The organism is Pseudomonas sp. SMV7 (assembly GCF_052041995.1).
In the GTDB taxonomy this organism is placed as follows: domain Bacteria; phylum Pseudomonadota; class Gammaproteobacteria; order Pseudomonadales; family Pseudomonadaceae; genus Aquipseudomonas.
Genome location: NZ_JBKGGT010000029.1, coordinates 1 through 44,855, shown reverse-complemented (window position 1 = coordinate 44,855; position 44,855 = coordinate 1). Strand labels below are relative to the sequence as shown.

The following is a 44,855-nucleotide window of genomic DNA, read 5'->3' as shown; positions in this document are numbered from 1 at the left end:
TTTCTTCCGCAAGAGCAGTTGGCTGTTCAAAGTCGTGTTGCTCATGATCTGGCCCGCCTTCGTCATCATCGGTACCGGTCACTGGCTCAGCCTGCTGCTGTGCTGGCGACCACGTTGGCCGAAGGTGATCCGCGAGGCTGGCAGGCCCGGCAAACCCATCCCGCCTGTGACAACCCTGGCCGATTACCCGCCAGCGATCCAGGAGCGCCTGCTCGCCAACGCCGACCGCTGGCAGCTAAAGCCCGGCAGGCGTCCAGACAAACAACCACGGAAGGCGAAAAAAAACACACCGACCGTATAGGAACGGGCAGCCCACACAAAAGAAACCCCGGACGCTGGGGAGCACGTCCGGGGCCAAGCGAAAGTCCTTGGGGACTTCCTGCGGCAACCCTGCCAACACCGGAGCAAAGCATTGGCTGGCTGCCCTACCATATCTGAGCAGCCAGTCAGGCAAAGGTTCCTGGGGGTTGCTGGCGCTGCTGCAGTGCTGCGATGACACAAGGCTGCAAACGCCCCTCGGCGATCTGCAAGTCACGGTGCAAGCCATCCACCAGGTCTATCAACAGGCGATGTTCCTGCAATTGGCGTTCGCTGACCGTACGCCGCAAGATCGTGTCGGCCAACGGGTCGCGCACGGTCAACTGGCGATTACCCTGGGCATCGGCGGCGCCAAGGTCGGCCTGGTAGGGGGTCAGGGCTTCGTTGAGCAGTCTGCAGATTCTTTCCATCCGGATCACTCGCTGCGTGGTGGGATATAAAGGAACTGACCAACAGACGCAGCGGAAAGTTCGTCACATCGCGCCTGCATCAGTGAGCATGCGGGGTGCACGTGACAGTTTGAATACGTCGCCAGGGGCGTACCTGCAGTGCCTGCAAGGCATGCTGCAAGCGTGGCATCGAGAGCGGCCAAGGTAATTCGGCGAGCACCCACAGGCCGCGGTTTCTCGCTTCCTGGGCAAGATCTTGCTGCTTGTCGCTAGCGTGGCCGACAAACAACAAGGCGCGTGCACGCTGCTGTTCGAGCAAGGCCAGGCCGGCCTGGGGCGGCATGGCATGGTCGAGGATCAGCAGGTCGGGGCGACGCTCCGCAGCCAGGCAAGCAGCGAGTTCAGTACTGGTTGCGCTGACCCGCACGTCGAATACACCCTGGGCGTTGAGAGCCTGGTGCAGAAGAATCTGGTGCGATGGGCGAGCCTGGTGGATCAACACGTAGGGCTGGTGCATGAGCCGCTCCTGAGGGGAGAGCCGGCTAATCTAGGCGCTGTGAAGGTCGACCTGAATAGGATTTTTCTGAGAGAGGCGAAGGAAAAGGCTGAGATGCTGAGGCCGCTTGCGGCCCCAGCAAGTAACATGATTACAGCGGCTTGCCGCGGTTACCGTGCTGGCTGACAAAACCCTGCACGGCTTTCAGGTCATTGGCCAGCACCGTGCAGCGCTCTTCACGGCTGAACAGGTCACTGAGGTGCGCCGGCAGTTCCAGTGCCTTGCCCACACCGGCCTTCTCCACCGCTTCCGGGAACTTCACCGGGTGCGCGGTACCCAGTACCACCATCGGCGTGTCGAGGCTGCGGCGGCATTCGCGCGCGGCCTTGACGCCAATCGCGGTGTGCGGGTCGAGCACCTCGCCGGTGGCAGCGAATACCTCGGCGATGGTTTCGCAGGTCTGCTCGTCAGTCACGGCCAGCGAGTCGAACAATTTGCGGGCTTCGGTCCAGCGGTCCTGTTCGACGCTGAAGCCACCGCCCTGCTTGAAGTTCGCCATCAGCTCGGCAATCGCGCCACCATTGCGGCCGTGCAGGTCGAACAGCAGGCGCTCGAAGTTGGACGAAACCATAATGTCCATCGACGGCGACAGGGTCGCGTGCAGGGTTTCCTTGACGTACTGATTGCCGCTCATGAAGCGGTGCAGGATGTCGTTGCGGTTGGTGGCGACGATCAGCTGGCTGACCGGCAGGCCCATGTTGCGCGCCAGGTAGCCGGCGAAAATGTCGCCGAAGTTGCCGGTCGGCACCGAGAACGCGACCGAACGGGCCGGGCCACCCAGCTGCAGGGCGGCGTGGAAGTAGTAGACGATCTGGGCCATGATCCTGGCCCAGTTGATCGAGTTCACCGCAACCAGGCGGGTGCCCTTGAGGAACGACTGGTCGGCGAAGCTGGCCTTGACCATTTCCTGGCAGTCATCGAAGTTGCCTTCGATGGCGATGTTGTGGATGTTGTCGCCGAAGATGGTGGTCATCTGCCGGCGCTGCACTTCCGACACACGCTGGTGCGGGTGCAGGATGAAGATGTCGACATTGTCGCAACGGCGGCAACCTTCGATGGCGGCGGAGCCAGTGTCACCGCTGGTGGCACCGATGATCACCACGCGTTCGTTGCGCTTGGCCAGTACATGGTCAAGCAGGCGACCCAGCAGTTGCAGGGCGAAATCCTTGAATGCCAGGGTCGGGCCGTGGAACAGCTCGAGCACCCACTCGTTGCTGTTCAGCTGGCGCAGCGGCGCCACGGCAGCATGGGCGAACTCGCCATAGGTTTCTTCGAGGATCTTCTTGAAGTCGGCATCGGCGATGCTGCCTTCGACGAACGGGCGCATGACCCGGAAGGCCAGCTCGTGGTACGGCAGGCCGGCCCACGAGGCGATTTCTTCCTGGGTGAAGCGTGGCAGGTTCTCTGGTACGTACAGGCCGCCATCGCTGGCCAGACCGGCCAGCAGGACGTCTTCGAAATTCAGGGCCGGTGCCTGGCCGCGGGTGCTGATATAGCGCATGGGTGCAAACCTTCGATACTGGGGCCGGGCCGCGCAGGCGGCCCGACGGCAAATTTAATTGAGCTGTTCGACGCGAATGCGCACGACCTTGCCGACCACGTCCTGCAGGGCTTCCAGGGCGACGATGGCATCGTTGATGTGCTGCTCGACCACGCCATGGGTCAGCAGGATCATCGGCACCAGGCCGTCCTGCTCCTCGGCTTCCTTCTGCATGATCGACTCGATATTGATGCCGCGCGCCGAAAGGATGCTGGCCACCTGGGCCAGTACGCCCGGGTGATCCTTGGCCTGGATGCGCAGGTAGTAGGCGCTTTTGCAGGCTTCGATCGGCAGGATCGGGTGGGCCGACAGCGAGTCCGGCTGGAAGGCCAGGTGCGGTACGCGGTTCTCCGGGTCGGAAGTCATCGCCCGCACCACGTCGACCAGGTCGGCGACCACCGACGAGGCGGTAGGCTCCATGCCGGCACCGGCGCCGTAGTACAGGGTGGAGCCGGCAGCGTCACCATTGACCATGACGGCGTTCATCACGCCATTGACGTTGGCGATCAGGCGGTCGGCCGGGATCAGCGTCGGGTGTACCCGCAGCTCGATGCCATCGGCGGTGCGGCGGGCCACGCCGAGGTGCTTGATGCGGTAGCCCAGGGCCTCGGCGTAGTTCACGTCAGCAGTGGTCAGCTGGGTGATGCCCTCGGTGTAGGCCTTGTCGAACTGCAGCGGGATGCCGAACGCGATCGAGGCGAGAATGGTCAGCTTGTGTGCGGCATCGATGCCTTCGACGTCGAAGGTCGGGTCGGCTTCGGCGTAACCCAGCGCCTGGGCTTCGGCCAGAACGTCAGGGAAGGCCCGGCCCTTCTCACGCATTTCGGTAAGGATGAAGTTGCCGGTACCGTTGATGATGCCGGCCAGCCAGTTGATACGGTTGGCCGACAGCCCTTCGCGGATCGCCTTGATCACAGGAATGCCACCGGCCACGGCGGCTTCGAAGGCGACGATGACGCCCTTCTCGCGCGCCTTGGCAAAGATTTCGTTGCCGTGCACGGCAATCAGCGCCTTGTTGGCGGTGACCACGTGCTTGCCGTTTTCGATGGCCTTGAGCACCAGGTCGCGGGCGACGGTGTAGCCACCGATCAGCTCGATGACAATGTCGATCTCCGGGTTGCTGGCAACTTCGAACACGTCAGCGGTAATGGGGGTACCGGTAATCTGGCAGTTCGGGTTCTGCGAGCGCATGGCGATCTGTGCCACTTCAATACCGCGCCCGGCACGGCGGGCAATCTCCTCGGCGTTGCGCTGAAGTACATTGAAGGTTCCGCCACCGACGGTCCCCAACCCACAGATGCCTACTTTGACCGGTTTCACTGTGAACTCCCCATTGAACGGCCGACACCTTTGCCGGCCGTGAAACATGCCGTCACCCCATGACGACGGCGCACTGAATTGGATTACCTGGCCAGTGCCAGCTTGGCGACCTGCGGTGCCGGCTGGTAGCCCGGAATGACCTGGCCGCTTTCCAGCACGATCGCCGGTGTACCGTTGACACCGATCGACTGGCCCAGCTGGAACTGCTTGCTGACCGGGTTGGCGCACTTGGCAGCCTTGATTTCCTCACCTTCGACCATCTTGTCCATCGCCGCACGGCGATCGCTGGAGCACCACACGGCCTGCAACTGCTGGTCACCCGGCGAACCGAGGCCCTGGCGCGGGAAGGCGACATAACGCACTTCGATACCGCGGCGGTTGAGCTCGGGCACTTCGGCGTGCAGCTTGTGGCAGTACGGGCAGGTGGTGTCGGTAAACACGGTGATGTGCGATTTGGTCTCGCCCTTGGCAGGATAAACCACCATCTCGGCGGCTGGAATGCCGTTGATGAGCTTGGCGATACCCAGGCGCTCGGCCTTCTCGGTCAGGTTGACCGGCTTGCCGTCCTGGATCTGGAACAGGTAGCCCTGCATCACGAACTGCCCGTCGGCGCTGGCATACAGCACGCGGCCACCCTGCAGCTTGACTTCATACAGGCCGCTGACCGGGCTGCTGGCCACGCTTTCTACCGGCACTTCCAGCTCGAGGTTCTGCAACGATTTACGGATGGCCTGCTCGGCGCCGGCAGGGCTATCGGTTGCCGCGGCAACGGCAAAGGTACTGGCCAGCGCCAACGCGGCGGCGGCGAAAAACTGGGTCACGCGCATGGGAACTCCTGAAGGCGGACAGGGGCCGGAGGGCGTCAGCTGCGCAAAATGCGCGATGACAATGCGGCCCTTGGTGCAAACCGCTCAAGCCTACCACATCACACTGCCAATGAAGGGCCCTGCAAGGACCGGTCGGCGGAACATGAAAAACATTCATCCACGCGGGTGATGCTGGGCGTGCAACTGCTGCAGGCGGGCCTTGGCGACATGGGTGTAGATCTGCGTGGTCGACAGATCGCTGTGGCCCAACAGCATCTGCACCACCCGCAGGTCGGCGCCGTGGTTGAGCAAGTGAGTGGCGAAGGCATGGCGCAGGGTGTGCGGCGACAACGGCTTGTCGATGCCAGCTACCCTGGCGTGGTGCTTGATGCGGTGCCAGAACGTCTGGCGGGTCATCTGCTCGCCACGCTGGCTGGGGAACAGCACGTCGCTGGGGCGGCCGTTGAGCAGTTCGGCGCGGCCATCGCGCAGGTAGCGCTGCAGCCACACCACCGCCTCCTCACCCATCGGCACCAGGCGCTCCTTGCTACCTTTGCCCATCACCCGCAGCACGCCCTGGCGCAGGTTGACCTGGTCGAGGGTCAGGCTGACCAGCTCGGTGACGCGCAGGCCGCAGGCGTAAAGCACTTCGAGCATGGCCCGGTCGCGCTGGCCGATGGCTTCGCCCAGCTCCGGGGCCTGCAGCAAGGCTTCGACGTCGGCTTCGGACAGCGACTTCGGCAGCGGCTTGCCCAGTTGCGGCATGTCCACTTGCAGGGTCGGGTCGATGGCCACCAGCTTTTCCCGCAGCAAGTAGCGGAAGAATCCGCGCAGGCCGGACAGGAAGCGTGCCGTGGAACGTGGCTTGTAGCCCTGGTCGAGGCGCCAGGCCAGGTGGTCGAGAATCAGCTCGCGGCCGGCGTCGGGCAGGCTGACGGAACGTTCCTGCAGCCAGCCGTTGAACAGGGCCAGGTCGCTGCGGTAGGACACGCGGGTGTTGTCGGACAGGCCTTTTTCAAGCCACAGGGCGTCGAGGAACTGGTCGATCAGGGGGTGGTCGAGGGCGGGCATTCGGGGCTGCTGGGTGTTGAAGATGGGCTTAGTGTTTCACAGCCACATGATTTTTGCCTGTACTGGCCTCTTCGCGGCTAAAGCCGCTCCTACAGGGATCGCACAGGCCCTGAGGGCGGTGATCCCTATAGGAGCGGCTTTAGCCGCGAGAGGCCGGCACAAAAGAATTCAGACCTGGGGCAGGACCGGTACCGGGCGTTTGTCCTCGTCGATGGCGACGAAGCTGAATACCCCATGAATCGCCCGCTCGCGCCCGTCCAGGTACATGTTCTCGACGAACACATCCACCTGCACCTGCAAACTGGTATTGCCGACCTTGGTCACCGAACCCACCAGTTCGACGATCGAACCTGCCGGGATCGGGTGCTTGAAGTCGATACGGTCGGTGGACACGGTCACCAGTGGCAGGCGGCAGAAGCGCGTGGCGGCGATGAACGACACTTCGTCCATCCACGCCAGGGCAGTGCCGCCGAACAAGGTGTTGTGGTGGTTGGTGGTGTTGGGGAACACCGCCTTGGTCACGCGGGTCACCGACAGTTCGGTGCGGCGCTGGATTTCCTGGTCTCGGGGGGTCATGACAATCACATCTACGGGTTTCAAAACGCAAAAAAGCAGCCCGAAGGCTGCTTTTTTCTCGCTAGGCGGCCGCGACCACCGGGCAAACTGCACTCAGGAGAGTTTTTCCTTGATGCGAGCGGCTTTGCCGGACAGGTCGCGCAGGTAGTACAGCTTGGCTTTACGCACGTCACCACGACGTTTCACGGCCAGGCTGTCGATCTGCGGGCTGTAGGTCTGGAAGGTACGCTCTACGCCAACGCCGCTGGAGATCTTGCGCACGGTGAAGGCGCTGTTCAGACCGCGGTTACGCTTGGCGATAACGACGCCTTCGAACGCCTGCAGACGGGAACGCTCACCTTCCTTCACTTTAACCTGGACGACAACGGTGTCGCCTGGTGCGAAGGTCGGGATTTCCTTGCTCATCTGCTCGGCTTCGAGCTGCTGGATGATCTTGTTGGTCATGCTGTGCTCCTAAGATGGATACGCGATCCACCATCGATACGTTTAACTATCGTCCCGCTCGCGGAGATATTCCTCGAGCAGCTTCTTCTCTTCTCCAGAAAGCGAGCGACTTTCCAGAAGATCGGCGCGTCGTTCGAAGGTCCTACCAAGGGACTGCTTCATTCTCCAACGCCGGATGTGTGCATGGTTGCCACTTAGCAACACGTCGGGAACACGCTGATCCGCATACACCTCAGGTCGGGTGTAGTGCGGGCAATCGAGCAGACCGTCGGTGAAGGAGTCTTCTTCCGCCGAGTCCACATGCCCTAAAGCTCCGGGCAGCAGCCGTGTAACCGCATCGATCAGTACCATGGCCGGCAGCTCGCCACCGGAAAGCACATAGTCGCCAATCGACCACTCCTCATCGACATGAGCCTCGATAAAGCGCTCGTCGATGCCTTCATAACGACCGGCGATCAGGATCAACGATTCCTGTTCGGCCAGGCCTTTGACCGCCTGCTGGGTCAGCTTGCGGCCTTGTGGCGAAAGGTAGATCACCTTCGCCGCTGCTCCGGTCGCCTGCCTGGCGTTGACCAGGGCGTCTTCCAGAGGCTTGATTTTCATCACCATGCCCGGACCACCGCCAAACGGCCGATCATCCACCGTGTGGTGACGATCTGTGGTGTAGTCCCGCGGGTTCCAGCAAGTCACCTGAAGCAACCCCTGTTTCACCGCGCGGCTGGTAATGCCGTACTCCGTGATGGCCGAGAACATCTCGGGGAACAACGTGATGACGTCTACGCGAAGGTTACCCATCGTCTAGAAGTCCGCGTCCCACTCAACCCGCATCACGCCTGCTTCCAGGTCGATATCGAGCACGCATTGCGCCGTATAGGGCAACAGACGCTCGCGATCATCCAGGCTGCCTGCGCAGGGCTTGACCACCATGACATCGTTCGCACCGGTCTCCAGCAGGTGATCGACCTTGCCGAACAGCTGTTCGTCCTGGTTGATGACCTTCAGGCCTACCAACTGGTACCAGTAGTACTCGTCGGCCGCCAGGCTGGGCAAAAGGCTCCGCGGAATGCAGATTTCGTAACCACTCAGAAGACGGGCTTCATCACGGTCATCGAGACCTTTCAGCTTCACGACCAGGCCCTTCTGGGAGCCACGACCGTTGACCAGCTCGACCTGCTTTACCTTGCCTTCGTGCCGAAGCGTCCAGCGCGGATAATCCAACAGGTTTTCAATCGGATCGGTAAAGGAATACACCTTCACCTCGCCGCGAACGCCGTGAACCGAAAAAATCTTGCCAACGACGATGAGGTCGTCAGCCTTTTCTGGCGTCGCGTTCATACTGCTCAGGCAGCAGCCTTGGCAGCGTCCTTCAGCAGCTGAGCAACGCGCTCAGACGGCTGTGCACCCTGGCTCAGCCAGTAGTTGACGCGCTCTTGGTTGACCGACAGCTTGACTTCGGCGCCAGCAGCGATCGGGTTGAAGAAACCTACGCGCTCAACGAAACGGCCGTCACGGGCGTTACGCGAGTTGGTCACGGTCAGGTGGTAGAATGGGCGCTTTTTCGAGCCGCCACGGGCCAGACGAATGGTTACCATGTGAACATCGTTCCTATAGTCGGTGCTGCAGTTGATACAGCAGCTGGTACTGCAAATCTGAATGCCAAATAGGCACACGGGTGCCCAAAAGGCCGCATATTCTCGGGGAATACACGGACATTTGCAAATGACTTTTTCGGCAAGGCACCGCCCTGCCGTCCAGATTCGCCGGTTGAGCCGCGAAATTCGCGGCCATTGCCCCACCAAGGTGGGGGTTCAGGAGGCCGGCCGGACAACCGGCAGGCATCCGGAATAGGGGTTACAGCTTGGGCATGCCGCCGCCAGGCAGCATCCCGCCCAGGCCACGCATCATCTTGGCCATGCCGCCCTTGGCGGAAAACTTCTTCATCATCTTCTGCATCTGCTTGTGCTGCTTGATCAAGCGGCCGACGTCCTGCACCTGGGTGCCGGAACCGATGGCGATACGGCGCTTGCGCGAGCCACTGATCAGCTCCGGATCGCGGCGCTCGGCCGGGGTCATGGAGTTGATGATCGCTTCCATCTGCTTGAACTGCTTCTCGGCCGCGCCCTGGGCGTTGCCCATCTGCGACAGGTTGACCCCGCCGATGCTCGGCAGCTTGTCCATCAGGCCGCCCAGGCCGCCCATGTTCTTCATCTGCTGCAACTGGTCGCGGAAGTCTTCGAGGTCGAAGCCCTTGCCCTTCTTCAGCTTCTTGGCCAGCTTGTCGGCCTTGGCCTTGTCGATGTTCTGCTCGGCCTGCTCGATCAGGCTGAGCACATCGCCCATGCCGAGGATGCGCGAGGCAACGCGGTCGGGGTGGAACGGCTCGAGGGCTTCGGTCTTCTCGCCCATACCGATGAACTTGATCGGCTTGCCGGTGATGGCCCGCACCGACAGGGCGGCACCGCCACGCGCGTCACCGTCGACCTTGGTCAGCACCACGCCGGTCAGCGGCAACGCCTCGCCAAACGCCTTGGCGGTGTTGGCGGCGTCCTGGCCGGTCATGGCATCGACCACGAACAGGGTTTCGATCGGCTTGACCGCGGCGTGCAGCGCCTTGATCTCGTCCATCATGTCGGCATCGATGTGCAGACGGCCGGCGGTATCGACGATGACCACGTCGATGAACTTCAGCTTGGCTTCCCGAATGGCCGCTTCGGCAATGGCCACGGGCTTCTGACTGATGTCGGACGGGAAGAAGGTGACGCCAATGTCGTTGGCCAGGGTTTCCAGCTGCTTGATCGCCGCCGGGCGGTAGACGTCGGCAGATACCACCATCACGCTCTTCTTCTTGCGCTCCTTGAGGAAGCGCGCCAGCTTGCCGGCGGTGGTGGTCTTGCCCGCACCCTGCAAGCCGGCCATCAGCACCACGGCAGGCGGTGCGGCGTTCAGCGCGAGGTCTTCGTTGGCCGCGCCCATCAGGCTTTCCAGCTCGGCCTGGACGATCTTCACGAAGGCCTGGCCCGGAGTCAGGCTGCGCGACACTTCGGTGCCGACCGCACGCTCCTTGACGCTGTTGACGAAATCCTTGACCACCGGCAGGGCGACGTCGGCCTCGAGCAGGGCCATGCGCACTTCGCGCAGCGTGTCCTTGATGTTGTCTTCGGTCAGCTTGGCCTTGCCGGTGACATGGCGCAGCGTCTGTGACAGGCGGTCGGTCAGGTTTTCGAACATGGTGATCCTTTCAGGCCCAGTAAAAGCCGAGGTTTGTCAGGCGCCCAGGGCGGAATGCACACCCGCCGGGCACAGCAAGGCGGCGATTATAGCGAAGTGCGGCGGCGGCGCACACCTTGGGAGATATTCGGTGACGGTGCCGGCCGCTTCGCGGGCATGCCCGCCGCCAGCGGATCCTCCGCTGCCTGCAGGCCCGCAGCAACCCTGTGGGAGCAGGTTGACCGATGAATGCCGCGACGCGGTCTGCCAGTCTTCCTAGAGCGCCGGGATCTATGCCAAACTCCGTCTCTTTAAAGGCTCGCCAACCAGGACTTATGGTCTCCTCACCCAGCCTCATCCCCAACCTGATCGCCGCCGTCCTCTATATAGCTGCGGCCGTCTACCAGGGCTCGTTCCTGGCCCGCAACCGCAAGGCCGACAAGCGCCTGCTCGCCCTGCTCGGCGCCTTCGCGGTGCTCGCCCAGGGCGGCGCGCTGTTCTTCCAGCTGATCACCCCGCTGGGCCTGAGCCTGGACTTCTTCAGCGCCGCCAGCCTGATCGCCGTGGCAGTCATCGCCCTGACTTTGCTGGCCTGCCTGCGCATACCGGTGGAAAACCTGCTGGTGCTGCTGTTCCCGCTAGGCGCGGTGACCGCGCTGCTGGCGCAGTTCGCGCCCCCCGGCACAGTGCCGCTGATCGACGAGGAGCCGGGCATCCTCGCACATATCCTGCTGTCGATCCTGGCCTATGGCCTGTTCACCATCGCGGTGTTCCAGGCGCTGCTGCTGTTGCTGCAGGACCGCCAGCTGAAAAACAAGCACCCATCCGGGCTGATCCGCAACTTCCCACCGCTGCAAACCATGGAAAGCCTGCTGTTCGGCTTCCTCTGGGCCGGCTGGTGCCTGCTGTCGCTGTCGCTGATCTCCGGCTGGCTGTTCCTCGACAACCTGTTCGCCCAGCACCTGGCGCACAAGACCTTGCTGGCCTGTGTCGCCTGGGTGGTATTCAGCGTGCTGCTGTGGGGCCGCACCCGCCTGGGCTGGCGTGGCCACAAGGCCATTCGCTGGACGCTGGCCGGTTTCTGCCTGCTGATGCTGGCCTATTTCGGCAGCAAGCTGGTTCGCGAATTCATCCTGCATATCTGACGGCCGCCCATGGATACCCTGCCGTACGCACCGCTATTCGGCACCCTGGCACTCGCGCTGTTGTGGTCGGCACTGTTCACTGCCGTGGATGCCGCCCGCCAGCAACTCAATGGCGCGCGCAACGGCGATGACGGCCCCGCGCTGCCTGCCCAGGCGCTGGTGCTGTGTGCCAGCCTGGGCAAGTTGCTGGTGCTGGGCCTGGCCTGCCTGGTCGGCCAACGCCACAGTGGCGAGCACGGTTTCTGGCTGGCGGGCCTGGCCGCCACCCTCACCTTGCTGGTGTTCGCCGAGTACCTGCCACGCCGCCTGGCCCGGCGCACCCCGCAGGCCTTCGTCAGCCTCGGTGCCAGCCTGCTGAAAGTGCCACTGGCCCTGCTGCAACCACTGGCCGGCCTGCTGGATGGCATCGCCAGGCTGATCCTGCGCCCGTTCCGCGTGCAACCCACGGCAGTGGCCGTGCATCCGCCGGAAGTGGATGATTTCGACGAGGACGACGAGCACGAAGCGCCGCGCCATGGCCTGCTCGACGGCCTGCAATCGCTGGACAAGATCACCGTCAACGACATCCTGGTGCCGCGCAACGAAGTGGACGGCATCAACCTCGACGAGCCGATTCAGCGCATCATCGAGCAATTGATCGTCAGCCGCCACACCCGCCTGCCGGTGTACCACAGCGACATCAACCAGGTTGAAGCGATCCTCAACACCAAGCTGATCAGCCACCTGCTGCCCAAGGCCGAGCTGACCCTGGAGAAACTCCACAGCGCCTGTTACGAGCCCTATTTCGTGCCGGAAAGCACGCCCCTGCAGATGCAGTTGCTGAACTTCCACAAACAGCAACGCCGCCTGGGCGTGGTGGTGGACGAGTACGGTGAAGTACTGGGCATCGTCACCCTGGAAGACATCCTCGAAGAAATCGTTGGCGAATTCGAGGACGAGCACACCCTGGACAACCCCCACGTCCATCCCCAGCCCGATGGCACCTTCGTCATCGACGGCACCGCTTCGCTGCGCGAAATCAATCGCACCCTGGGCTGGCACCTGCCCTGCGACGGCGGGCCGAAAACCCTCAACGGGCTGGTCACCGAAGCGCTGGAAAGCATCCCGGAAAGTGCCGTTTGCCTGAAGATCGGCCGCTATCGCCTGGAAATCCTCGAAACAGAGGACAATTGTGCCAGCAAGGTACTGGTGTGGACGGTGACCCGATAGCTATACTCGGGCCACGCTTACCCAGCCTCGCCGTCCCGCCTGCTATCCGCACCCGGCGCTCCACGGCCAGTCCGCCCCACTGACACGCCCTGCGGTCCTGCTTCAACACCCCGAACAGTGCCCGCCCCCGCCCCTATCCCCCTTGGGCTATCGTCAGTCTGGCGTGCACAACAACAAAACGCTCCGGCGCCCGCGCTGCCGTGCTGGCTTTTCTGCTTCGCACGCCGTCGCCGGCCACGCCCATGGAGCCGGATCAGACTGTCAGGGACCTACTCAATGACAACCAGCAGCACTTATGCCGAAGCGCCTGCCGCGCCGGTCAACTCGCCCGCGCGGGTCGCCACTGCCAGTTTCATCGGCACCGCCATCGAGTTCTATGATTTCTACGTCTACGCCACTGCCGCCGCCCTGGTGATCGGCCCGGTGTTCTTCCCTTCCGGGTCGGGCACTGCGCAGATGCTGGCGGCCTTCCTCACCTTCGGCATCGCTTTCCTGGCGCGCCCGCTGGGTTCGGCACTGTTCGGTCATTTCGGCGACCGCATCGGCCGCAAATCGACCTTGGTCGCCTCGCTGTTGCTGATGGGCGTGTCCACCACCGCCATCGGTGTGTTACCGGGCTATGACAGCATTGGTGTATGGGCGCCGATCATCCTCTGCCTGTTGCGCTTCGGCCAGGGCCTGGGCCTGGGTGGCGAATGGGGCGGCGCGGCGTTGCTGGCCACCGAGAACGCACCGCAAGGCAAGCGTGCCTGGTTCGGCATGTTCCCGCAGCTGGGGCCGTCGATCGGTTTCCTCGCCGCCAATGGCCTGTTCCTGACCTTGGCCCTGGTGCTCAGCGACGAGCAGTTCCGTGCCTGGGGCTGGCGTATTCCGTTCCTGCTCAGCGCGGCGCTGGTGCTGGTCGGCCTGTATGTGCGGCTGAAGCTCGAGGAAAGCCCGGTGTTCGCCAAGGCAGTCGCCCGCCAGGAGCGGGTGAAAATGCCGGTGGTCGACCTGTTTGCCAGACACTGGCGGCCGACCCTGCTGGGCGCGGCGGCCATGGTGGTGTGCTACGCACTGTTCTACATCTCGACAGTGTTCTCGCTGAGCTACGGCGTGACCACGCTGGGCTACAGCCGCGAAACGTTCCTCGGCCTGCTGTGCTTCGCGGTGGTGTTCATGGCCCTGGCCACGCCCCTGTCGGCCTGGCTCAGCGACCGTTACGGGCGCAAGCCGGTGCTGGTCGTCGGCGGCCTGCTGGCGGTGCTCTCGGGCTTCACCATGGAACCGCTGCTGACCTCGGGGTCGACCGCAGGCGTGGCGCTGTTCCTGGCCATCGAACTGTTCCTGATGGGCGTGACCTTTGCGCCGATGGGGGCATTGCTGCCGGAACTGTTCCCGACCCACGTGCGTTACACCGGGGCGTCGGCGGCGTATAACCTGGGCGGTATCGTCGGAGCCTCGGCGGCACCGTTCTTTGCCCAGAAACTGGTGAGCATGGGTGGGTTGAGCTGGGTCGGCGGCTATGTGTCAGCGGCTGCGGTGATCAGCCTGCTTGCCGTGCTGAGCCTGAAAGAGACCCGTAATACCGCACTTTGAATGATTGGGGCCGCTTTGCGGCCCCATACGATCTCCGATCAGAACTCGACCTTGACCGCCTGCGCAGCACGGGTCGCCTTGGCCCGCGCCAGCTCGACCGATTCGTCCCGCGCCAGGCACACGCCCATGCGTCGCGTGCCGTTGATTTCCGGCTTGCCGAACAGGCGAATGGCGGTATCCGGCTCGCTCAGCGCTGCGCCCAGGTTGGCGAAGCTGGTCTGCTGCGACTGGCCTTCCGGCAGAATCACCGCCGAGGCCGACGGGCCGAACTGGCGCACGGCCGGAATCGGCAGGCCAAGAATTGCCCGGGCATGCAGGGCAAACTGCGACAGGTCCTGGGAAATCAGGGTGACCAGGCCAGTGTCATGCGGGCGTGGCGACACTTCGCTGAACCACACCTGGTCACCCTTCACGAACAGCTCCACACCGAACAGGCCACGGCCGCCCAGGGCATCGGTGACCGCCTTGGCCACACGCTGCGACTCGGCCAACGCCTTCGGGCTCATGGCCTGCGGCTGCCACGACTCCTGGTAGTCGCCTTTTTCCTGGCGGTGGCCGACCGGCTCGAGGAAGGTCGTGCCGCCGACGTGGCGCACGGTCAGCAGGGTGATTTCATATTCGAAATCGATGAAGCCCTCGATGATGACCCGGCCCTTGCCGGCACGGCCGCCTTCCTGGGCGTAATCCCACGCCTTCTGCAGGTCGGCAGCGCTGCGCAACAGGCTCTGGCCCTTGCCCGACGAACTCATCACCGGCTTGACCACGCACGGGTAACCGACATCGGCCACGGCCTCGGCATAGTCTTCATAGGTGTCGGCGAAGTGGTACGGCGAGGTCGGCAGGTCCAGCTCCTCGGCCGCCAGGCGGCGGATGCCTTCACGGTTCATGGTCAGCTGGGTGGCGCGGGCAGTCGGCACCACGTTGAAACCTTCGTTTTCCAGCTCGACCAGGGTGGCGGTGGCGATGGCTTCGATTTCGGGGACGATGTAGTGCGGCTTCTCGGCCTCGATCACGGCACGCAGGGCAACGCCATCGAGCATGTTGACCACGTGGCTGCGGTGCGCCACCTGCATCGCCGGGGCATTGGCATAACGGTCGACGGCGATCACTTCGACGCCCAGGCGCTGCAGCTCGATCACCACTTCCTTGCCCAGTTCGCCACAGCCGCAGAGCAGTACACGGGTCGCGGTGGGCGACAAAGGGGTTCCGATACGGGTCATTTCAGGTCCTCGAAGGCGTCCGGGGCCGCACCAGGCTTGGCGCCGCCCGCTGAAAAAGGACCGCTATTCTACACCATCAACCGGCGGCAGCGGCCCGCCGGGCACGAAATGCCATGGCCAGCCACACCGCGGTGACACCGGCAAACTTCGAGGCCATGGCCGTACCGACCACGGCGGGGGAGAGGGCACCGATCATGCCGAAGAAGATGAACGTGTCCACCGGGATGCTCAACGCCGAGCTCAGCCACAAGCGGTCGCGCAGCGGGCGGCGGGTAATGCTGAACACCAGCCAGTCGATCAGTTCGGAAATGAAGAAGGCAGTGGCACTGGCCAGCGCGATGGCCGGCTCAGAGGTGACATAGGACAACACCAGCGCCACCAGCATGGCGACCAGGGCGCCATGGCCGAAGCGGGTCTGCACCATGTCGCGCAGGATGAACACCAGGCCGCCCCAGGCGGACCAGATGATGTCCAGGTGCGGGGCGCTGGAGAAGGCGTAGTTGATCAGCACTACGCTGCTGATGTAGGCAAGCAGATAGAACATGGCGACGGGTCTGTGGGCAAGCCGCACAGATTACCGCTGGCTTCCCGAGCAGGCAACGGTACTTCCTGCAGGAGCGGCCTGCAGGGCATTCAGCCCTGGAAAACCAGGCCGGCCTCTTTCGCCCTTGCATGACACAGCTGCAGCACCGCACGGCGCTCGTCATTGTCCATCCGCCCCCAGCGGCTGATTTCCGCCACGCTGCGCTGGCAGCCGGTGCAGATATCCTGCTCGTCCAGCGCGCACACGTTCACGCAGGGCGAGGCCACCGGCCGTTCCACGGCATCACTCATCGTCGACCACCAACTCCCGCGCATAACGCTGGGCATTGTGCACGTAGTGCGCGGCGCTGGCTTCAAGCATGCGCTTCTGCTGCTCGGTCAGCTCGCGCACGACCTTGCCCGGCGAGCCCATCACCAGCGAACCGTCGGGAATTTCCTTGCCCTCGGCAATCAGCGCATTGGCGCCGATGATGCAGTGCTTGCCGATACGCGCGCCGTTGAGGATGACCGCATTGATGCCCACCAGGCTGTAGTCGCCCACCGTGCAGCCATGCAGCATGGCGTTGTGGCCAACGGTAACGCCCTTGCCCAGGGTCAGCGGCGAGCCCATGTCGGTGTGCATCACCGTGCCATCCTGCACGTTGCTGCCTTCGCCGATGTCGATCAGCTCGTTGTCGCCGCGCAACACTGCGCCAAACCACACGCTGGCATTGGCCTGCAGGCGTACCTTGCCGATCAGGGTGGCGGTGGGTGCGGCCCAACTGGTGGGGTGGCTTTCGACCCGCAGGTCGCCCAGGCGGTATTTCATGCTTGCTCCTCAGGCTGCGACGCAGACGGCGGGGTAGGCCCCGCTCAGTTTTCGATGTAACGCTCAGGCGGCTGGTGCAGGCTGATGCCGGCATCGAACAGCAGGTTGACCAGCTCGACGATCATGATCGCCGACAAGCCCCAGATCTTGTACTCGCCATAGCGATAGCTGGGCACATACCAGCTGCGCCCCTGGTAATCGATACGGTGGGTGTGGTCGCGCGGGTCCTGACGGAAAAACTCCAGCGGCACGGTGAATACTGCCGCGATCTCGGCGTCATTGGCGCGGTATTCGACAAAATCCGGAATGAGCCCGACGAATGGTGTCACTTTCAGGCCATGCAGCGAAATCAACGGGCTGAGCGGGCCGATGACTTCCACCAGGCCGGGCGGCAGGCCGATTTCCTCTTCGGCCTCGCGCAATGCGGTGAACACCAGGTCCGGGTCCTCCGGATCGCGGCGGCCACCGGGGAAGGCCACTTCGCCACCATGGGTGGACAGGCCTTTGGCGCGCAAGGTAAGAACCAGTTCGGGCGCTTCGCTACGGGTAATGGGCAGGAGCACCGCCGCTTCGGGGAACCGTCGGTCGGTTTCCAGTGACGCGGGTTGGTGGTTGCTCATTCGGCGAAGTAGCTCGTCCAGCATTGCGCACGCTCGTATCCAAGGCCTGCCCTGCATGATGCACCAAAGCCGCGCAGCACCCAAGCCCCGGACGCTTGCGGTGGCCAGGCTGTCGCGCCAAGATAAGCCTGAGCGAAAGGAACCCGACATGAAATTCTGCAGCACGTGCGGCCAGCTGGTGACTCAGCGGATCCCCGCAGGCGACAGCCGCCTGCGCTATGTCTGCGAGTCCTGCCAGACCATCCATTACCAGAACCCCAACATTGTCGCTGGTGTGTTGCCGACCTGGGGCAGCCAGGTGCTGCTGTGCCGTCGTGCCATCGAGCCGCGCCGGGGCTTCTGGACCCTGCCCGCCGGGTTCATGGAAAATGGCGAGACCCTCGACCAGGCCGCCCGTCGCGAAACCGTCGAGGAAGCCTGCGCCCGGGTCGGCAGCCTGGCCCTGTACCAGCTGTTCGACCTGCCGCACATCAATCAGGTGCATGTGTTCTTCCGCGCCGAGCTGGCCGACCTCGATTTTGCCATCGGCGTCGAAAGCCTGGAGGTGCGGCTGTTCGAGGAACACGAGATACCATGGGGCGAGCTGGCTTTCCGCACAGTCACACGCACACTAGAATGCTACTATCGCGACCGCATCGGGCAGCACTACCCCATAGGCCATGAATACCTGCCGCCGATGACTGTCTCGACCACTACCTAGACGCTTTCAGGGATACCGTTACATGCGCTGGTTGCTTGCCCTTTTCTGCCTTTGCGTTACCTCGGTGTCACAGGCGGCGTTCACCGAGACCATCATCCGCAAACCCCAGCCGGCAGCGCAGACTCCATCGCCTTCGCAGCAGGCGATGCAGCCTTTGATCGACAAGGTGCTGGTGATCAAGTCCGAGCGGCGTCTGCAATTGATCAGCCGTGGCGAACCGCTGAAAACCTACCGTATCTCCCTGGGCAAGCAGCCCAAGGGCGCCAAGGAACGCGAGGGTGACAAGAAAACCCCCGAGGGCCTTTACTGGCTGGACTGGCGCAAGCAAAGCGACCGCTTCAACCTGGCCATCCACATCAACTACCCGAACGTCAGCGATGCCGCCCGCGCAAGCCGTGAAGGGGTAAGTGCCGGCAGCATGATCATGATTCACGGCACGCCGATCAGCGACGAATACCCGGAGTGGTACTTCCATACGCTGGACTGGACCGATGGCTGCATTGCCATGCGTAACCGCGACATGCAGGAAGTGTGGGACCTGGTGCGCGATGGCACGCTGATCGAGATTCGCCCTTGATCTAGAGCCTGTGCCGCGACTCTGTAGGAAGTATCTTTCAAACAGGCGAGAACTCGCCTGACAGGCGCCTAGGAAGGGTACTGCATCCAGGCCAACACCCGAATTATTAGCATCCACGCAAACGAGTACGCAAGCCGTACACCATTTGCGGGGTGCCTGAATGCCGTGCCGAATTCGCCATGTTGCCGTCCTGGCGCTAGCTGGTTGCCTTGGCGCAGCATTGTCCAGCCCCCTGGCGCTGGCCGACGACCCCGCCAGCCAACAACTGCTCGATCAGCAGCACACCCTCCGCCAACTGGAGCGGCAACAACGGCTGGAGCGCTGGCAGCGCATGCCCTCCCCGGCCGAACGCCCCACGGCTGTCGCCCCCGTGCCAGAGGACAAACGCTGCTGGGCTATCGACGGCGTGCGAGTGGCAGGCAACCGCCAGCTTGATGCCGCGGAGCTGGCGGCAACCCTGCGTGCGCTGGTCTCGCCTTGCATGGGCGTCACCGACATCAACCAGCTGCTGAAGGCCATTACCGGGCTGTACCTGCAGGCCGGCTACCCGGCTAGCCGCCCCTACCTGCGGCATCCGCCGAAGGACGGCGAGACGCTGGATATAACCGTTGTCGAAGGCTTCGTCGAGTCCATCGAACTGGCCGACGCCGAGTTGCCGCTGTCGCTGGCGGGTGCCTTCCCCGGGCTGCTCGGCCAGCCGCTGTACCTGCCGGACCTCGAGCAAGGCCTCGACCAACTCAACCGCCTGCGCGCCTACGACCTCACCGCCGCCCTGCTGCCGGGCGAGCTGCAGGGCGGCACGCGGGTCATCGTGCAGCCGCGCAGCGTAGCCTCGCGCTGGCATGTCGACAGCCGCTTCGACAACCGTGGCAGCGCGCTGAGCGGGCGGCACCGCCTGAGCCTCGGCATCGGCCTGGACAGCCCGCTGGGCCTGAATGACGACCTGCGCCTGTCGCTGACCCACAGCGTGCTGCATGCCCCCGGTGAAAGCCAAGGCCTGTCGTTGTACTACAGCGTGCCCTACGGCGCCTGGACCTTTGCCCTCAGCGCCAGCCAGCTGCGCTACGAGGCACCACTGCCGGGCAGCGACAAGCGCGCCGATGGCAGCAGCAGCTATCAGGCCCTGAGCGCCGAGCGCGTGCTGTGGCGCAACCAGCAAGGCATGCTCAGCGCCAGTGTACGGCTGGACCGCAAGCAACTGGTCAACCGCAGCGCCGGCGCGGTCATCGTCCAGCAGAGCCCGACACTGAGCAGCGTCGAAGCCGGTATCAACCTGCTGTGGCTCGAAGCCGGCCTGTGGAATGGCTACCTCGGGATTGGCCAGGGTCTCGACGCGTTCGGCGCCGACCACTCGCCACTCGGTGCAGAACGCTTGCGTGCGGACTTTCGCAAGTACCGCGCCAACCTGCTGCACCTGCGCCAGGGCCCGCCCGCCACCCCCTGGCGCTGGCAAAGCGAACTGGGCCTGCAGTACAGCAGCGACGCCCTGCCCGCCGTGGAGCAACTGCTGGTCAGTGACGATTCGGCCGTGCGCGGCTTTCGCCTGCGTACCTACTCCGGCGCCAGCGCCGCTGCCTGGCGCAACACCTTCAGCCAGGCACTGCCAACTGCCTGGACTGCCCCCTTGCAGGTACGCCCCTACCTCGGCCTGGACCTGGGCTGGGCCCGCACCGCCGCAGGCAAACCGTCACAGCGCCTGGCCGGTGCCGCCGCCGGCCTGGAACTGAGCCTTGGCAACAGCCGCCTGCGGCTGGACTACCAGCGCGCCCTCTACGCCAGCGACCTGCCCCACCGTTTGCTGGAACCCGGCTTCTGGGTGCTGGACTGGACCCTGAACATCTGACTCACCCACAACAATGAGAACGAGAAAATGCAGAAACTCTCGCCGCTATCGTCGACCCGCCCTGATACCTTGCGTTGGGCCATCTTCCTGGCATTGCTCGGGTCCAGTGCCGCCCTGGCTCAGGGCGGCCTGGAGGCAACCCAGGGCCCGGGTGGTACCCCGATCATCAACAACGGCCACGGGGTACCGGTCATCGACATCGTGCCGCCCAACGCCAGCGGGCTGTCCCACAACCAGTTCATCGACTACAACGTCGGCACGCCTGGCGTGGTGCTGAACAACGCCACCGTGGCCGGGCAGTCGGAGCTGGCGGGAGCCCTTGCGGCCAACCCGCAATTCCAGGGCCAGGCCGCCTCGACCATCCTCAACGAAGTGGTCAGCCGCAACGCCTCGCTGATCGAAGGACCACAGGAAATCTTCGGTCGCCCTGCCGACTACATCCTGGCCAACCCCAATGGCATAACCCTGAATGGCGGCAGTTTCATCAACACCACCCGCGCCGGCTTCGTGGTGGGGACGCCACAATTCGAGGAGCAACAGCTCAAGTACCTCGATACGCTGAATGCCAGTGGCACCCTGCACGTGCTGGAGCGTGGCCAGAGGAATGACAACGGTGCCCTTGAGCTGATCGCGCCGCAGGTCGACAGCAAAGGGCTGCTCATGGTGGGGCAAGCGCTCGATGTCACCGTGGGGCGCAACCGTATCGAGCGGGCCAGCGGCGAAATCGTCGAGCATCTGCCAGCCACGGCGTCGAGCATCGATGCCAGCTTTCTTGGTGCGATGCGCGCCGGGCGTATCCGCATCGTGAGCACGGCCGAAGGCGCCGGTGTGCGCGTGGCTGCGCCGCAGGTGTTCGCCAGCGAGGGGGTCGACATCCAGTCGGCCGGGGCGCTGCAGGTCAGCGGCAAGGCCGAAAGCCCCAGCGAGCTGCATGCCGGACGGGGCCTACTGAGGCTCAGCGCAGCCGACGACCTCACCCTGGAAGCCGTCGAAGGCCGCGCGCCACACATAGAAGTCAAGGCCGGCCAGAAGCTCACCCTCGGCGCCAAGACGATCGAGAGCATCGAGCGCGACAAGGACAGCTGGGAAAACAAGTTCCTGTTCATTACTCGCGAAACCTACAGCCGCGACACCACCACCACCCGCCAGCAACAACAGGGCACGCAACTGCTTGGCAGCGACAGCGTAAGTTTGCACTCGGGCACAGACATGCGCATGACCGCCGCCACCGTCACCGCCGGCAAGGCGCTGACAGTGGACAGCGGTGCCGACCTGACCATCGTCGCCGGTATCGACAGCCAGCGCACCGAAGAGCAGGTGCGCCATCGCAAGGACTTGTGGCGTGGTGACAGCGACACCGACATACGCCAGGAATATGCCCGCGGCAGCGCACTCGATGGTGGCCAGGTAAGCGTCCAGGCCAGCGGCAACCTCGACATTCAGGGCAGCAGCCTGCGCAGCCGCGGCGACCTGGCCATTCGCGCCAGGCAGGCCGACATCGGCACCACCACCCTGAAGCACCGCGGCAGCCAGGACGGCTATCGCGGCGACCTGGTCTCCGGTGCCTTCTTCGCCGACCGCAAAGGCAAGGACAGCGAAGGCCAGAGCGTTGCCGGCAGCACCATCGCCAGCGACGGCAAGCTCACCGTCACAGCCGACCAGCTCGCCATCAAGGGCAGCACCGTCCATGGCAAGCAGGATGCCGTGCTGTACAGCGAAAAAGGCTCGCTGGCCATCGAGCCAGGCCAAGGCAGCAGCACCTCGACCGACCGCAACCGCGACAGCAAGCTGTTCGGCCTGCTTGGCAGCAGCCAGGAAAACACCGAGCGCAAACAGCAAGTACTGGTCAGTGATGTGGCTTCGTCCGGCAACCTGCGCCTGGCCAGTGCCGACGAAATGCGCATCCAGGGCGCCAAGGTCGCAGCGGGCGGACAACTGCAGGTCGAAGCCAAGGGCGACCTGCTGGTTACCAGTGCGCAGACGGTCGATGAACGTCAAACCCGCGACCAGCAGCGCAACTTCACCGCCAGCGCCGGGCAGACCCAGGATGCCGAGGACGGCAAGCCCGGGTCCCGGCAATACGCCGCAGGCGTGGCTTATGAGGTGGTGACCAGCACCCGCCAGCAACGCACCAGCACCCAGGTGCCCAGTGTGCTCACAGGGGCCTCGGTGGGCCTGGATAGCGGCGCCAACCTGCAGGTCAACGGCTCCACGGTAACCGCCAGCGCTGGCAACCTTGATGTTCAGGCGCAAGGCATCACGCTGGCGGCTACCCGCAACGAGCGCGACCTGGACACCCGCACCACCCGCAGTGGTGGCGGGCTGAAGGTTACCGGTGGCATCGACCGGGTAGGCAGCCTCTTCGAAGGCCATCACCAGCGCGAGCAGCTGAAGGATAGCGCCAGCGAGGTACAGCGCAGCACCCTGCAGGCCAGCGGCGACTTGAAGCTGCAAGCCGACACGCTGGTTACCGAAGCGGCGCGCGTCGCGGCGGGCAACACCCTGCAGGTAGAGGCCAAACGCATCGACAACCGTGCGCTCGAACAGACCGAGGAGCGAGAGCAGCACCGCAACAGCTGGGCAGGCTCCCTGGGCGCCAGTGTCGAATACCGTGACCTCACCCGCCCCATCGAACGCCTGGTGCTGGGTGAGGAAGCCGCACGCTTCCAGCAAGCCTCGCCCGAAGACGCCATGGTGGCCCCCAGCGTTGGCGGCGACATGACCGTCGACCACCTCAAGCGCCTGGAGAACCAACGCCGCGGTTTCGCCCAGGTGAGTGAACTGTCCGGGGCCCAGGTGCAAGTCAAGGCCGATACCCTTGACGACCAGGGCACCCGCTGGCGCGCCAATGCCGGCACGCTCGGCATCGAGGCCCAGGAACACCGCATGCGCGCGGCGCAGGACACCCGGCAAACCTCCGTGCAGCGCCTGGCGTTCAGCGGTGATGCACGTGTGGATACCAGCAGCGGAAGCGACCTCAATGTACGTGCCGCCGGCAAAGGCGGCTCGCTGACCACCCAGGACACCACCAGCACGGCGGTCACCGCCAGCCTGTATGGGCAACAGGGTATCCAGGTGCAACTGGGCAGTGAAGGCCGCTACGAAGGCACGCGCATCGACGGCGGCGAGGGTGACGTGGTCATGAACAGTGCCGGCTCGCTGGCCTTGCCGCAGGCGACCGACCGGGCCGAACAGCAGGCAGGTCAGCTCGACGGCAACGCCTGGGCCAAGCTGGGCAACCGCCCCGGTGGCACCGGTGTCGATGGCCGCGGCTATCTCGACAATGCGCAGCAGCACACCACCAGCAGCAACGCCCAGGTAGCCCAGATCGACGCCAAGGGCCAGGTGCAACTGAGCAGTGGCGGCGACCTGCTGCTCGAAGGCACCCGTATCGGCAGCCCCCAGGCCAAGGCTGGCGACATCCTGTTGCAGAGCGGCGGCCAGCTCGCGGTCAAGGCGGCCAGCAACACCCGGCAAGCCATCGGCAGCAAGCTCGGCGGTGGCCTGGAGCTGGCAGTCAAGACTGGCGACATCAGGGGCGGCGCCATCGGCGGGCACTTCAGCCACGGCAAGCAGGACGAAGATGCGCGTCAGGCCGTCGACGCCCAGTTCGCCAGCAAGGGTACGCTGAGCCTGGGCAGCAGCGCCCAAGAGGACACCGCAGTGCACCTGCAGGGCCTGCAAGCTTCGGCTCGGGAAATGACGGTGAAGGCCCCCAGCGGCGGAATACGCCTGGAGGCGTCCGCCAACCAGGAGCGACGCAACAACCTCGACATCACGGCCGGCGCCGGTTTCGACATGGCCAAGGGCGAGCTGGACAGCCGTGGCCTGCATGGCCGCCTCAAGGTCGACCTGGACAAGCGCGACAACCTGGAGTGGAACGCCGGCAACCTGCGTGCCGAGCGCATCGACCTGCAAAGCCGCGGCGACACCCGTATCGAAGGTGTCACCCTGGAGGCAGGGCGCATCGCCGGGGTGGTCGACGGTGACCTGTACATCGCCAGCCGCAAGGACAACGTCAACACCCTGAGCATCAAGGGCGATGCCCGCTTGAGCCAGGAAAAAAACCCGCAAGGCTACGTCAACGCGGCGACCGCGGTGGCAGGGCCATTGGCCGGCAAGGTCAAGGAAAAGGCAGGCTCGACCCTGACCAAGGCAGACCCGGGCTTCTCGCCAACCTTCAACCTCGACGTAACCCATGTGCAACGCGACAGCGTCGGCCAACAGACTGCGCTCAAAGGCAGCGAAGGCATCGACCTGCAGGTCGGCGGTAGCGTGCAGCTGGTTGGCGCTCGCCTGCAGTCGGCCCGAGGGGATGTGGCCCTTGACGCGCAATCGGTGACCCGCGAGACGCTTGCCGGCAATGACTATCGCCGGGACGTGTCGATCGATGCGTCCAATTCACCGGTGGACCTGGGCACGGCATTGGCCGAGATGGTCAAGGGCAAAGGCGCGGCGGACGGGGAGAATGCGCTGGACCTGGGGTTGTTGCGGACCAGCGGGCATAGTCGCAGCGAACAATGGGTTTCGAGTGTGCAGGGCAAGACCAAGTGAAGCGCCCTGCATGGGAGCGGGCTTGCCCGCTCCCATGCCTGCCCAGCCTCTGCTTGCCTACCAGCGAAGGTCTCGCCGGCCGGCCAGCGCCTGCGGCCCGAGCCACTGCGCCCCACGTAGCAAAGGCGTGAGCGCCGCGTCGGGCTGCAATTCGTACACTAGCTGGGTCCGGCGCCCCTGCAGGTCTGCCTCCATTGCCAGTTGATGCTGCCCCGGTTGGGCCAGTTGCCCGCGCAGGTGCCAGCCATTACGGCAGTCCATTTCCAGCCAGCCCTGCCCCAGGCCGAGCGACCACGGCTCGCTCAGGGCAAGGTCGGTCACGACCAGGCGGCCATCGCTGCCCTGGCAGCGGCGCCCGGCGCCCTGAACCCGCAGCGTGCCCTGCCATTGCCCGGCCACGCGATAATCCGTGGCTATCGCCGTCTGCGCGCCCATGGCCGTCGCTTCCAGCTGCCAACGCCATGGCCAGCCTTCACCACGCAATCGCCAGGCCTGGCCCTGCCAGCCCAGCTCCGCGCTAGCCTGCAGGCGCCAAGGGTGCACGGCCCAGTGCAGCGGCCCGACCGGCCCCAGCTGTTGTGCCTGGCCACGCCACAGGCTGCCACTGGCTTCGCGCACGGGCAGGCCGAACGCTCCCACCACCCAGCTGGCCGGCAGCTCCAGCAGCAGCGACACGACGAATACCAGCATCACCCAGGCCACACTTGTTCGGTTCATGGTTGCACCACCAGCTCGAAGCGCAGCCCCTTGCCGTCTTGTTCCAGCCCCCATTGCAGTGGCTGCACGCCTTCGGCACGCAGGCTCTGCAGCCAGCCTTGCAGCACAAGCGCGTCAGCCACCTGGCCACGCAGTTGCCAGACCTTGCCTTGCGCATCGACCTCAGCCAGTTCGATACGCCGGGCCTGGGCCGACTGACGTAGCCGTTCCAGGTTCAACCCCGGGCCGCTGTGCAGGCTGGCGGCCTGTTCCGCCAGCCCCCGCCATTGGCTGAGCTCGCGCCATTGCGCAAGGCCGGCGCGCAGGGCCAGCACGGCCAGCAACAGGGCAATCAGTACCCAGGCGAACCTGAGGCGATGACGCTGTATCCAGTCATGGTTCATGTGGCGGCTCCCAGATCGAATACCACTTGGCCGGCTTGCACCTGAACAGTGGCGCCCGCGGCGCTCGCCATGTCGTGCCATGGCGGTGCAATGCCCTCACCCGTCAGGCGCACGTGCCAGCGTTGGCCATCGAAGCGCACCGCGCGCAGGTGCAAGCCGGGGTGCTCACCCAGCCAGGCCTGCAATGCCGCTTGCAGGTCTGCGAGCTGGCGCAGGCGCACGCGTTGTTGCAATTCTCCTTCACGCAGCCGTCTGAGCACCTGCGCGGCGTGACGCGGGCTGGCCTGGGTGCCGGTCACGGCAACCACCTGGCTGCGCCAGAGTTGCGCCTGGCGCCATTGCTGGGTCATCCACAGCCCGGCCCAGACAGCAGCCAATGCCAGGCAAGCGGCAAGCAGGCGTCGCTGCGACCGGGATACCAGCGGCGACGCACGCGGTTTGCGGGTAGCCTCGAACAGGCCCGGCAATTTATCGAGCGATGGCAACGCCGATGGCCAGTCACCGCTTAGCGACACCGTGTGCAGCCCCGCCCACGGTTGTGGAAGCGCATCCCCCAATGCCTGCGGCCAAGCCAGCCAATGTTCCTGGCCGTCTGCGCCCAGCCCTTTGCACAAGCGCAGCTCGGCGCTGCGCTGCCAGTGCCAGGCAGCGCCCGCCGCGGGTGTCGGCAGTAGCTGCAACTCGGCCCAGCAACGCTCCAGCGGCACGTCCCATTCGGCACACTGAGTCCGCCAGCCGTCCAGTTGCTGCCGCGCCATCACCAGCAAGCGCAGGTAACCGGGCTCACGTGCCAGGCAGGCGCAAGTCACTTCATCCGGGGCCTGCAGCAAGCGGTCTTCGAGCAGCAGCGGCCATTCTTCACGTTTGAGCCCGGGCGGCGCCGGCACGCGGAAATGGCTGCAGGCCTCGGCAGGCACGACCAGCGCGGCACGCGCCTGCAGGGGCAGCGGCGGCTTGCCCTGCCCCTGGCTTTGCACAACACCGCCATCGACCAGCGCCCAGTGCCAGGTTGCACCCGGTCGCAGCAACAACCAGGGCCGGGCCGCTGTGCGCCGGCGCCATTCAACTTTCATGAGCGCCCCCATGGGAGCGCGAAGGTGCAGACATAGGCGGCCCCGTCACGCTGCAATTCCAGGCGCACGCCACGGCCGGGGTGCGCGGGTTGGTCGGAAGGCCAGGCCAGCCAGCGGCCGCCCTGGTAATACAGAACATTCATGGCGCTGACCCGCTCGAGCCGTTCACGCTCGAGCCAGCGCGGCGCGGCAGCGGCGTACAGGTCGGCCGAGCTTTCCAGCAGCAGGCGTTGCTCACGGGCCTCGAAGCGCAGGCGCTGGCGTTGCAGGCGCGAGCCACCTTCGGCTGGCGGCAGGCCGGTGGTGGCGACCCACAGCAGCTGGTTGCTGGCTGGCTGCCAGTCGAGCCAGCGGCTGGCCAGGGGCAGGCGCTGCTCGTAGATACGGCGCATCACCGGGCTGTCGAAGCGCCGTTCCAAGGCCAGGCAAAATTCCAGTACCGAGGTTTCCTGGGTGGTGTCCTGCAAGCGTTCGCGCACCTTGAGCCAGCCATCGACCAGGGCGGCGAGCAGAATGCCGAGCACAGCGGTCAGGGCCAGGGCGACCATCAGTTCGATCAGGGTCAGGCCAGCCTGGCGGTGCTTTACAGGTTTGCCGCCCGGGTGGTCGGTGTATCCCGCTCCTACAGGGGGCAGGCACGCCTTTGAAGATGGCGGCCAGCTCATGGGCGCTCCAGGAATACGGTGTACTGGCCCAGTGGCAAGCGCTGGTCGCGATCGGCGAACAGCAGTAATTCGCCGCGACGCAAGTCACGCACGCCAGTGCGGCGCAGCTGCAACTGCCAGTGGCACGCCTGGCCACCCTGGCTCAGCTCACCGCTCACCTGGTTGTTGCCAGGCCAGTACTGCTCGACGGCAAAGCGGGTTTGCAATTCGCGCGCACACAGCAGGCCGAGGCGGTGTTGCTGCAGGTTGCCCTGCACAGCCAGGCGCTGGCGCAACACCTGGCTGGTGATCACCGCCAGCACGGCAGCGATCGCCAGGGCCACGGTGACCTCGAGCAAGGTGAAGCCGCGCTGATGCCGCTTCATGGCGCCACCGCTATGTGCAAGCGGCCGTCACGGCGCCAGGTCCAGCGCTGGCTACCATCGGCCCAGCGCCAGCGCACGCTGCCCGGCTGCGCCCAGCCATGCGCGGTGAACAGCAGTTGAGGTTGCGGGCTGGCTGGCCAATCCGGGTGCAGGCCTTCGGGCCAGTCACCCAGCGCAACCGCTTCGGGCGCCCAGGCCGCGCCTTCGCGCCGCACGAACTCCGGGCGCTGGCCGTTCCAGCGCAGGCCGCGCAGTTGCCCGGCATGCCGGGCCAGTGCGGCCTGGCTGCGGGTCTCGGCCGCCAGCCGCTGCAAGGCCTGGTCGACACTGGCCTGGCCGCTGCCGAGGCTGACCACCGCCAAGCCGCTCATCAGCCCGGCGATGGCCAGCACCACCAGCAATTCGACCAGGCTGAAACCCCGCTGCCGGCGCACCCGTTACAGCTCCCAGTTACCCAGGTCGGCATCCTGGCCTTCGCCACCCGGCAGGCCGTCGGCACCCAGCGAGTAGACGTCGACCCGGCCATGCTCGCCGGGCATGCGGTACTGATACGGAGTCCCCCACGGGTCTTCAGGCAGGCGGCGCACGTAGCCGTCACTGCGCCAGGCCCGCGGCAGCGGTTCCTGGGCCGGCTTTTTCACCAGCGCAGCCAGGCCCTGCTCGTTGCTGGGAAAGCGCAGGTTGTCGAGACGGTACATGTCCAGCGCCTGCTCCAGGGTGGCCAGGTCGGCCATGACCTTCTGTTTCATGGCCTTGTCCTGGTTGCCGAGCACGCTGGGCGCGACCACGGCGATGAGCAGGCCGATGATGAAGATCACCACCATGATTTCCATGAGAGTGAAACCGCGCTGGCGGTGGCGTCGATGCTGCATGGCAATACTCCTTGCGTTCACAGTTGCAGGCCCTGGTTGAGTTGCATGATCGGCAGCAGCACGGCCAGCACGATGAACAGCACCACGGCGCCCATCACCAGGATCATCAGGGGTTCGAACAGCGCCATGGCAGTGTCGACCTGGCGGGCGAAGCCGCGCTCCTGGTCGTCGGCCACACGCTCGAGCATCTCGGCCAGGGTGCCGCTGGCCTCGCCACTGCCGACCATGTTCACCAGCAGCGGCGGGAATTGCTGGCTGGCATCCAGCGCGCGGTGCAGGCTGGTACCGCCCTGCACCTGCAGGCGCACCTGCTCCATGGCCTGGTGGATACGCCGGTTGCCGACGGTTTCGGTGGCCACTTGCAGGGCTTCGAGCAGGGCCACGCCGCTGCCAGTGAGAATGGCCAGGCTGCGTGCCAGGCGCGCGCTTTCCAGCACCTGCAGCAGGTTGCCGATACGTGGCAGGCGCAACAGCAGCTGGTCGCGGCGCAGGCGCCATTGCGGCTTGCGCAGCAACCAGCCGCCGAGGCCAGCGAGCACCCCAGCCAGCCCCAGCAGCCAGGGCCCGCCACGTACCAGCCCCTGGCTCAGGCCGATCAGCAACGAGGTGACCAGCGGCAGGCTCTGCCCGGCATGGGCGAACTGCTCGGTGAGCTTGGGCACGACGAAGGTCATCAGGCCGACCACCACCGCCAGCGATACCCCCATCAGCACCGTGGGGTAGATCAGCGCAGTGCGCGCCTTGTGCTGTTGCCGCTGCACCTGCTCCAGGTGGTCGGCCAGGCGGGCCAGCACCTGGGCCAGACGCCCGGAGCGTTCGCCGGCCTCGACCAGCGCGCAGTACAGGCCGCTGAACGGTGCGCCCTGACGCGCCAGGCTGCGGGCCAGCCCCAGGCCTTCGGCAAGCGAGCCGCGCAAGGCTACCAGTACGCTGTGCAGGGCGGGCTGGGGTAATTGACGCTCGAGGGTCGCCAGGGCGTCGACCAGGGGGATGCCGGCACCTGTCAGGGTGGCCAACTGGCGGGTCAGCTCGCACAGCTGGGCGCGGCTCAGGCGCTGGCGCCGGGGCTGCCGGGTACCGGCCTCGTGGCGCTGCAATCGGCGGGCGAACAGGCCCTGCTCGCGCAACAACTGGCGCGCGTGGCGTTCACTGTCGGCTTGCAGGCTGGCCTTGTGGGTCTTGCCGCCAAGATCGACGGCCTGGTAGCGATAGGTCGGCATGGCTCAGCCCTGCACCACGCGCAGCACTTCGGCCAGGCTGGTCTCGCCACGCGCCAGGCAGTCGCTGGCCATCGCCACCAGGCTCTGCCGGCGTCCGGCCAGGTAGTCGTGCATGGCCAGTTCACTGGCACCGTCATACAGCAGGCCGACCAGCCCGGGGTCCAGTTCGATGAATTCGTACAGGCCCAGGCGTCCGCGGTAACCGCTGCCCTGGCACTGCTCGCAGCCTACCGCATGGTAGCTGCTGCCGAGTGCCGCCAGCTCGGGCCACAGTTCACGTTCAGCCGCCTGCAGCGGTTGCGCCACGGCGCAGCTGCACAGGCGCCGCACCAGGCGCTGGGCCAGTACGCCGCGCAGGCACGAGGCAATCAGGAACGGTTCGATGCCCATGTCACGCAGGCGGGTCACCGCGCCCACCGCGCTGTTGGTGTGCAGGGTGGACAGCACCAGGTGGCCGGTGAGGCTGGCCTGCACGGCGATCTGCGCGGTTTCCTGGTCGCGGATTTCGCCGAGCATGATCACATCCGGGTCCTGGCGCAGGATCGCCCGCAAGCCGCTGGCGAAGGTCAGCCCGGCGCGCGGGTTGATGGCGGTCTGGCCAATGCCGGCGATGGCGTACTCCACCGGGTCCTCGACCGTGAGGATATTGCGGCTGCCATCGTTGAGGCTGTTGAGGCTGGCGTACAGGGTGGTGGTCTTGCCCGAACCGGTCGGGCCGGTGGACAGCACGATGCCGTTGGGCCGCGCCAGGCAGCCACGCAGGCCTTGCAGCACCGCCTGCGGCATGCCCAGGTTGCCCAGCGCCAGCAGGCTGGCCTGCTTGTCGAGGACGCGCATCACCACCCGTTCGCCATGGATGCCAGGCAGGGTCGAGACCCGCACGTCGACCTCGCGCCCGGCTGCCCGCAGGGTGATACGGCCATCCTGGGGCTGGCGCTTTTCGGCAATGTCCAGGCGCGCCATGACCTTGATCCGCGATACCAGCATGGCGGAAAGCGCCCGCGGTGGGCGCAACACCTCGCGCAGGTGGCCGTCGACCCGCAGGCGCACCACCAGGCTCTGCTCGAAGGTTTCGATGTGGATGTCCGAGGCGCGCAGGCGCAGGGCCTGGCCGAACAGGCCGTTGATCAGGCGGATCACCGGGGCTTCGTCGTCGCTTTCCAGCAGGTCCTCGATGCGCGGCATCTCGCTCATCAGGCTGTCCAGGTCAACCTGCTCGCCGATGCCTTCGATCAGTGCCTCGGTGGCGCTGGCCTCCGCCTGGTACAGCTGGCCCAGGCGTTCATCGAACAGCGCAGGCTCGAGGTATTCGAGCAGGCTGGGCTGGCCATGCACGCGCAACAGTTCCTGCAGCTGGGCGCTGTCGGCATCGGGCCGCAGCCACAGCTGCCAGCCCTGCTCGGTCGGGGCCATGGCCACCCCGCTCTGGCGCGCCTGGCGATAGGGCAGCATCACCAGTCACCGCCTTCCAGGCGCGCGCGGCTGGCAGGGAATACCTGCAGCAACTGCGGGCTGCCGGCTGCGAGGTCCGGCAGTTGCAGCGGCGTGCTTTGTTGCAGGCTGCGGTACTTGCCTTCGCTGAGCCCGGCCAGGCTGGGCCCGTCACGCAGGATACGCGGGCGAATGAACACCATCAGGTTCTGTTTGGTGTTCTTGCTGCCGTCGGAGCGGAACAGCCGGCCCAGGTAAGGGATATCGCCCAACAGCGGCACACGCTGGTCGCTGGTGCTCAGCTCGTCGCTGATCAGGCCGCCAAGGATCACCAGGCCGTTGTCCTCGACCATGACCTTGGTCTTGATCTCGCGCTTGTTGGTGATCACGTCGCTGGCCGCGCTCGAGTCGGCGATCGACGACACCTCCTGGACGATATCCAGGCGCACACTGTTGTCGATGTTGATCTGCGGCTTGATGCGCAGCTTCACGCCGACTTCCTTGCGCTCGATGGTCTGGTACGGGTTGGCGTTGTTCTGGGTCACCGAACCGGTGACGAAGGGCACCTCCTGGCCGACCAGGATCGACGCCTCGGCGTTGTCCAGGGTCAGCAAGGTGGGCGTGGACAGCAGGTTGAAGCCACTCTTGCCCTTCAGTGCATTGACCAGCATGGCAAAGTTGAAACCACCGCCGAAATGGCCGATGCCCGCCGTGGCACCCGTAGTCGATGACAACAGGTCGCCCAATGCCTCGCTGTCGCCGCTGGCGGCCGCCCCGGCGATACTGGCGATGTTTACCCCATTGCTGCCGAAGTTGACGATGCCAGCGCCAAACTTGTCGTCGGCGAACAGCCACTGTACGCCCAGTTCCTGGGCACTGCTGTCGGAGACCTCGGCAATGATTGCCTCCACCACCACCTGGGCGCGCCGGATATCCAGCTGCTCGACGATGCTGCGGTAGGCAGCCAGCTCGCTGTCGGGGCCGACCATGACCACGGCGTTGGTGCCTTCCTCGTATTCCAGGCGGATACCGCTGCCACCACTGGCGGCCGTCACCGGCCTGTCTTTGGCCTCGGCTGCATTGGCGCCTTCGGCCGGCACCATGCCTTCCTGGCCGAGGCCACGCAGCACCTTGACCACTTCGCTGGCACTGGCGTGGCGCAGGTAGATCACCTGGGTGCCGGTGTTGTCCGTCACTTCGCCTGGGCGGTCGAGATGTTGCAGCAAGCTGGCGATACGATCCAGGTTGCTGCGCCAGTCGGTCACCACCAGTTGCTGCGCTGCCGGATACGGCGTGATCACACCCACGCGCGGGTCGATCAGCGGCTTGAGAATGCCGAGCACTTGTTCGCTGGCCGCGTTGCGCACATTGAATACCCGGGTGGCCACGCTGTCGCTGCCCTCGCCCTGCTGCCCGGCCGGCTCCACCGGCACCGGCTCCAGGCGCGCGGCCTGATCGGGGACGATCTTCACGCTGCCGTTGGGCAGGTCGACAGCGGCATAGCCCTGGGCGCGCAGCTGTGCCAGGAAGATGTCGTAGATCGCATCGGCGTCATGCATGTCGACGGTGCGCACGGTGACCTTGCCTTTGACCCGGGGGTCGACGATGAAGGTCGTGCCGGTGATGCGCGATACGCTGTCGATGAACTCGCCAAGATCGGTGTCGACGAAGTTCACCTCGTACAGGGGCGTGCCATTGTCATCGAACACCGGTTCTTCGGCACTGGCCATCGGCAAGGTCACGGTCAAGGCCAGGCTCAGCGCGGCCACTAGGCAATATCTGACAGGCATCGTTCATCCTTGCCGCTTGAAGCCGGTCACGACGGGGCGTGGCGGCCAGGGCAGGCGTTCACGCCGCCCCTGGTTGTTGAAAATCAGGCCATCGTGGTCGATGTCCTGCAGCACGATCCCCGGTGCCAGGCGCTGGCCACGGGCCAAGGTGCGCACCTGCTCGCCATAGCGCAACACCACCACGCTGGCGGCCAGTGGCTGGGCCTTGAGGCCGCCGAGGTAGTGCAACGGCAGGCGGGTAAGGGCGATGGCTCCATCGTCGACGGGCACCTGCCAATGGCCAGCCATCAACCCGGGCAGCGGCGGGTCGGCCATGCCGGGCGCAATGGCCGGTTGCGGCTGGCGGCTCAGTTGCAGCACGCACTGGGCGGCCAGCCAGCCGGCCAGGGTCAGGCCAGCGCCAGTGAGCAGGCGCGAGATGAGGATCACGAGGCCAGCTGCCGTGGATGCCAACCCGGGTGCCCCTGTACGTAGCGCACCTCGGGCAACTGCAGCGGCGCCAATTGCCAGTCCGCTGGCTGGCGGGCGAGCCAGGCTTCAACGCTTTGCCACAGGGGCTCACCGGCCTCGGCCTGGAATTGCAGGCCGAAGGTGCGGCACAGGCCCTGTGTCGGTGCCAGGTCGCTGATGCGCTTGCCTTGCGGGCTGTAGCTGACCCGCCAGGGCTGGCCTTGCCAGCGCGGCAGGTCCTGGCTGTTGTCCAGCAGCAACGGGTCGCCGAACAGCTGCTCCGCAGCGTTCTCCAGCACCTGCTCGACCTGCCGCGCTGGCGCTTCGACCACCGGGGCCGGGTAGCCACCGGTGAGGCTGATCAAGTGTTCGCGGGTAATGGCCGCCCCAGCTGGCAGCGGGTAGTCATAACGCAGGCCGGGCAGCAGCACCGGCATGTCGCTGTCGCCGGCCAGGGCCTGGTGCAGCAGGCGGTCCCAGCTGCCGCCGCGGGTATCACGGCGCCACAGCGCCTGGGGCGCGCGGGCCAGGGGCTGATCGAGCCAGGCCGCATGGCCGGCGCGCTGTTGACGCAGCTCGGCCTGCAATGGTGCGACACGCAGCTGCGCAGCGGGGGCCAACTGCTGCTCGAAGGCCGGGAAGAAACGCCCATCGAACTGCCACAACCCGGCCACACGCCGACAGCGCAGGCGGAAGGCGCCGCTGCCCCGGCAACCGGCGAACAGCACCGGTACCCGGCGGCCGCTGGCCTGGCTCACCTCGACCGGTGCCGGCCACAGGTCCTGGCCACGGGCGCACAGCAGCACGTCAATTTGCGGCACCCGCTCGGCCAGCCACAGCCCGGGGCCAGTGCCGGCATCGGCCAAGGCCACCACCAGGTCGGCCTCGCGGCGTGCCTGCTCGAAGACCGGCTGCAGCGCCTGGTACCACTGCTTGAGGGAGGCTTTCTGGTCCTGGGCGTAGGGATCGGTCACGCCGACCACGGCAACCCGTGCACCGCCACGCTCGAACAGGTGCAGGCTGTCCACGCCGAGGGTCTGGCGCTGTGCCTCTGCCAGCCCGGCCCCCAGCGTAATGGCGCTGGCCTGGCGATACAGGCCTGGGCAGCGTTGTGGCCACAGCACGCGCTCGTCACTGCTGACCCGCGCTTCGGTCCCCAGCAACTGGCTGCCTTGCACGCCGCTTTCACCCTGGGTCAGGTAGGCCAGGCCGCTGCCATTCCAGCCCTGGCCGTTCTCCAGGGTCAGGCTGTTGCCTGCCCCGGCCTCGCCGCGCAACTGCTCGAGCAACGCCGCCAGCACTGCATAGCCGCCCAGCTGGGCAGAGGCCGCCTGGCTGGCATCGAGCAGGGGTGCCAGCTGCGGATAGGCGAGGCTGGCGGTGCTGCCCGTCATCCAAGGCGCGCGGCCGAGGTGGCTGACCGGCCCCAGGCGCGTGGCCGGCACCACGGCCTGGCCAGGCTGGCGAGCATCGAGGGTATCGGCCACATACAGCAGGTCGAGGCTGGCGTTGCCGCCCCGTTGCCCAGGAAAGGCGGAGCAGGCGCCAAGCAACGGCGCCAGGGCACCGACACCCATCCAGCCAATCACTTCGCGCCTGTGCACACTGCTTGCCATCGAAGCCGCCATCCTTTTCCATGTCCATTCTGGGCCCCGGATGTTGCGGCGTCGGTATTACAGTTTGATGGCAGAAATCAGACAACCATTCCAGAGTGATCTGTAGGTCCTGTTTTTAAGCGCGCCATGTTTTAAGCGCCCGTTAACATTTCTGCCAATGAATCATCATATTTGCCCACTAAAGTCGCGGTTTCCTCCAACTCAGCCAACAAAAGGACACCCTGATGAGTCGAGATACCGGCGACAACCTGGACCGGAACCAGAGCGGCAACCTGCCGATGGCCAGCGTCATGGACGCCTACCTGAGCCGTCGCAGCGTGATGCGCGGCAGCCTGGGCGCCGCCATCGCCATGATTGCCGGTACCGGCCTGACAGGCTGCTTCGACGGTGGGGGTTCGGATCACGATGATCCCGTCACCGAGCCGCCGGTGACCGAGCCGGAAAAGCCAAAACTGGCATTGGGCTTCCAGTCCATCCCCGGCTCGCGCACCGACGCCTGCGTGGTTGCAACCGGCTACAGCGCCTACGTGCTGGCGCCCTGGGGCACGCCGCTCAACAATAACGGCAACCCGTGGAAGGCCGACGGCAGCAATACCTCGACCGACCAGGCCAACGCCATGGGCATGCACCACGACGGCATGCACTTCTTCCCCATCAATGGCAGTTCGGAAGATGGCCTGCTGGCGATCAACTTCGAGTACATCGACACCGCCGCCCTGCACCCGGCTGGCCCGACCACCGATAGCAACGGCAAGCGCCCGGTCGAGGAAGTGCGCAAGGAAATCAACGCCCACGGTGCCGGTGTAGTGCGCCTGCAGAAAGTCAGCGGTCGCTGGCAGGTGGTCGACAACGACCCGCTGAACCGCCGTTTCACCACGGCCTCGCGCATGGAAATCACCGGCCCCCTGCGCGGCACCGAGCATGTCAGGACCAAGTATTCGCCGGACGGCACCCATTGCCGCGGCACCAACAACAACTGCGGCAACGGCTATACCCCATGGGGTACCTACCTGACCTGTGAAGAGAACTGGCCAGGTATTTTCGTCAACAAAGGCACCCGCCCTGAAGACCAGCGCCGCATTGGCGTGAGCACTTCCAGCGGCCAGTACAAATGGGAAACCGCGGCGGGTGACAGCAGCGAGGTGGCTGACGAATTCGCCCGTTTCGACGTCACCGTCAAAGGCGCCAGCGCTACCGACGACTACCGCAATGAAGCCAGCACCTACGGCTACATCGTCGAGATCGACCCATACAACAGCAGCACCCTGGCCACCAAGCGCACGGCGCTGGGCCGTTTCCGTCACGAGGGCTGCGCCCCGGGCCTGCCGGTCGTCGGCAAGCCACTGGTCTGGTACATGGGTGACGACTCGAACAACGAATACCTGTACAAGTGGGTGTCCACCGCCGTGTGGGATGCCGCCGACGCCAACCCGGCCGACCGCCTGGCCACCGGCGCCAAGTACCTCGACCAGGGCAAGCTGTACGTGGCGCGCTTCAATGCCGACGGCACCGGGGTATGGCTGCTGCTGGACGTTGCCACCACGACCACTGCCGGCAGCACCCTGGGCGCCTTGTATGGCGACCTGCCGGGGATCATCCTCAACACCCGCGGCGCCGCCGATGCCGTAGGCGCAACGCCGATGGACCGCCCGGAATGGACCACGGTCAACCCACTGAACGGCGACGTGTACCTGACCCTGACCAACAACAGCGCGCGCACCCCGGAAAAGGTCGATGCAGCCAACCCGCGCGGCCCGAACCGTCACGGCCACATCATTCGCTGGCACGACAGCGACGACCAGCTGAGCTTCACCTGGGACATCTTCGTGTTCGGCGCCAATGCGGCCGGCACCGCCGACATCAACCGCTCGGGCCTGACCGAACTGAACCAGTTCGCCAGCCCTGACGGCATGAGCTTCGATAGCCGTGGCGTGCTGTGGTTCGAGACCGACAACGGCGAGAGCACGGTGACCGACTACACCAATGACCAACTGCTGGCGGTGATCCCGACCAATCTGGTCGATGCCAGCGGCAAGCAGGTACCGGTGAATGCCCAGAACCAGGTGGACCTGCGCCGCTTCTTTGTCGGCCCGAATGGTTGCGAGGTGACCGGCATTACCTTCACCCCCGACAACAAGACGCTGTTCGTCAACATCCAGCACCCGGACAACTGGCCCTATACCGACAAGGCCACCGATGCCACCCCGGCCGGGACCACGGTAAGGCCGCGGGCCGCGACGGTGGTGATCCAGCGTATCGATGGCGGGGAGATCGGCACCGCCTGAAAGGGCGCCGGTCAGTCAGCCTTGTGCTGGCCGTACCGGCCTCTTCGCGGGTAAACCCGCTCCCACAGGTACTGCACAGGGTTCAAAAACTGTGCGTTCCCTGTGGGAGCGGGTTTACCCGCGAAGAGCCCGGCGAATATCACCAGACAATCGGCTCGCGGCTACGCACCCGCACCTGCTGCGCCGGCACCCGGGCATGCCACTGCACCACCCCCAGCGCCTCCACCTGGAACTCGCTGCGTATCACCCGCCCCTCCTCCGCGAAGGACAGCTGCAACAGGTAATAGCCGCTGTTCAACAGCAACCCTTCGCTCAGCCGCTCGAACGTTTCGTCATCCACCGCCCCCAGCGCCTGGCGCAGCGCGGCGGCATCCACATAGCCGGACGCCGGCCGGCCGCTGACGATGCGACCCAGCAGCGAGCGCGGATAACGCCCTTCGTACAGCGCCTCCAGCAAGGGCAGATGCTCCAGCCCCAGGGCATTGGCATTCAGCCGCCAGCCGCTGGTCTGCGGCAAGGCGCACAACATGGGGTAACGCCCTTGGCGGCCAGCATCCGGCTCCAGCAACAGGTTCAGTTCGCTGGTGTCCAGCATCGCCTGGTTGGCCGCCAGCCGCGCAGGTTGCTGGCGCAGGTACTGGGCGCTCTCGGCGCCTTGCAGGCGGGTGTCGTTATCGGCATCGAGCCAGTCGGCCAGGGCATCGACCAGGCGTTCAGCGGCCATGTCATTGCCCAGCAGGTAACGCAACTGGCGCTCGGCGCGCTCACCATCGGCACCGAGCAAGGCATTGACGTTGAAGCAGGTGTGCTGGTCGCGCACCCGCAGCTGCGCCTGGCCGGCAGCAAAGTCGTAAATCAACGGCTGCCCGCGCAAGGCCTGCCAGAACAGCGGGCTGAGCCGCCAGGCGGGGTCACGCAGGGCCTGCCCGGCATAGGCCAGGCCTGCCTGTTCCATGGCCCGGGCCTGCACCCGCTGGTGCAGCAGGCGCACCTCATCCACCTGACGGCGGCCATCTTCCACCAGCCAGACCATGCCCGCGGCCAGCATCGCCAGCACCACCATTACCATCAGCAGGGCCGCGCCCCGCTGTTGCCTGCCACCCATTCATGCACACCCACAAGCGAATGAAAACGCCAGTCAACACGTCGGGTGTTGCAGCGAGATGGCAGCAGCCGATCGTCATGTGCCCGTCATCTGCACAAGGCACGATTGCCCTTCCTTTTCATGACCTTACAGGAGTGGACGCAATGGGTGGCATTGGAATCTGGCAACTGGTGATCGTACTGCTGATCGTATTCCTGCTGTTTGGTACCAAGCGCCTCAAGGGCCTGGGTAGCGATGTGGGCGAGGCAATCCAGGGCTTTCGCAAGTCCATGGGCGGCGACAACGACGCCAGCCCGGCTGGCCGCACGCAGATGCCGCAATGCCCGCTGACCGGCCAGGCGGCACAGCAGCACACGGACCGCCAGGCCTGATGTTCGAGGTAGGCTTCAGCGAACTGTTGTTGGTAGGCGTCGTCGCACTGTTGGTGCTGGGCCCGGAGCGCCTGCCGCTGGCGGCACGCACCCTCGGTCGTGGCCTGGGCCAGGCGCGCCGGGCCATGCAGACCTTGCGCGCGCAAGTGGAACGGGAGATCGAGCTGCCTGGCTTCGATAACGCGCCCTTGCAGCGCCTGGAGCAGGAACTGCGCCAGGGCGTCCGCCTCGGCGCAGACACCGCCAATGGAGCGGCCACGACACAGCCAGGGAGAATGCCTGAATGAGCATGGCAATGAACCCGACGGCCAGCATGCCGCTGACCGAACACCTGCGCGACCTGCGCAAGCGCCTGGTACGCTGCCTGGGGCTGGTCGCGCTGCTGTTTGCCGGCCTGTTCCCCTTCGCCCAGACGCTGTACACCCTGGTTTCCGAACCGCTGCGGCGCTTTCTGCCAGAAGGCGCCAGCATGATCGCCACCAGCGTCACTTCGCCGTTCCTGACACCGTTCAAGCTGACTGCGATGTGCGCGCTGTTCGTCGCCATGCCGCTGCTGCTGCACCAGGCCTGGGGGTTCATGGCGCCCGGGCTGTACCGTCGCGAACGGCGCATTGCCCTGCCGTTGCTGGTGTCGAGCATCGTGCTGTTCTATGCCGGCATGGCCTTCGCGTTCTTCCTGGTGTTCCCGATGATGTTCGGCTTCTTTGCCAGCGTGACGCCCGAAGGCGTAGCGATGATGACCGACATCAGCCAGTACCTGGACTTCATCCTGGCGCTGTTCCTGGCGTTCGGGCTGGCCTTCGAGATCCCGGTGGCGACCTTCATCGTGGTCTGGGTGGGGTTGGCCGATGTGGCCACGTTGCGCCGTAGCAGGCCCTACGTGATCGTTGGCTGCTTTGTGGTGGGGATGGTCCTGACGCCGCCGGATGTGTTTTCACAGACGATGCTGGCGGTGCCGATGTGGCTGCTGTTCGAGGTAGGGTTGCTGGCTTGCGCCTGGTTGAAGCGGCCCGAGCAGGGCAAGGAGATTGTGGCTGGGTTGTAGGGCCCTTTCGCGGGCAAGCCCGCTCCCACAGGGATGTCACTGGTTCTGAAGACTGTGATGTCCCTGTGGGAGCGGGCTTGCCTGCGAACGGCCTTGATGCGATCTAGAACTCGGCGAGCCGCCAGACCTCGTAGGCTGGCGTCTCGTACGGGTGGCTCTGCCTGAGTGCAGCGACGACCTGGGCAATCAGCTCGTCGGCCACCACCAGCTCCACCTTCCACTCCTCCACCACCTCGACCTGGCCGGTTTGCCCGAGGTACGGCTGACTGCCGTCCAACGGGCGGAACTGGCCCTGGCCGAGGGTTTGCCAGGCGCAGTGGTCATAGTCGCCGATGCGCCCGCCACCCGCGGCGAACACAGCAGCCTTGACCACTTCGACGTGGCTGGCAGGGACGAAGAAGGCGAGCTTGTACACGCCTCAGTTCACCCACACCCGGGCGTTGCGGAACAAACGCATCAGCGCGGCATCTTCCTGCCACTCGTCCGGGCGCCAGGAGTTCTGCACGGCGCGGAACACACGTTCCGGGTGCGGCATCATGATGGTCACGCGGCCGTCGCGGCTGGTCAGGCCGGTGATACCACGCGGCGAGCCGTTCGGGTTGGCCGGGTAGGCTTCGGTGACCTTGCCGTGGTTGTCGACGTAGCGCAGGGCCACGCAGCCGGACACGTCCGCAGCCAGCAGTGCCTCTTCGCTGGCGAATTCGGCATGGCCTTCACCGTGGGCGATGGCGATCGGCATGCGCGAACCGGCCATGCCCTGCAGGAAGATCGAGTTGGATTTCTGCACCTCGACCATGGCCACGCGCGCCTCGAACTGCTCCGAGCGGTTGCGCACGAAGTGCGGCCAGTGCTCGGTGCCCGGAATCAGCTCGTGCAGGTTGGACATCATCTGGCAACCGTTGCACACGCCCAGGGCGAAGCTGTCGGTACGCTCGAAGAAGGCCTGGAAGGCGTCGCGGGCGCGGCTGTTGAACAGCGCAGACTTGGCCCAGCCTTCACCGGCACCCAGCACGTCACCGTAGGAGAAGCCGCCACAGGCGACCAGGCCCTTGAACGCTTCGAAGTCGACACGGCCAGCGAGGATGTCGCTCATGTGCACGTCGATGGCAGCGAAGCCGGCGCGGTCGAAGGCGGCTGCCATCTCGACCTGGCCGTTGACGCCCTGCTCACGCAGGATGGCCACTTGCGGGCGAATGCCTTTCTTGATGTACGGCGCGGCGATGTCTTCGTTGACGTCGAAGCCCAGTTTCACCGACAGGCCCGGGTTGTCTTCCTCGAGCAGCAGGTCGAATTCCTGGTCGGCGCAGTCGGCGTTGTCGCGCAGGCGCTGGATCTGGTAGCTGGTTTCAGCCCACTGGCGCTGCAGCATGCGGCGGTCATCGTCGAACAGCACTTCGCCGTTCAGGCTGATGGACACTTCACCGTTGTTGACCGGCTTGCCGATCACCGCGACGCATTCTTCGCCCAGGCCAGCGGCGCTGAACTGTGCCAATACGTCCGGGGTGGCATCCTGGCGAACCTGGATGACCGCGCCCAGCTCTTCGTTGAAGAGAATGGCCGGCACGTCGGCCTTGCTGTCGGTCAGCGGGTCGAGGTGCAGGTCGAGGCCACAGTGGCCGGCGAAGGCCATTTCCAGCACGGTGGTGACCAGGCCGCCGTCGGAACGGTCATGGTAGGCCAGCAGGTGACCGTCGGCGTTGAGGCCCTGGATCACGGCGAAGAACGCCTTCAGGTCTTCGGCATCGTCTACATCCGGAGCCTCGGCGCCGAGCTTGCCGTAGGTCTGGGCCAGGATCGAGGCGCCCATGCGGTTCTTGCCGCGGCCCAGGTCGATCAGGATCAGGTCGGTCTCACCCTTGTCCATGCGCAGTTGCGGGGTCAGGGTGCTGCGGATGTCGACCACCGGGGCGAAGCCGCTGACGATCAGCGACATTGGCGCGGTGACGCTCTTCTCGATACCGTCCTCGCTCCACTTGGTCTTCATCGACATGGAGTCCTTGCCGACCGGAATGGTCAGGCCCAGCTCCGGGCACAGCTCCATGCCGACAGCCTTGACGGTGTCGTACAGGCGGGCGTCTTCACCGGGGTGGCCGGCAGCGGACATCCAGTTGGCCGACAACTTGATGTCGGAGAGTTTCTCGATACGCGCGCCAGCCAGGTTGGTGAGTACCTCGCCAATGGCCATGCGGCCCGACGCCGGGGCGTCCAGCAGGGCCAGCGGGGTACGTTCGCCCATGGCCATGGCTTCACCGGTGTAGACGTCGAAGCTGGTGGCGGTGACAGCGCAGTCGGCCACCGGTACCTGCCACGGGCCGACCATCTGGTCGCGGGCCACCAGGCCGGTGATGGTGCGGTCGCCGATGGTGATCAGGAAGCTCTTGCTGGCCACGGCCGGGTGGCTGAGCACGCGCTGTACGGCGTTGTCCAGGTCCAGCTGGCTCGGGTCGAAGTCATCGCCCAGCTCGGCTTCGCGGGTAACCGAACGGTGCATGCGCGGCGGCTTGCCCAGCAGCACGTCCAGCGGCATGTCCACCGGGGTGTTGCCGAAGTGGCTGTCGGTAACGGTCAGGTGCGGCTCGGCGGTGGCTTCGCCGACTACCGCGAACGGGCAGCGCTCGCGTTCGCAGATGGCCTGGAAGCGCTCGAAGTCCTCGGCGCTGACGGCCAGCACGTAGCGTTCCTGCGACTCGTTGCTCCAGATTTCGTGCGGGGCCATGCCCGGCTCGTCGTTGGGCACGTTGCGCAGTTCGAAGCGGCCACCACGGCCGCCATCGTTGACCAGTTCGGGGAAGGCGTTGGAGATACCGCCGGCGCCGACGTCGTGGATGAAGGCGATCGGGTTCTTGTCGCCCAGCTGCCAGCAACGGTCGATGACCTCCTGGCAACGGCGCTCCATTTCAGGGTTTTCACGCTGTACCGAAGCGAAGTCGAGGTCCGCCGAGCTGGCACCGGTGGCCACGGACGAAGCGGCGCCGCCGCCCAGGCCGATGAGCATGGCCGGGCCACCGAGCACGATCAGCTTGGCGCCGACGGTGATCTCGCCCTTCTGGACGTGGTCTTCACGGATGTTGCCCATGCCGCCGGCGAGCATGATCGGCTTGTGGTAGCCGCGTACCTCTTCACCGCGCGGGGTGTTGATGGCCTGCTCGAAGGTACGGAAGTAGCCGGTCAGGGCCGGGCGACCGAATTCGTTGTTGAACGCGGCGCCACCCAGCGGGCCTTCGACCATGATGTCGAGGGCGTCGACAATACGGCCTGGCTTGCCGTAGTTCTGCTCCCACGGCTGTTCGAAGCCCGGGATGCGCAGGTTGGACACGGTGAAACCGGTCAGGCCAGCCTTGGGCTTGGCGCCGCGGCCGGTGGCGCCTTCGTCGCGGATTTCGCCACCCGAGCCGGTGGAGGCACCGGAGAACGGCGCGATGGCGGTCGGGTGGTTGTGGGTTTCCACCTTCATCAGGATGTGCACCGGCTCCTGCACCGCACCGTACTGGCGGGTGTCAGGGTTCGGGAAGAAGCGGCCGGCCACATTGCCGACGATCACCGAGGCGTTGTCCTTGTACGCAGACAGCACGCCTTCGCTGTGCATCTGGTAGGTGTTCTTGATCATGCCGAACAGGCTTTTTTCCTGGGCCTGGCCGTCGATGTCCCAACTGGCGTTGAAGATCTTGTGGCGGCAGTGCTCGGAGTTGGCCTGGGCGAACATCATCAGTTCGATGTCGTTCGGGTTGCGCTTGAGGCCCTGGAAGGCATTGACCAGGTAGTCGATCTCGTCTTCGGCCAGGGCCAGGCCCAGGTCGATGTTGGCCTTGGCCAGAGCGTCACGGCCACCGGCCAGGATGTCCACCGAGGTCATCGGCTTGGGCTGGGCGTGGCTGAACATGTCAGCGGCCTGCTCCAGCTGGCCGAGCACGCGCTGGGTCATGCGGTCGTGCAGTTCGGCAGCGATCAGCTCGGCATCGGCGGCGCTCAGGTCGCCAGCGACGTAGTAGGCGATACCGCGCTCGAGGCGCTGGATGGCCTGCAGCCCGCAGTTGTGGGCGATGTCGCTGGCCTTGCTGGCCCACGGCGAAATGGTGCCCAGGCGCGGTACGACCAGGAACAGGCGGCCGCTTGGCTCCTGTACCGGCACGCTCGGGCCGTACTTGAGCAGACGGCCCAGCACCTGCTGCTGGTCGGCGGTCAGCTCGCCGTCGACATCGGCGAAGTGGGCGAATTCGGCATACAAACCAGTAACAGCGGGGACTTTCTGGCTCAGTTGCTCGAGTAATTTACCGTGGCGAAAGGCAGAAAGGGCAGGAGCGCCGCGCAGGATCAACATCGTCGGGACAGCCTCAGGAAGGGGTGTGCTTAGAGGCCGTGCATTCTAGCCTAATTCGCAGGGTTTCGGCACCCGCCCTAAGCCACGACTGCCGGGCGGTGGAACCGGACTTCGGGGTCAGATTT

Annotated in this window: 43 protein-coding genes and 1 pseudogene; 12 read left to right on the top strand and 32 right to left on the bottom strand. The window is 65.4% G+C overall.

Annotation, left to right across the window (positions count from 1 at the left end; genetic code table 11):
• Positions 1-301: pseudogene (locus ACLEJP_RS24355) on the top strand (DUF6708 domain-containing protein); the annotation flags it as partial.
• Positions 302-446: 145 nt separating this feature from the next.
• Here the strand turns inward: ACLEJP_RS24355 and ACLEJP_RS24350 are convergent.
• From ACLEJP_RS24350 to ffh, 12 genes are all read right to left on the bottom strand, one after another.
• Positions 447-728 (bottom strand): DUF3509 domain-containing protein, encoded by a 282-nt coding sequence (locus ACLEJP_RS24350; RefSeq protein WP_406821075.1) that lies wholly within the window; start codon positions 726-728, stop codon positions 447-449.
• A gap of 79 nt (positions 729-807) precedes the next feature.
• On the bottom strand, positions 808-1,224 hold the full coding sequence (locus ACLEJP_RS24345) for a histidine kinase (RefSeq protein WP_440810569.1): 417 nt from the start codon (positions 1,222-1,224) through the stop codon (positions 808-810).
• A 130-nt stretch (positions 1,225-1,354) separates the two neighbouring features.
• Positions 1,355-2,764, bottom strand: a complete 1,410-nt coding sequence (gene thrC / locus ACLEJP_RS24340) for a threonine synthase (RefSeq protein WP_186687233.1) — start codon at positions 2,762-2,764, stop codon at positions 1,355-1,357.
• Between the two features lie 54 nt (positions 2,765-2,818).
• The gene (locus ACLEJP_RS24335) at positions 2,819-4,123 is read right to left on the bottom strand and encodes a homoserine dehydrogenase (protein WP_170028519.1); all 1,305 of its coding nucleotides are present in this window, start codon (positions 4,121-4,123) and stop codon (positions 2,819-2,821) included.
• A gap of 83 nt (positions 4,124-4,206) precedes the next feature.
• The gene (locus ACLEJP_RS24330) at positions 4,207-4,950 is read right to left on the bottom strand and encodes a thioredoxin fold domain-containing protein (protein WP_406821073.1); all 744 of its coding nucleotides are present in this window, start codon (positions 4,948-4,950) and stop codon (positions 4,207-4,209) included.
• Positions 4,951-5,103: 153 nt separating this feature from the next.
• Positions 5,104-6,000, bottom strand: a complete 897-nt coding sequence (gene xerD, locus ACLEJP_RS24325; RefSeq protein ID WP_186687238.1) for a site-specific tyrosine recombinase XerD — start codon at positions 5,998-6,000, stop codon at positions 5,104-5,106.
• 168 nt (positions 6,001-6,168) lie between these two features.
• A complete protein-coding gene (locus ACLEJP_RS24320; RefSeq protein ID WP_440810567.1) occupies positions 6,169-6,576 on the bottom strand; it encodes an acyl-CoA thioesterase in 408 nt (135 codons plus the stop codon).
• Positions 6,577-6,669: 93 nt separating this feature from the next.
• Positions 6,670-7,020: a 50S ribosomal protein L19 gene (gene rplS / locus ACLEJP_RS24315; protein ID WP_003252148.1), complete on the bottom strand. Its 351-nt coding sequence runs from the start codon at positions 7,018-7,020 to the stop codon at positions 6,670-6,672.
• Positions 7,021-7,062: 42 nt separating this feature from the next.
• On the bottom strand, positions 7,063-7,815 hold the full coding sequence (trmD, locus tag ACLEJP_RS24310) for a tRNA (guanosine(37)-N1)-methyltransferase TrmD (RefSeq protein WP_028634846.1): 753 nt from the start codon (positions 7,813-7,815) through the stop codon (positions 7,063-7,065).
• 3 nt (positions 7,816-7,818) lie between these two features.
• Entirely contained in the window at positions 7,819-8,355 is a 537-nt protein-coding gene (rimM, locus tag ACLEJP_RS24305) for a ribosome maturation factor RimM (protein ID WP_170028510.1), read from the bottom strand.
• A 5-nt stretch (positions 8,356-8,360) separates the two neighbouring features.
• Complete coding sequence (gene rpsP / locus ACLEJP_RS24300; RefSeq protein WP_003259424.1) at positions 8,361-8,612, bottom strand: 30S ribosomal protein S16; 252 nt, start codon at positions 8,610-8,612, stop codon at positions 8,361-8,363.
• A gap of 259 nt (positions 8,613-8,871) precedes the next feature.
• Complete coding sequence (gene ffh / locus ACLEJP_RS24295; protein ID WP_170028509.1) at positions 8,872-10,248, bottom strand: signal recognition particle protein; 1,377 nt, start codon at positions 10,246-10,248, stop codon at positions 8,872-8,874.
• A 314-nt stretch (positions 10,249-10,562) separates the two neighbouring features.
• Between ffh and ACLEJP_RS24290 the strand changes: the two genes are divergently transcribed.
• The 3 genes from ACLEJP_RS24290 (at position 10,563) to ACLEJP_RS24280 (ending at position 14,159) form a co-directional block, all read left to right on the top strand.
• The gene (locus ACLEJP_RS24290) at positions 10,563-11,372 is read left to right on the top strand and encodes a cytochrome C assembly family protein (RefSeq protein WP_225780640.1); all 810 of its coding nucleotides are present in this window, start codon (positions 10,563-10,565) and stop codon (positions 11,370-11,372) included.
• Between the two features lie 9 nt (positions 11,373-11,381).
• On the top strand, positions 11,382-12,581 hold the full coding sequence (locus tag ACLEJP_RS24285; RefSeq protein ID WP_440810564.1) for a transporter associated domain-containing protein: 1,200 nt from the start codon (positions 11,382-11,384) through the stop codon (positions 12,579-12,581).
• 276 nt (positions 12,582-12,857) lie between these two features.
• Entirely contained in the window at positions 12,858-14,159 is a 1,302-nt protein-coding gene (locus tag ACLEJP_RS24280) for an MFS transporter (RefSeq protein ID WP_440810563.1), read from the top strand.
• Positions 14,160-14,197: 38 nt separating this feature from the next.
• Here ACLEJP_RS24280 and purT read toward each other — a convergent pair whose 3' ends face one another.
• The 5 genes from purT to ACLEJP_RS24255 form a co-directional block, all read right to left on the bottom strand.
• Complete coding sequence (purT, locus tag ACLEJP_RS24275; protein ID WP_440810561.1) at positions 14,198-15,379, bottom strand: formate-dependent phosphoribosylglycinamide formyltransferase; 1,182 nt, start codon at positions 15,377-15,379, stop codon at positions 14,198-14,200.
• A 76-nt stretch (positions 15,380-15,455) separates the two neighbouring features.
• Positions 15,456-15,923, bottom strand: coding sequence for a VUT family protein (locus ACLEJP_RS24270; protein ID WP_440810560.1), 468 nt, complete (start codon positions 15,921-15,923; stop codon positions 15,456-15,458).
• An 89-nt stretch (positions 15,924-16,012) separates the two neighbouring features.
• Positions 16,013-16,213, bottom strand: coding sequence for a DUF1289 domain-containing protein (locus tag ACLEJP_RS24265; RefSeq protein ID WP_440810558.1), 201 nt, complete (start codon positions 16,211-16,213; stop codon positions 16,013-16,015).
• Complete coding sequence (locus ACLEJP_RS24260; RefSeq protein ID WP_440810557.1) at positions 16,206-16,730, bottom strand: gamma carbonic anhydrase family protein; 525 nt, start codon at positions 16,728-16,730, stop codon at positions 16,206-16,208. Before ACLEJP_RS24260 ends, ACLEJP_RS24265 begins: the two co-directional genes overlap by 8 nt.
• Positions 16,731-16,774: 44 nt before the next feature.
• Positions 16,775-17,374 carry a CoA pyrophosphatase gene (locus tag ACLEJP_RS24255; protein WP_003252125.1) on the bottom strand — a complete coding sequence of 200 codons (600 nt, stop codon included), beginning with the start codon at positions 17,372-17,374 and terminating at the stop codon, positions 16,775-16,777.
• A 124-nt stretch (positions 17,375-17,498) separates the two neighbouring features.
• Between ACLEJP_RS24255 and ACLEJP_RS24250 the strand changes: the two genes are divergently transcribed.
• The 4 genes from ACLEJP_RS24250 (at position 17,499) to ACLEJP_RS24235 (ending at position 25,024) form a co-directional block, all read left to right on the top strand.
• Positions 17,499-18,050, top strand: coding sequence for an NUDIX hydrolase (locus tag ACLEJP_RS24250; protein WP_225780633.1), 552 nt, complete (start codon positions 17,499-17,501; stop codon positions 18,048-18,050).
• 22 nt (positions 18,051-18,072) lie between these two features.
• The gene (locus ACLEJP_RS24245; RefSeq protein WP_289134133.1) at positions 18,073-18,627 is read left to right on the top strand and encodes a L,D-transpeptidase family protein; all 555 of its coding nucleotides are present in this window, start codon (positions 18,073-18,075) and stop codon (positions 18,625-18,627) included.
• A gap of 160 nt (positions 18,628-18,787) precedes the next feature.
• A complete protein-coding gene (locus ACLEJP_RS24240; protein WP_440810554.1) occupies positions 18,788-20,470 on the top strand; it encodes a ShlB/FhaC/HecB family hemolysin secretion/activation protein in 1,683 nt (560 codons plus the stop codon).
• A gap of 27 nt (positions 20,471-20,497) precedes the next feature.
• Positions 20,498-25,024 carry a hemagglutinin repeat-containing protein gene (locus ACLEJP_RS24235; protein ID WP_440810553.1) on the top strand — a complete coding sequence of 1,509 codons (4,527 nt, stop codon included), beginning with the start codon at positions 20,498-20,500 and terminating at the stop codon, positions 25,022-25,024.
• 57 nt (positions 25,025-25,081) lie between these two features.
• On the opposite strand, the gene ACLEJP_RS24230 is transcribed toward ACLEJP_RS24235, so the two are convergent.
• From ACLEJP_RS24230 to ACLEJP_RS24175, 12 genes are all read right to left on the bottom strand, one after another.
• Positions 25,082-25,741, bottom strand: a complete 660-nt coding sequence (locus ACLEJP_RS24230; protein WP_440810552.1) for a hypothetical protein — start codon at positions 25,739-25,741, stop codon at positions 25,082-25,084.
• Positions 25,738-26,124: a type II secretion system protein GspM gene (gene gspM, locus ACLEJP_RS24225; protein ID WP_440810550.1), complete on the bottom strand. Its 387-nt coding sequence runs from the start codon at positions 26,122-26,124 to the stop codon at positions 25,738-25,740. The genes ACLEJP_RS24230 and gspM overlap by 4 nt, the downstream gene beginning before the upstream one ends.
• Positions 26,121-27,197, bottom strand: coding sequence for a GspL/Epsl periplasmic domain-containing protein (locus ACLEJP_RS24220; RefSeq protein WP_440810549.1), 1,077 nt, complete (start codon positions 27,195-27,197; stop codon positions 26,121-26,123). The genes gspM and ACLEJP_RS24220 overlap by 4 nt, the downstream gene beginning before the upstream one ends.
• Entirely contained in the window at positions 27,194-27,745 is a 552-nt protein-coding gene (locus ACLEJP_RS24215) for a type II secretion pathway protein XcpW (RefSeq protein ID WP_440810572.1), read from the bottom strand. The genes ACLEJP_RS24220 and ACLEJP_RS24215 overlap by 4 nt, the downstream gene beginning before the upstream one ends.
• 113 nt (positions 27,746-27,858) lie before the next feature.
• Entirely contained in the window at positions 27,859-28,227 is a 369-nt protein-coding gene (locus tag ACLEJP_RS24210; RefSeq protein ID WP_440810547.1) for a type II secretion system protein GspI, read from the bottom strand.
• A complete protein-coding gene (gene gspH, locus ACLEJP_RS24205) occupies positions 28,224-28,661 on the bottom strand; it encodes a type II secretion system minor pseudopilin GspH (RefSeq protein WP_440810545.1) in 438 nt (145 codons plus the stop codon). The genes ACLEJP_RS24210 and gspH overlap by 4 nt, the downstream gene beginning before the upstream one ends.
• Before the next feature lie 3 nt (positions 28,662-28,664).
• Positions 28,665-29,099, bottom strand: a complete 435-nt coding sequence (gspG, locus tag ACLEJP_RS24200) for a type II secretion system major pseudopilin GspG (protein ID WP_170028490.1) — start codon at positions 29,097-29,099, stop codon at positions 28,665-28,667.
• 17 nt (positions 29,100-29,116) lie between these two features.
• A complete protein-coding gene (gspF, locus tag ACLEJP_RS24195; RefSeq protein WP_440810543.1) occupies positions 29,117-30,319 on the bottom strand; it encodes a type II secretion system inner membrane protein GspF in 1,203 nt (400 codons plus the stop codon).
• 3 nt (positions 30,320-30,322) lie between these two features.
• Positions 30,323-31,771, bottom strand: a complete 1,449-nt coding sequence (locus ACLEJP_RS24190; RefSeq protein WP_440810570.1) for a GspE/PulE family protein — start codon at positions 31,769-31,771, stop codon at positions 30,323-30,325.
• Entirely contained in the window at positions 31,771-33,540 is a 1,770-nt protein-coding gene (gene gspD, locus ACLEJP_RS24185; protein ID WP_440810541.1) for a type II secretion system secretin GspD, read from the bottom strand. The genes ACLEJP_RS24190 and gspD overlap by 1 nt, the downstream gene beginning before the upstream one ends.
• Positions 33,541-33,543: 3 nt before the next feature.
• Positions 33,544-33,969, bottom strand: a complete 426-nt coding sequence (locus tag ACLEJP_RS24180) for a pilus assembly protein PilZ (protein WP_440810540.1) — start codon at positions 33,967-33,969, stop codon at positions 33,544-33,546.
• Positions 33,966-35,606 (bottom strand): lipoprotein UxpA, encoded by a 1,641-nt coding sequence (locus ACLEJP_RS24175; protein WP_440810538.1) that lies wholly within the window; start codon positions 35,604-35,606, stop codon positions 33,966-33,968. Before ACLEJP_RS24175 ends, ACLEJP_RS24180 begins: the two co-directional genes overlap by 4 nt.
• A gap of 224 nt (positions 35,607-35,830) precedes the next feature.
• Here ACLEJP_RS24175 and ACLEJP_RS24170 point away from each other — a divergent pair, with 224 nt between their 5' ends.
• Positions 35,831-37,891 carry a PhoX family protein gene (locus ACLEJP_RS24170; RefSeq protein ID WP_440810537.1) on the top strand — a complete coding sequence of 687 codons (2,061 nt, stop codon included), beginning with the start codon at positions 35,831-35,833 and terminating at the stop codon, positions 37,889-37,891.
• 139 nt (positions 37,892-38,030) lie between these two features.
• Here ACLEJP_RS24170 and gspK read toward each other — a convergent pair whose 3' ends face one another.
• Positions 38,031-38,996, bottom strand: coding sequence for a type II secretion system minor pseudopilin GspK (gspK, locus tag ACLEJP_RS24165; RefSeq protein WP_440810536.1), 966 nt, complete (start codon positions 38,994-38,996; stop codon positions 38,031-38,033).
• 143 nt (positions 38,997-39,139) lie between these two features.
• On the opposite strand from gspK, the gene tatA reads away from it, so the two are divergent.
• From tatA to tatC, 3 genes are read left to right on the top strand one after another with little or no spacing between them, the layout of a single operon-like run.
• Positions 39,140-39,367, top strand: coding sequence for a twin-arginine translocase TatA/TatE family subunit (gene tatA, locus ACLEJP_RS24160; protein ID WP_440810534.1), 228 nt, complete (start codon positions 39,140-39,142; stop codon positions 39,365-39,367).
• Positions 39,367-39,654, top strand: a complete 288-nt coding sequence (gene tatB / locus ACLEJP_RS24155) for a Sec-independent protein translocase protein TatB (RefSeq protein WP_440810533.1) — start codon at positions 39,367-39,369, stop codon at positions 39,652-39,654. Before tatA ends, tatB begins: the two co-directional genes overlap by 1 nt.
• Positions 39,651-40,412, top strand: a complete 762-nt coding sequence (gene tatC / locus ACLEJP_RS24150; RefSeq protein WP_440810531.1) for a twin-arginine translocase subunit TatC — start codon at positions 39,651-39,653, stop codon at positions 40,410-40,412. Before tatB ends, tatC begins: the two co-directional genes overlap by 4 nt.
• Before the next feature lie 103 nt (positions 40,413-40,515).
• On the opposite strand, the gene ACLEJP_RS24145 is transcribed toward tatC, so the two are convergent.
• Together ACLEJP_RS24145 and purL are read right to left on the bottom strand one after the other, a co-directional pair.
• A complete protein-coding gene (locus ACLEJP_RS24145; protein WP_170028480.1) occupies positions 40,516-40,827 on the bottom strand; it encodes an NGG1p interacting factor NIF3 in 312 nt (103 codons plus the stop codon).
• Between the two features lie 3 nt (positions 40,828-40,830).
• Positions 40,831-44,730: a phosphoribosylformylglycinamidine synthase gene (gene purL, locus ACLEJP_RS24140; protein ID WP_440810530.1), complete on the bottom strand. Its 3,900-nt coding sequence runs from the start codon at positions 44,728-44,730 to the stop codon at positions 40,831-40,833.
• Positions 44,731-44,855 lie beyond the last annotated feature (125 nt).

What these genes read in the sequence shown, in the direction of transcription:
- ACLEJP_RS24350 (WP_406821075.1), bottom strand. Translation starts at nt 728, where the DNA reads ATGGAAAGAATCTGCAGACTGCTCAACGAAGCCCTGACCCCCTACCAG.
- ACLEJP_RS24345 (WP_440810569.1), bottom strand. Translation starts at nt 1,224, where the DNA reads ATGCACCAGCCCTACGTGTTGATCCACCAGGCTCGCCCATCGCACCAG.
- thrC (WP_186687233.1), bottom strand. Translation starts at nt 2,764, where the DNA reads ATGCGCTATATCAGCACCCGCGGCCAGGCACCGGCCCTGAATTTCGAA.
- ACLEJP_RS24330 (WP_406821073.1), bottom strand. Translation starts at nt 4,950, where the DNA reads ATGCGCGTGACCCAGTTTTTCGCCGCCGCCGCGTTGGCGCTGGCCAGT.
- xerD (WP_186687238.1), bottom strand. Translation starts at nt 6,000, where the DNA reads ATGCCCGCCCTCGACCACCCCCTGATCGACCAGTTCCTCGACGCCCTG.
- ACLEJP_RS24320 (WP_440810567.1), bottom strand. Translation starts at nt 6,576, where the DNA reads ATGACCCCCCGAGACCAGGAAATCCAGCGCCGCACCGAACTGTCGGTG.
- rplS (WP_003252148.1), bottom strand. Translation starts at nt 7,020, where the DNA reads ATGACCAACAAGATCATCCAGCAGCTCGAAGCCGAGCAGATGAGCAAG.
- trmD (WP_028634846.1), bottom strand. Translation starts at nt 7,815, where the DNA reads ATGGGTAACCTTCGCGTAGACGTCATCACGTTGTTCCCCGAGATGTTC.
- rimM (WP_170028510.1), bottom strand. Translation starts at nt 8,355, where the DNA reads ATGAACGCGACGCCAGAAAAGGCTGACGACCTCATCGTCGTTGGCAAG.
- rpsP (WP_003259424.1), bottom strand. Translation starts at nt 8,612, where the DNA reads ATGGTAACCATTCGTCTGGCCCGTGGCGGCTCGAAAAAGCGCCCATTC.
- ffh (WP_170028509.1), bottom strand. Translation starts at nt 10,248, where the DNA reads ATGTTCGAAAACCTGACCGACCGCCTGTCACAGACGCTGCGCCATGTC.
- ACLEJP_RS24290 (WP_225780640.1), top strand. Translation starts at nt 10,563, where the DNA reads ATGGTCTCCTCACCCAGCCTCATCCCCAACCTGATCGCCGCCGTCCTC.
- ACLEJP_RS24285 (WP_440810564.1), top strand. Translation starts at nt 11,382, where the DNA reads ATGGATACCCTGCCGTACGCACCGCTATTCGGCACCCTGGCACTCGCG.
- ACLEJP_RS24280 (WP_440810563.1), top strand. Translation starts at nt 12,858, where the DNA reads ATGACAACCAGCAGCACTTATGCCGAAGCGCCTGCCGCGCCGGTCAAC.
- purT (WP_440810561.1), bottom strand. Translation starts at nt 15,379, where the DNA reads ATGACCCGTATCGGAACCCCTTTGTCGCCCACCGCGACCCGTGTACTG.
- ACLEJP_RS24270 (WP_440810560.1), bottom strand. Translation starts at nt 15,923, where the DNA reads ATGTTCTATCTGCTTGCCTACATCAGCAGCGTAGTGCTGATCAACTAC.
- ACLEJP_RS24265 (WP_440810558.1), bottom strand. Translation starts at nt 16,213, where the DNA reads ATGAGTGATGCCGTGGAACGGCCGGTGGCCTCGCCCTGCGTGAACGTG.
- ACLEJP_RS24260 (WP_440810557.1), bottom strand. Translation starts at nt 16,730, where the DNA reads ATGAAATACCGCCTGGGCGACCTGCGGGTCGAAAGCCACCCCACCAGT.
- ACLEJP_RS24255 (WP_003252125.1), bottom strand. Translation starts at nt 17,374, where the DNA reads ATGCTGGACGAGCTACTTCGCCGAATGAGCAACCACCAACCCGCGTCA.
- ACLEJP_RS24250 (WP_225780633.1), top strand. Translation starts at nt 17,499, where the DNA reads ATGAAATTCTGCAGCACGTGCGGCCAGCTGGTGACTCAGCGGATCCCC.
- ACLEJP_RS24245 (WP_289134133.1), top strand. Translation starts at nt 18,073, where the DNA reads ATGCGCTGGTTGCTTGCCCTTTTCTGCCTTTGCGTTACCTCGGTGTCA.
- ACLEJP_RS24240 (WP_440810554.1), top strand. Translation starts at nt 18,788, where the DNA reads ATGCCGTGCCGAATTCGCCATGTTGCCGTCCTGGCGCTAGCTGGTTGC.
- ACLEJP_RS24235 (WP_440810553.1), top strand. Translation starts at nt 20,498, where the DNA reads ATGCAGAAACTCTCGCCGCTATCGTCGACCCGCCCTGATACCTTGCGT.
- ACLEJP_RS24230 (WP_440810552.1), bottom strand. Translation starts at nt 25,741, where the DNA reads ATGAACCGAACAAGTGTGGCCTGGGTGATGCTGGTATTCGTCGTGTCG.
- gspM (WP_440810550.1), bottom strand. Translation starts at nt 26,124, where the DNA reads ATGAACCATGACTGGATACAGCGTCATCGCCTCAGGTTCGCCTGGGTA.
- ACLEJP_RS24220 (WP_440810549.1), bottom strand. Translation starts at nt 27,197, where the DNA reads ATGAAAGTTGAATGGCGCCGGCGCACAGCGGCCCGGCCCTGGTTGTTG.
- ACLEJP_RS24215 (WP_440810572.1), bottom strand. Translation starts at nt 27,745, where the DNA reads ATGGTCGCCCTGGCCCTGACCGCTGTGCTCGGCATTCTGCTCGCCGCC.
- ACLEJP_RS24210 (WP_440810547.1), bottom strand. Translation starts at nt 28,227, where the DNA reads ATGAAGCGGCATCAGCGCGGCTTCACCTTGCTCGAGGTCACCGTGGCC.
- gspG (WP_170028490.1), bottom strand. Translation starts at nt 29,099, where the DNA reads ATGCAGCATCGACGCCACCGCCAGCGCGGTTTCACTCTCATGGAAATC.
- gspF (WP_440810543.1), bottom strand. Translation starts at nt 30,319, where the DNA reads ATGCCGACCTATCGCTACCAGGCCGTCGATCTTGGCGGCAAGACCCAC.
- ACLEJP_RS24190 (WP_440810570.1), bottom strand. Translation starts at nt 31,771, where the DNA reads ATGCTGCCCTATCGCCAGGCGCGCCAGAGCGGGGTGGCCATGGCCCCG.
- gspD (WP_440810541.1), bottom strand. Translation starts at nt 33,540, where the DNA reads ATGCCTGTCAGATATTGCCTAGTGGCCGCGCTGAGCCTGGCCTTGACC.
- ACLEJP_RS24175 (WP_440810538.1), bottom strand. Translation starts at nt 35,606, where the DNA reads ATGGCAAGCAGTGTGCACAGGCGCGAAGTGATTGGCTGGATGGGTGTC.
- ACLEJP_RS24170 (WP_440810537.1), top strand. Translation starts at nt 35,831, where the DNA reads ATGAGTCGAGATACCGGCGACAACCTGGACCGGAACCAGAGCGGCAAC.
- gspK (WP_440810536.1), bottom strand. Translation starts at nt 38,996, where the DNA reads ATGGGTGGCAGGCAACAGCGGGGCGCGGCCCTGCTGATGGTAATGGTG.
- tatA (WP_440810534.1), top strand. Translation starts at nt 39,140, where the DNA reads ATGGGTGGCATTGGAATCTGGCAACTGGTGATCGTACTGCTGATCGTA.
- tatB (WP_440810533.1), top strand. Translation starts at nt 39,367, where the DNA reads ATGTTCGAGGTAGGCTTCAGCGAACTGTTGTTGGTAGGCGTCGTCGCA.
- tatC (WP_440810531.1), top strand. Translation starts at nt 39,651, where the DNA reads ATGAGCATGGCAATGAACCCGACGGCCAGCATGCCGCTGACCGAACAC.
- purL (WP_440810530.1), bottom strand. Translation starts at nt 44,730, where the DNA reads ATGTTGATCCTGCGCGGCGCTCCTGCCCTTTCTGCCTTTCGCCACGGT.